This window comes from [Clostridium] polysaccharolyticum (assembly GCF_900111595.1).
Lineage (GTDB): Bacteria > Bacillota > Clostridia > Lachnospirales > Lachnospiraceae > Clostridium_AI > Clostridium_AI polysaccharolyticum.
In genome coordinates, this window is record NZ_FOHN01000020.1 from 1 (window position 1) to 57,671 (window position 57,671).

At 38.1% G+C, this 57,671-nt stretch carries 46 protein-coding genes (1 of these 46 running past the window's edge); 45 read left to right on the plus strand and 1 reads right to left on the minus strand.

From position 1 onward, the window contains the following. The 10 genes from BMY85_RS11595 to BMY85_RS11640 form a co-directional block, all read left to right on the plus strand. On the plus strand, nt 1–398 hold a 398-nt coding region (locus tag BMY85_RS11595; protein ID WP_092478442.1), incomplete at its 5' end, for an ATP-binding protein. A 592-nt stretch (nt 399–990) separates the two neighbouring features. Then, nucleotides 991–1,830: a methyl-accepting chemotaxis protein gene (locus BMY85_RS11600; protein WP_092478443.1), complete on the plus strand. Its 840-nt coding sequence runs from the start codon at nt 991–993 to the stop codon at nt 1,828–1,830. Between the two features lie 128 nt (nt 1,831–1,958). Then, a complete protein-coding gene (locus BMY85_RS11605) occupies nt 1,959–3,299 on the plus strand; it encodes a coproporphyrinogen-III oxidase family protein (RefSeq protein ID WP_092478444.1) in 1,341 nt (446 codons plus the stop codon). 20 nt (nt 3,300–3,319) lie between these two features. Next, nucleotides 3,320–4,732 (plus strand): glycoside hydrolase family 32 protein, encoded by a 1,413-nt coding sequence (locus BMY85_RS11610; RefSeq protein ID WP_092478445.1) that lies wholly within the window; start codon nt 3,320–3,322, stop codon nt 4,730–4,732. 201 nt (nt 4,733–4,933) lie between these two features. Then, nucleotides 4,934–5,689: a thioesterase II family protein gene (locus tag BMY85_RS11615; protein ID WP_092478446.1), complete on the plus strand. Its 756-nt coding sequence runs from the start codon at nt 4,934–4,936 to the stop codon at nt 5,687–5,689. Nucleotides 5,690–5,711: 22 nt separating this feature from the next. After that, nucleotides 5,712–7,325 carry a (2,3-dihydroxybenzoyl)adenylate synthase gene (locus tag BMY85_RS11620; protein ID WP_092478447.1) on the plus strand — a complete coding sequence of 538 codons (1,614 nt, stop codon included), beginning with the start codon at nt 5,712–5,714 and terminating at the stop codon, nt 7,323–7,325. Nucleotides 7,326–7,345: 20 nt separating this feature from the next. After that, a complete protein-coding gene (locus BMY85_RS11625; RefSeq protein ID WP_092478448.1) occupies nt 7,346–15,043 on the plus strand; it encodes a non-ribosomal peptide synthetase in 7,698 nt (2,565 codons plus the stop codon). After that, on the plus strand, nt 15,030–20,528 hold the full coding sequence (locus tag BMY85_RS11630) for an amino acid adenylation domain-containing protein (RefSeq protein ID WP_242939734.1): 5,499 nt from the start codon (nt 15,030–15,032) through the stop codon (nt 20,526–20,528). Before BMY85_RS11625 ends, BMY85_RS11630 begins: the two co-directional genes overlap by 14 nt. After that, nucleotides 20,521–21,630, plus strand: coding sequence for a saccharopine dehydrogenase NADP-binding domain-containing protein (locus BMY85_RS11635; protein ID WP_092478449.1), 1,110 nt, complete (start codon nt 20,521–20,523; stop codon nt 21,628–21,630). Before BMY85_RS11630 ends, BMY85_RS11635 begins: the two co-directional genes overlap by 8 nt. Nucleotides 21,631–21,632: 2 nt before the next feature. After that, complete coding sequence (locus tag BMY85_RS11640) at nt 21,633–22,697, plus strand: Gfo/Idh/MocA family oxidoreductase (protein ID WP_092478450.1); 1,065 nt, start codon at nt 21,633–21,635, stop codon at nt 22,695–22,697. A 92-nt stretch (nt 22,698–22,789) separates the two neighbouring features. Here the strand turns inward: BMY85_RS11640 and BMY85_RS11645 are convergent, their stop codons facing one another. Beyond that, nucleotides 22,790–23,749, minus strand: coding sequence for a helix-turn-helix domain-containing protein (locus tag BMY85_RS11645; protein WP_092478451.1), 960 nt, complete (start codon nt 23,747–23,749; stop codon nt 22,790–22,792). Between the two features lie 194 nt (nt 23,750–23,943). Between BMY85_RS11645 and BMY85_RS11650 the strand changes: the two genes are divergently transcribed. From BMY85_RS11650 to BMY85_RS11820, 35 genes are all read left to right on the plus strand, one after another. Continuing rightward, entirely contained in the window at nt 23,944–24,552 is a 609-nt protein-coding gene (locus tag BMY85_RS11650; RefSeq protein WP_092478452.1) for an MptD family putative ECF transporter S component, read from the plus strand. Beyond that, nucleotides 24,549–25,268, plus strand: a complete 720-nt coding sequence (locus BMY85_RS11655; protein ID WP_092478453.1) for an energy-coupling factor transporter transmembrane component T — start codon at nt 24,549–24,551, stop codon at nt 25,266–25,268. Before BMY85_RS11650 ends, BMY85_RS11655 begins: the two co-directional genes overlap by 4 nt. Then, entirely contained in the window at nt 25,269–26,837 is a 1,569-nt protein-coding gene (locus tag BMY85_RS11660) for an ABC transporter ATP-binding protein (protein WP_092478454.1), read from the plus strand. Beyond that, the gene (locus BMY85_RS11665; protein WP_092478455.1) at nt 26,779–28,539 is read left to right on the plus strand and encodes an ABC transporter ATP-binding protein; all 1,761 of its coding nucleotides are present in this window, start codon (nt 26,779–26,781) and stop codon (nt 28,537–28,539) included. Before BMY85_RS11660 ends, BMY85_RS11665 begins: the two co-directional genes overlap by 59 nt. Further along, complete coding sequence (locus BMY85_RS11670; protein WP_092478456.1) at nt 28,536–30,245, plus strand: ABC transporter ATP-binding protein; 1,710 nt, start codon at nt 28,536–28,538, stop codon at nt 30,243–30,245. The genes BMY85_RS11665 and BMY85_RS11670 overlap by 4 nt, the downstream gene beginning before the upstream one ends. A 17-nt stretch (nt 30,246–30,262) precedes the next feature. Next, the gene (locus BMY85_RS11675; protein ID WP_092478486.1) at nt 30,263–31,615 is read left to right on the plus strand and encodes an MATE family efflux transporter; all 1,353 of its coding nucleotides are present in this window, start codon (nt 30,263–30,265) and stop codon (nt 31,613–31,615) included. A 13-nt stretch (nt 31,616–31,628) separates the two neighbouring features. After that, complete coding sequence (locus tag BMY85_RS11680) at nt 31,629–32,480, plus strand: alpha/beta hydrolase (RefSeq protein WP_092478457.1); 852 nt, start codon at nt 31,629–31,631, stop codon at nt 32,478–32,480. Between the two features lie 96 nt (nt 32,481–32,576). Beyond that, on the plus strand, nt 32,577–33,314 hold the full coding sequence (locus tag BMY85_RS11685) for an HAD family hydrolase (protein ID WP_177180765.1): 738 nt from the start codon (nt 32,577–32,579) through the stop codon (nt 33,312–33,314). Nucleotides 33,315–33,551: 237 nt separating this feature from the next. Next, a complete protein-coding gene (locus tag BMY85_RS11690; protein ID WP_207646552.1) occupies nt 33,552–34,415 on the plus strand; it encodes a substrate-binding domain-containing protein in 864 nt (287 codons plus the stop codon). Nucleotides 34,416–34,425: 10 nt separating this feature from the next. Continuing rightward, complete coding sequence (locus tag BMY85_RS11695; protein ID WP_092478459.1) at nt 34,426–35,106, plus strand: ABC transporter permease; 681 nt, start codon at nt 34,426–34,428, stop codon at nt 35,104–35,106. Between the two features lie 33 nt (nt 35,107–35,139). After that, nucleotides 35,140–35,796 (plus strand): ABC transporter ATP-binding protein, encoded by a 657-nt coding sequence (locus BMY85_RS11700; RefSeq protein WP_092478460.1) that lies wholly within the window; start codon nt 35,140–35,142, stop codon nt 35,794–35,796. 33 nt (nt 35,797–35,829) lie between these two features. Next, nucleotides 35,830–37,026 carry a molybdopterin molybdotransferase MoeA gene (locus tag BMY85_RS11705; protein WP_092478461.1) on the plus strand — a complete coding sequence of 399 codons (1,197 nt, stop codon included), beginning with the start codon at nt 35,830–35,832 and terminating at the stop codon, nt 37,024–37,026. 13 nt (nt 37,027–37,039) lie between these two features. After that, nucleotides 37,040–38,950: a molybdopterin biosynthesis protein gene (locus tag BMY85_RS11710; RefSeq protein WP_092478462.1), complete on the plus strand. Its 1,911-nt coding sequence runs from the start codon at nt 37,040–37,042 to the stop codon at nt 38,948–38,950. Between the two features lie 17 nt (nt 38,951–38,967). Further along, nucleotides 38,968–39,876, plus strand: coding sequence for an acyltransferase domain-containing protein (locus BMY85_RS11715; RefSeq protein WP_092478463.1), 909 nt, complete (start codon nt 38,968–38,970; stop codon nt 39,874–39,876). Nucleotides 39,877–39,889: 13 nt separating this feature from the next. Then, complete coding sequence (locus BMY85_RS11720; RefSeq protein ID WP_143066375.1) at nt 39,890–40,816, plus strand: ACP S-malonyltransferase; 927 nt, start codon at nt 39,890–39,892, stop codon at nt 40,814–40,816. Nucleotides 40,817–40,829: 13 nt separating this feature from the next. Further along, on the plus strand, nt 40,830–42,959 hold the full coding sequence (locus tag BMY85_RS11725) for an aldehyde ferredoxin oxidoreductase family protein (protein WP_143066376.1): 2,130 nt from the start codon (nt 40,830–40,832) through the stop codon (nt 42,957–42,959). Beyond that, nucleotides 42,922–43,320, plus strand: coding sequence for an acyl-CoA thioesterase (locus BMY85_RS11730; protein ID WP_092478466.1), 399 nt, complete (start codon nt 42,922–42,924; stop codon nt 43,318–43,320). The genes BMY85_RS11725 and BMY85_RS11730 overlap by 38 nt, the downstream gene beginning before the upstream one ends. A gap of 122 nt (nt 43,321–43,442) precedes the next feature. Beyond that, nucleotides 43,443–43,751 carry a phosphopantetheine-binding protein gene (locus tag BMY85_RS11735; RefSeq protein ID WP_092478488.1) on the plus strand — a complete coding sequence of 103 codons (309 nt, stop codon included), beginning with the start codon at nt 43,443–43,445 and terminating at the stop codon, nt 43,749–43,751. Nucleotides 43,752–43,763: 12 nt separating this feature from the next. Further along, nucleotides 43,764–44,507, plus strand: a complete 744-nt coding sequence (locus BMY85_RS11740; protein ID WP_092478467.1) for an enoyl-CoA hydratase/isomerase family protein — start codon at nt 43,764–43,766, stop codon at nt 44,505–44,507. Further along, nucleotides 44,504–44,983: a hypothetical protein gene (locus tag BMY85_RS11745; protein ID WP_092478468.1), complete on the plus strand. Its 480-nt coding sequence runs from the start codon at nt 44,504–44,506 to the stop codon at nt 44,981–44,983. The genes BMY85_RS11740 and BMY85_RS11745 overlap by 4 nt, the downstream gene beginning before the upstream one ends. A gap of 27 nt (nt 44,984–45,010) precedes the next feature. Beyond that, entirely contained in the window at nt 45,011–45,598 is a 588-nt protein-coding gene (locus BMY85_RS11750; protein ID WP_092478469.1) for a hypothetical protein, read from the plus strand. Next, entirely contained in the window at nt 45,595–46,236 is a 642-nt protein-coding gene (locus BMY85_RS11755) for an enoyl-CoA hydratase/isomerase family protein (RefSeq protein ID WP_092478470.1), read from the plus strand. Before BMY85_RS11750 ends, BMY85_RS11755 begins: the two co-directional genes overlap by 4 nt. Continuing rightward, the gene (locus BMY85_RS11760) at nt 46,237–47,355 is read left to right on the plus strand and encodes a 3-oxoacyl-ACP synthase III family protein (protein ID WP_092478471.1); all 1,119 of its coding nucleotides are present in this window, start codon (nt 46,237–46,239) and stop codon (nt 47,353–47,355) included. 10 nt (nt 47,356–47,365) lie between these two features. Next, on the plus strand, nt 47,366–48,766 hold the full coding sequence (locus tag BMY85_RS11765; RefSeq protein WP_092478472.1) for a B12-binding domain-containing radical SAM protein: 1,401 nt from the start codon (nt 47,366–47,368) through the stop codon (nt 48,764–48,766). After that, on the plus strand, nt 48,729–49,955 hold the full coding sequence (locus tag BMY85_RS11770; RefSeq protein ID WP_092478473.1) for a 3-hydroxyacyl-CoA dehydrogenase family protein: 1,227 nt from the start codon (nt 48,729–48,731) through the stop codon (nt 49,953–49,955). The genes BMY85_RS11765 and BMY85_RS11770 overlap by 38 nt, the downstream gene beginning before the upstream one ends. 4 nt (nt 49,956–49,959) lie before the next feature. Beyond that, nucleotides 49,960–51,180 carry a beta-ketoacyl-ACP synthase II gene (gene fabF / locus BMY85_RS11775; RefSeq protein WP_092478474.1) on the plus strand — a complete coding sequence of 407 codons (1,221 nt, stop codon included), beginning with the start codon at nt 49,960–49,962 and terminating at the stop codon, nt 51,178–51,180. A 26-nt stretch (nt 51,181–51,206) separates the two neighbouring features. After that, the gene (locus BMY85_RS11780) at nt 51,207–52,388 is read left to right on the plus strand and encodes a glycosyltransferase (protein WP_177180766.1); all 1,182 of its coding nucleotides are present in this window, start codon (nt 51,207–51,209) and stop codon (nt 52,386–52,388) included. 22 nt (nt 52,389–52,410) lie between these two features. Beyond that, the gene (locus BMY85_RS11785; RefSeq protein ID WP_092478476.1) at nt 52,411–52,893 is read left to right on the plus strand and encodes a flavodoxin family protein; all 483 of its coding nucleotides are present in this window, start codon (nt 52,411–52,413) and stop codon (nt 52,891–52,893) included. A gap of 13 nt (nt 52,894–52,906) precedes the next feature. Further along, nucleotides 52,907–53,509 carry a 4'-phosphopantetheinyl transferase family protein gene (locus BMY85_RS11790; RefSeq protein WP_177180767.1) on the plus strand — a complete coding sequence of 201 codons (603 nt, stop codon included), beginning with the start codon at nt 52,907–52,909 and terminating at the stop codon, nt 53,507–53,509. A 45-nt stretch (nt 53,510–53,554) separates the two neighbouring features. Beyond that, entirely contained in the window at nt 53,555–54,094 is a 540-nt protein-coding gene (locus BMY85_RS11795) for a flavodoxin domain-containing protein (protein WP_092478478.1), read from the plus strand. After that, nucleotides 54,072–54,632, plus strand: coding sequence for a CDP-alcohol phosphatidyltransferase family protein (locus tag BMY85_RS11800; protein ID WP_092478479.1), 561 nt, complete (start codon nt 54,072–54,074; stop codon nt 54,630–54,632). Before BMY85_RS11795 ends, BMY85_RS11800 begins: the two co-directional genes overlap by 23 nt. Nucleotides 54,633–54,656: 24 nt before the next feature. Continuing rightward, the gene (fdhD, locus tag BMY85_RS11805; RefSeq protein ID WP_092478480.1) at nt 54,657–55,481 is read left to right on the plus strand and encodes a formate dehydrogenase accessory sulfurtransferase FdhD; all 825 of its coding nucleotides are present in this window, start codon (nt 54,657–54,659) and stop codon (nt 55,479–55,481) included. 2 nt (nt 55,482–55,483) lie between these two features. Further along, nucleotides 55,484–55,963: a cyclic pyranopterin monophosphate synthase MoaC gene (gene moaC, locus BMY85_RS11810; protein ID WP_092478481.1), complete on the plus strand. Its 480-nt coding sequence runs from the start codon at nt 55,484–55,486 to the stop codon at nt 55,961–55,963. A gap of 26 nt (nt 55,964–55,989) precedes the next feature. Continuing rightward, nucleotides 55,990–56,958 (plus strand): GTP 3',8-cyclase MoaA, encoded by a 969-nt coding sequence (gene moaA, locus BMY85_RS11815; RefSeq protein WP_092478482.1) that lies wholly within the window; start codon nt 55,990–55,992, stop codon nt 56,956–56,958. A 2-nt stretch (nt 56,959–56,960) separates the two neighbouring features. Continuing rightward, nucleotides 56,961–57,671, plus strand: partial view of an MOSC domain-containing protein gene (locus BMY85_RS11820; RefSeq protein ID WP_092478483.1) — the 5' portion only. It continues 225 nt past the right edge of the window; 711 of the gene's 936 nt are visible here — the first part of the coding sequence; it begins with the start codon at nt 56,961–56,963; its stop codon lies off the right edge, out of view.

The window sequence follows — 57,671 nt, forward strand, 5'->3', positions numbered from 1 at the left end:
TTATGAATAGCACATATGAACAGTTATGCAGAAACTTGGAAACCTTAAAACTTACACAAATGCAGCTGCATCTTGATGAGGTTGCAGATTTTGTGACAGCAAACCGCCTGTCTTTCTCAGAAGGCTTATTAAAATTAACTTCTTACGAGGCAGATTTTAAAGCTGCCAGTGCAGCCAAATCCATGATTAAAGCGGGTGCATTTCCACATCACAAAGAGCTGAAAGATTTTGATTTCACCTTCCAGTCCTGCATTAACCAGCAGCAAATTGCTGAATTCGGGACCCTGCGTTTCCTTGAACAGAATGAGAATATTGTATTTATCCATTGCATAGACAGCATTGGATTTGGAACTGACATCAATACCGACAAACAAAGTAGACATAAAGTTAATCTTTAACATGATAGCACCATCCTTTCCGATTAGGATTTTTGGAACCTGAAACAGAAGGTTTATCCTGGGCATCAAGTGGTGACCGCAACCTCGCGTTATCAGCATGCACCCTGTCAGTCTTTCTTGCTGGGACTACGGCAGGGGATGAAGCATCTGTGTGAGCGGAATGTGCCACATGAGCCAGGCTGAATGCTTAGAAAGCAGACACAGCAAAAGCCGGCTGAAAGGAGAAAAAGCAGTGCCTTCGGACATCAGACTCTGTTGATATCATACCACAGGATAAACTTTATTCAATAAATAACGATAGACAGTATAGAGGGAAAAGGAATGAGGAGAATACCTCAGAGATGTTTCCTTCCTTCTATACCATAAAAAGAATAGGGTTATAACCAATTTTTCTTGGCTATAAACTTATTATACGAGGATCATTTTGAATGAAATTTTGCTAGTTAAATTTAAATAGCACAGAATAAAGCTTTTATATAGCTATAAACTAAAAAAAGTGCTATACTAATCTGTAACATACATAATCAAAACCTTCCATAAGACATTCTTGTTTTACAATAATTAGATAAAATGAAAAAAGGAGTGTATTCAAATGTCAGAGATTGTAATTCATAATCCTGTCTTGAAAACCATATGTAGTATGGTGCCGCTTTTTAGTACACTTTATAATGACGAGGTCTGTGTAGGTGTCACAGATACAGAATGTTATCTTTTTACAAAGTACGGGAAGAATTTTAGCTTGCCATTTAAGGAAGGCTCTCCATTAAATCCTGGTATCATAAAAGCACAACGGGAAAGAACGCCGGTTATAATGGAAATACCACTTGAAATTATGGAACAGTCAAATGCAAATACAGCAAAAGCGTATTTTTTTCCTATTGAAGAAAATGGAAAAGTAGTCGGAACACTTGCCATTGCTGTTTTGCAGGATACTCGGTTTGAACTGGATCAGATTGTAGAAAAGTTAGAAGAACAGGCTGCTAGTTTATCAGGAGTTGTAGACAATGTTGCGGAAGGAGTAATATCACTTCTTACAATGAATGAAGAGTTATTACATAAAACCAATGAAACAACTGTCAAAGCAAAAGACACGGATGAAATTGTAAGTTTAATTCAAGGAATTTCTTCTAAGACGAATCTTCTGGGATTAAATGCATCCATTGAAGCAGCACGTTCAGGTAAAGCTGGGAAAGGTTTTGGCGTTGTAGCAAAAGAAATTCAGAAACTGTCCATTACATCGAAAGATTCTATTATTAAAATAGACGATATTATCAAAGATATATCCGTCAATATTGATGAGATTGATTCGGGACTAGATAACATTAATGTAGTGTCACAGCAGCAGGCTGAATCCGTCAAGATGCTTACTTCCGCTATGGAGGAAGTAAGAAACATTATTGTTAAGTTACATGAATTAGAAAAGAGATTATAGAATATGACTGCTGATGCCTCCGCTTGATTAGTGGAGGCATTTCAATTAATGCTTGTATTGTTCTGGTACAAGTATTAATTGCAAATGGTTCTCTATAAAATATGGAAATAAACAAAGGAGAGTAAGTTATGAATTATGAAAATATGAAACAGTTACATTTGCTAGCACAAAAGTATGAAGAATATGACAAACCGTTATATTTAGGTTATCCAATTGAAAATAGTTTTGATAAGAAAGTTACGAATACAACCATACAGGATTATGGGGATAAATTAAACTCGGCAGATCTTTATATTCATATTCCTTTCTGCAGAAAAATGTGCTATTTCTGTTGCTGTTATAGGGTTGCATTTCAAAATGAAATTCAGATGGATCAATATGTGGATGCGATACAAAAGGAACTATTGCTTAAATTTGGGCAAAAAGAAAAAATGGTTTATACCAGTATGCATTGGGGGGGAGGCACGCCTGCTGTACTTACTGAAAAGCAAATAGAACGGTTATATCATTCGATTGAAACATATTTTACCCCAGCAGCAGGCAATATGACAAATATTGAGGCATATCCAAACAGGACAGACATTACAAGTGAAAAGTTAAAATTGTTAAAGCAGCTTGGGTTTAATAGCATTAGTTTTGGAATTCAAGATTTTGACAAGAGAGTGCAAAAAGCAATCAACAGGGAATATGAGGTAAATGAAACCCTAAAGATTATGGACATGGCAAAAAAAGAAGGATTCATGGTACATATTGATTTGTGTTACGGACTTCCATTCCAAGGACTAAATGAGTTTGAAAAGACGTTAGAGGCTGTTATGAAAATAGAGCCAGAACAAATTGCAGCATATCCATATATGCATTATACGGTTAATTTTCCACTTCAGAATAAAATATTAGTGAATAGTATTCCAAATTCTTTTATGAAATTACTGTTAAGTATGCTAGCAAAAGAAAAGCTGGCAGATAATTATACGAAATATGGCATGGATACCTTTATTCGGAAAAATTCTTCCATAGATAATATGTGGAAATCTTCCAAAATAGTAAGAAATATGATGGGAACCAATATTGATACAGGCAATCTATTGTATGGTTTGGGTATGTCAGCTATAAGCCGTTGGGAAAACGGTTATGAAAAAAATACAGATTCATTGAAAGAGTACGAAGAAACTATTTTTGAAGGGAAATTGCCAATTATAAGAGAACATATTATGACAAAGGAAGATAAACTAAGACATTTTTTAATTGAAGAACAAATTGGTGGAATAAGACAAATTAATAAAAAGCAGATAGAAAAAAGAATAGGAATTCCTTTTTTTGAAAAATTTGCACGTCAGTATGAAAAAATGGTGGAGTTTGAAAAGGATGGACTGATAGCAGGTTTAGATGAAGACATTATATATTTGACGGATATAGGAAGCGAATTTACAAGATGTATTGCACATATTTTTAATGAATACTGCGAATAAATTATTAGTGGAGAGACTTTATGAATAAAAATAAATATAGATTAAGGTTTCATCTTATGCCACCAAGTGGCTGGATGAATGATCCAAATGGACTTTGTTATTACAAAGGTTTCTATCATGTATTTTTCCAGTATGCACCAAAGGATCCAAAAGGGAAAGTGCGTTACTGGGGACATTATATTTCAAAAGATCTGCTTACATGGGAATATGTAGGAATTACTATTAAGAGTGATCATCAATGGGACAAAAGTGGTGCTTACTCTGGATGTGGCTTCACAGAAGATGGAATCATGGAGCTGTTCTACACAGGGAATGTGGAGGAAGAGGGAAACTATGACTATGTTTTGGAAGGAAGAGGTGCCAATGTGATTACCATAAAAAGTAATGACGGCATGACATTTTCCGAAAAGGAACTGCTCCTAAGCAACGAAGACTATCCAGAGGATTATACATGCCATGTACGAGATCCAAAAGTCTGGAAAAAGGATGGCACTTACTACATGCTTTTAGGTGGAAGGAAAAAAGGGGATAAAGGAGCCATTTTGCAATACCAGTCAAAAGATAAAGTACACTGGTCACTAAGCGGAGAAGTGACTACCAAAGAACCCTTTGGTTATATGTGGGAATGCCCAGATGCAGTTACATTAGATGGAAAGACCATTCTTATGTGCTGTCCACAAGGAGTTCCAAGAAATGAACTGCGTTTTCAGAACATTTACTTGTCTGGGTATTTTATTTTAGAAGACAGAGACAAGGAAAATATAAAGGGTTTCTGTAATCCTGATGATTTTGTACCTTGGGATTATGGCCATGATTTCTATGCACCACAAACCATGCGGGATGCCAAAGGAAGAACATTGTTAATTGGATGGGCTGGCATGCCAGATATGGATGCGGAGTATACCAATCAGCCGATTATAGAAGAAGGCTGGCAGCATTCCCTTACAGTACCTCGTGTCTTAACTATAAAAAATGGTGCTGTATACCAGAATCCAGTGGAGGAGCTAAAATTACTTCGTGATGGGAAAATACAGTTTGTACAGCAAGGAGAAAACATTTGCTACAAAGCAGCTTATGAGACTTGGGATATGGAAGTGGAGTTAAAAAAAGATAAGAATAAGAAAGAAATCTGTTTTAACGAAGAAGTAAGCTTAAGCTGGGAAAATGGAATTTTTACAGTGTTATTTACGGGGGACTGTGGATGTGGCAGGAAAAAACGGCAGATTGTGGTGGAGTCTTTAGAAAACATCCGTATTTTAAAGGATGTTTCTATGTTTGAGATTTATTTAAATCAAGGAAAATATGTTCTGACAGAACGGTATTTTCCAGAGGAAACCAAATGGATATTGGTTCGGATTCAAGGTGCTAAGGATGCCGTTATGTGGAATTTAAGAAAGATGGAGGTACACTACAATATTAGTGACGAAGAATAGAAAAAAGAATGATCCTACTTCATTTTGAGGTAGGGTCATTTTTTTTGCAGAGTATAAAGAGATAGAAATTATAGACAGGAAACGATAGAAATTATCATTTGAAAACAATTCTCAATATCATTATTGACGATTTTATACGATACATTTATCATATTACATAAAAAAAGACTACATTTCCAACACACCAAGGAGGAATTTGACATGAATACACAGCAGATATGGCGAAAGAATAAGCGGCCAATCAAGCCAGAGGATACGGTATTGCTCTGCTTTCCATTTGCAGGAGGAGGGGCATCTGCTTATTATTCCTGGTATGACAAGTTACCAGAAGACATTGTGTTATGTCCAGTTCAGCTTCCAGGCAGAGAGGATAGGTTCAAAGAACCTCCTTACTTGTCTATGGATCATTTAATAGAAGATCTCTTGCCAGACATACGTCAGATACCCAATAATTTGATTCTGTTTGGTCATAGTATGGGTGCCAAAATCGCTTATGAAGTGGAAAAGAGATTAGAACAAGAAGGAAAAACAAGTCTGCATTTGATTGTATCGGGAAACCGTCCTCCTCATATGCCAGAACCGAAACCGATTCACCATCTAGATGACGAGGCATTTCGGCATGCTTTGGCAAGATTTGAAGGGACACCAAAAGAAATATTAGAAAATCAGGATTTGTTTCAGTTCTTTTTACCAATGCTCCGGGCAGATTTTCAAATGGATGAAATGTACTGTGAAATGGAAAAGACAAGGTTAAAATGTCCAATTCTTGCATTGGGAGGCGAGGAGGATGGCGAAGCAGTACCAGAAGAAATTCGGCTTTGGGAAGAGTATACCGGAGATACTTTTTCGTGCAGATTTTTCCCAGGAGGACATTTTTTTGTGTGGGAACTGGAAAAAGAAGTATTAGAAATAATCAGACAGAATCTGCTTATACAGATGGAGGAGTCGTATATATAAAAAACAGGAAGAGGAGAAACAAATGAAGCAATACCAAAAAGATTATAGTACATATGAAGCATTAGAAGGATGGGAAAAAGCAAGCATTGGGCAGCAGCTTCGGAATTGGGCAAAACGATATCAGGATCAGGTAGCGGTGGCAGATGAGAAAGAGAAAATTACGTATCGGGAATTGAATGAGAAAGCAGACAGCATGGCGTTTGGATTTCTGGAAATGGGAATACAGCCAGGAGATAAGGTAGTGGTTCAATTGCCAAACAGGATTTCGTTTGTAAAAACACTATTTGCACTTATCCGGGCTGGTGCCGTTCCAATCCTTGCACTTCCTGCACACCGGGAAGCAGAGCTGGAAGGAATTATAAAGCTTGCTAAGCCAGCTGCCTATATTGTAGCAGAAAAATATCTAGGTTATGATTATCTGCCAATGGCAAGGAAGCTGAAAAAAAACTTTGACTGTTTAAAAGCGGTTATTGTAGATGGAGAGCAAAAGGTAGATTTTTTACTGGATCATGTAATGGGAGAATCCAGGCAATTACCAGAGGTGGATCCTTATGAACCAGCGGTCTTTTTATTATCGGGAGGGACAACTGGAATTCCGAAGCTGATTCCAAGAACTCATGCAGATTATATGTATAATGCTAGAATGTCAGCAAAACGGTGTCAGTTAAAAGAAGAAAGCGTGTATCTTGCTTCGCTTCCTGTGGCTCATAACTTTCCGTTATGTTGTCCTGGACTGCTTGGCACTCTGGATGCAGGGGGAAAAGTAATACTATCGGCAACTACAAGTCCAGATGATATCTTGTCTTTAATCAGTGAAGAGAAAGTAACGATTACTGCACTGGTGCCTGCAATGGTTACTGTTTGCATGGAATTGCTACAATGGGATGAAGACTATGATATTTCCAGTCTAAAGATTCTTCAGGTTGGTGGTGCGGTACTGGAGGATTCGCTGGCAGACAAAATCAACGAGGAGTGGCCAGACCGTCTGATGCAGGTGTTTGGAACAGCGGAAGGATTGTTATGCTTTACTAGTATGGAAGATGAGAAAGAAGTTGTGGCAAGATGTCAGGGAAAACCAATATCGCCAGCGGATGAAGTGAAAATTGTGGATGAATATGGTTTTGAAGTAGCAGTGGGAGAATATGGAGAACTTCTTTCCAGAGGACCTTATACCATAGATGGTTACTATATGGCAGACGAAGCCAACCAAAACAGTTTTACGGAAGATGGCTTTTATAAAACCGGTGATCGTGCTACATGGACAAAAGAAGGCAACATCCGAATGGGTGGAAGGCTAAAAGAGCAGATTAATCGTGCAGGGGAAAAGATAATGCCAGCGGAAGTAGAAGCGTTTCTTTGTAAACATGAGCATATTAAAGAAGCGGCAGTAGTTGGTGTACCAGATAAAGAGTTAGGAAACCGTATTTGTGCATTTCTTATGACAGAAGAAGATGCAGAACTTTCTTTAAGTGAAGTTCACCGTTACTTAAAAAGGGAAGGAATCGCAACATATAAAATGCCTGATCAGGTTGAACAGGTAGAGGTCTGGCCTCTTACAAGTGTAGGAAAAATAGATAAGAAAGTACTTGTACAAATGGCTCAAGGGAAGAAGGATGAAAGGGAAAATGCACAATAGAAGAAAGGCTTGGTAATCATATGGAATTTGCAGAAGTGAAACAGCAGATACAGGAAAAATTATCATCACAAGCAGAAATCAATGGAAGCGATAATCTGTTAGAATTAGGATTAAGTTCCCTTGTCATGATGCGATTGGTGAATCAGTGGCGAAAACAAGGAGTGAAGGTCTCGTTTGGAAAGCTGATGGAAGAACCGACACTAGATGCCTGGTGGAAGTTAATCCAGCAGGGGAGGAAGAATAGCCATAAAAGGAAAGAAGAAAAAGAAGAAATCAGACCAAAAACAAGGAAAGCAGAACCGTTTCCATTAACTGACGTACAGTATGCTTATTGGGTTGGAAGAAAGGAAGAACAGGTTCTTGGCAATGTTGGCTGTCATGCCTATTTGGAATTTGATGGAACAGGCGTAGAGCCAGAACGCTTGGAACAGGCATGGAATCAGCTGCAGAGCCATCATCCTATGCTTCGTGCTAGATTTTTAGAAAATGGAACGCAGGAAATTATGGATCGGCCTTACTCGACAAAAATTATAATTCATGACTTTACAGAGAAAGAAGAGAAAGAAGCAGAAGGTGCCTTAGTACAGGTACGTGACCGTCTTTCTCATCGAAAGCTTTTGGTAGAAGAAGGACAGGTTGCAGGTGTGGAATTAAGTTTACTGGCTGAAGGGAAAACAAGAGTACATCTGGATTTGGATCTGCTGATTGCAGATGTACAAAGTCTTCAAATTCTATTAAGAGATCTGGCAGCCGCTTATGAAGGAAAGGTACTTCCACAGGAATCCCAAGACTGGGATTTTGGACGGTATCTGGAGAATCAGCAGGAAGCACAACAGGCAGAGAGGGAGCAAGCAAAGGCATATTGGAAAAGCCGGCTGGAGGACTTTCCGAGTGGTCCACAGCTTCCAATGGCGAAACGTCCAGAAGAAGTAAAGAAAACAAAGTTTACTCGCAGACAGTTTCGGTTAAATATTGAGGAATGGGGAGCATTACAGAAGAAAGCAAAGGAAAAGAGGACAACACCTGCTCTGGTACTGCTTACTGCTTATGCCACAGTGCTGGAACGCTGGAGCAAAAACAAACGTTTCCTGATTAACATTCCATATTTTAACCGAAATACGGAATTACAAGGATTAGAAGAAGTGATTGCAGATTTTACTACATTACTATTATTGGAAATTGATGCAGAGGGAAACCCGGATTTTATGAAGCTTCACAATCGAATTCAGAAACAGCTTCATAAAGATATGAATCATACCACTTATTCGGGTGTACAGCTTCAGCGAGATCTGGCAAAGGTTCATGGAGGGCATCAGACGTTAGCACCAGTGGTATTTGCCTGTAACTTAGGAACACCTTTGGTAAATGCATCCTTCCGGCAGAATATTGGTGAATTTACTTATATGATTTCCCAGACCCCACAGGTTTGGAATGATTTTCAGACATATGAAGATGAACAAGGCATTTTGTTTACCTGGGATACAGTAGATGAATTATTTCCAGAAGGCATGATAGAAGACATGCTTAGGAGTCTAGAACAATTGTTAAGGAATCTGATTGTGAAAGACTGGAACCAGACATTTGATGTATTGCCAGAAGTCCAGCAGGCAGCCATTCAAGAAGACTGTAACGTAGAGAAGCCTAAAGAGGTTTCCTGCCTGCATACTGCATTTTTCAAGATGGCAGAATACAGACAGGATGCAATCGCTTTGATAGATACAGGAATTGGACGTTCGATTACATATGGAGAGCTGGCCCAAGATGCCAGAAGAGTGGCAGCGTATTTAGTAAAACAAAAGATACAGAATAAGACCATAGCAATTACAGTTCCAAGAGGCTATCAGCAAATGGAAGCAGCACTTGCCATTTTACTGTCTGGAAACATTTATGTACCAGTCAGTTTAGAGCAGCCAAAACAGCGGCGGGCTTTAATCCATGAAAAAACAGGGGTTCGTTTTGTGATTACCAATAGAGAAAATCAGGATGTTGTTCAGTGGCCAGAATCGACTAGCGTTATGCTTATAGAAGAAATGGAACAGGAACAGCCACTTGGACAGTATCCAGAGCCTGTACCAGCAGACAGTGCTTATATTATTATGACGTCTGGTTCAACAGGGGTTCCAAAAGGAGTGGAAATTACACATGGAGCGGCATGGAATACGATTCAGGATATTAACCATAAATATCATGTAACAGAGCAAGATACGGCATTTGCCATTTCGTCTATGGATTTTGATTTATCTGTTTATGATGTGTTTGGTCTTCTTGGCAGGGGGGGAACGCTCGTTTTAATTCCGGAAGAACAGAAACGAGATGCGTCGTACTGGCTGGAACAGGTAAAACGGTATCAAGTTACGATATGGAATTCTGTTCCGATTCTACTGGATATGCTGCTGATTCAGGCTGAGATGGAGAAAGAAGAACTTCCGCTTCGAGTTGTTATGCTGTCAGGGGACTGGATTGGAATGGATCTGCCAGCACGTTTAATGGCTAGGACAAAAGATTGCCAGCTTGTAGCAATGGGAGGTGCGACAGAAGCAAGTATCTGGTCTAATTTTCAGAATGTAATCCTGCCACTTCCAGAATGCTGGAAATCCATTCCTTATGGCAGGCCATTAGCCAGCCAGGCCTATCGTGTAGTAGATGAATCAGGGCGTGACTGTCCGACATGGGTAGAAGGAGAACTTTGGATTGGAGGCTTTGGCGTAGCAAAAGGCTATCGTGGAGATAAAAAACTGACAGAGGAAAAATTTATTACAGATTCTTTGGGACGATGGTACCGTACAGGAGACAATGGACGTTTCTGGAAAGATCGGACCATTGAATTTCTTGGCAGAAAAGATAATCAGGTAAAAATTCGAGGACACCGTATTGAATTAGGAGAAATTGAACATGCGATTTCAGGATTTTCAAATATTAAGAATGCAGTTGTAGAACCAGTAGGAGAAAAGCTGGGAGATAAGTTTTTAGTGGCCTATGTAGAAGCAGAACTGGATGAAAATTCTATGGTAGTTCAAAAAGCAGAGGCAGAAGAAACGATACTGGATGCAGTTTCTATTCCGATTCCAGAGAAAAAGAAATGTGCTGGGGAAGAAAAAAAATACCGTATTTTTATGAAGCAAGCCAATGGACTGTGTATAAAATGGATGCTTCATACATTAGGACAGCTTGGATTTTTCCAGACAAAGAAAGAGGAAATCAGCTTTACACAACTGCTGGAAAAAGGAAATATTGCAGAGAATCAAAGAGAATCTGTAAAACGCTGGATTTCAGTTCTGGTAAAAGAAGGAATGCTGGAATACAAGGGCGAAACCGTTACAAGAACAGAAAAAATGTATATACAGGAAGAGGCTTTTTTGGCAGGAAGTATTGACGATTATATGAAAGTCTTAACACCTTATATGATTCCCATGCTAACGGGAACACTTTCGCCATTAGAATGCTTTTATGAAAAAGAAAAGGAGCTAGCACCAAATCGGATTTTACAAAGAATTCCAGGACAACAGGAACATAGGGAAATGCTTCTTGGAATATTACGGGGTATTAGGGAAAAAACACAGAAAAATCCAATTCATATATTGGAACTTGGTACACGAGATGCCGATTTGACAAGTGCTATGTTTGCTGAGTTAAAAAATAGTGCTGCAACCTATACATATGTAGATTCTTCTAAGTATTTCCTAGAAGAAGTAAGAGAAAAGGAAATAGAAAGAGGTATCTTAAATCCAGACAAGGACGTAGCATGGCAGCAGTTCCCATTGCATCATTATGATTTGGTAATCGCTTCAAATTCCCTTCACCGGAATCGGGATGCAGCGAGGGCATTAAAGCAGGTATCCGATTTGCTTGCACCATCGGGAATCGTAATCCTGTCAGAATTAGTAGCAGACACTTATTTACAGGATATGACTGCTGCTTTGCTGGAGCAAGGATTTTCAGGCGTGCAGGATCGAAGAAAAGATACAAAAGCAGGAGTTTTAAGCCATGAAATATGGAATACATATCTGAAGGAACAAGGACTGGAAGTAGAAACAGAAGAAGAACAGTGTGGAAGACTGCTTCTGTGTGCGAGACAGAAGAAGGAAGTGCTGCTGTATACAGAAAAGCATTTAAAAGAAGCGTTAAAGAAAAAACTTCCAGAATTTATGATTCCCAAAGTGTTTACTTTTATGGAACACTTGCCTATTACTGCAAATGGGAAAGCAGATCGAAAGGCTTTGCATAAAGAATATCAGGTTGAACATGTTGTGGAAAAGGCTTCCAAGGCATCTACAAAGACAGAAGAAGGAGTGCTGCAGCTCTGGAAGGAAGTGTTTTACACAGACCAGATTGGTGTGGAGGATAATTACTTTACTTTAGGTGGAGATTCGCTTATTGCAACTAGGCTTATTGCTAAAGTACAGGAAAGATTCCGCTGTAAAATTGGCATTAGTGAGATCTTTGAATTTGCAACGGTCAGAGAATTAGCTGGTGTAATAGATGTTAAGATGCAGTCAGCAGGCAAGGAAGATGTGCAGAAGTACCTGCTTACACCAGATTTGGAAAAACAGTATGAACCTTTTCCGCTTACGGATGTACAGTATGCATATTGGATTGGCAGAAGTGGGATCTATGACCTGGGAAATGTGTCTACCCATTGTTATTTTGAACTAGATGCATCAGGGCTGGATTTTATGAAAGCCCAGCGGGCATGGAATGCGTTAATTAAGCGTCATGGCATGATGCGTGTGATTATTTCCAGAGATGGAAACCAGCGGATTTTAGAACATGTACCAGAATTTCAGATTCCCGTATCGGATGCCAGTGCTTTCCCAGATAGTCAGACAAAAGAGATATTACGTAAAACGAGAGAAGAAATGTCTCATCAGGTTATAGATACAGAACATTGGCCATTGTTTGATGTACGGTTTACTGCTGTTACAAAAGATACACAAAGAATTCATATCAGTTTTGATAACCTGATTTTTGATGGGTGGAGCATGTTTTACCTATTAAAGGAATGGGCAATGATTTATCATGATAATTCCCATTTTGCAAAACTTAGTCTTTCATTCCGTGATTATGTATTAGGTCTGGAAGCTATGAAGCAGTCAAAAGCCTATGAGGAAGACAAAGCCTATTGGTTAGGCAGAATCAATGCTTTTTCCAGAGCACCAGAATTACCGCTTTGTAAAAAGGAAAAGGAACTGACGGATCAGAAGTTCCACCGGAGAAGTGCTCAGCTTTCTGCCAGACAATGGAATGTACTTCGCGACAAAGCAAAAGAAATTGGCGTAACACCATCTGTTCTGCTTATAAGTGCGTACGCAGAAGTATTAAGAAAATGGTCAGAACAGAAAGCATTTACCATTAACTTGACACAGTTCGACAGAAAGCCACTTCATCCAGAAGTAGATCAGCTGGTTGGAGATTTTACTACACTTACGTTATTAGAAGTGAAAACAGATGGAACCAAAACATTTGCAGAACGGACAAAAGCAGTGCAGAAGCAGCTTTCTAAGGATTTAGGACATGCATTGTATAGTGCAGTGGAATTTGAACGTGAGCTGAAAACAAGGGCAGGCAGTGAAAAAGGTGCTATTATGCCAATCGTATTTACAAGTGGATTAGGAGTGACTAAGTGGAACGAAGGAAACTGGTTAGGAAAACTTCATTATAATATTTCGCAGACGCCACAAGTCTGGTTAGACCATCAAGTGGTAGAAATGGATGGAGAACTGTATCTGTTCTGGGATTCACTAGATGATTTGTTTTATCCAGGCATGCTGGATGAAATGTTTGTGGCATATACCAGTTTGTTAAAAAGACTGGCAGAGACACCAGAATTAATGGAATGCAATCAGCCGTCTCTTGTGGAAACCAGGCTTTCTAAGGAAAGGATAGAGGCAAATGAGACAGGAACATCCTATCCAGAAGAAACCATAGTAAGTCTGTTCTTACATGCCGCCGAACAATATGAACAGCAAGAGGCAGTTATTACGACGAATCGAAGATTAACCTATAAAGAAGTAAAAGAGGAAGCATATTTTCTTGCCAATGCATTGCAGGAATCAGGCCTGCAAAAAGAAGAGACAGTTGCCATTTATATGGAAAAAGGATGGGAACAAGTAGTAGCTGCTTGTGGAATTCTGTTAGCAGGTGGAGCCTATCTTCCAGTGGATATTCACAATCCAGAAGATCGTGTGGAGAAAATTTTAAAGGACAGTAAAACAAAGATCATAGTTGTGCAAAAAGGTTTCAAGAAAGAACAGGACTGGTTAAAAGAATTTCGGTGTATTACAGTAAAAGGAAAAAAAGCAAAGAGACTTTGTAAGACTACTGGTGTAAAACCAGAAGAGTTAGCCTATGTAATCTATACTTCTGGAACAACAGGAATGCCAAAAGGCGTTATGATTAACCATAAGGGAGCCGTCAATACAATTCAGGATATCAACACCCGCTATCATGTGACAAAACGAGATAGAACCATTGGTTTATCCAATCTGCATTTTGATTTATCCGTATATGACATATTTGGCATGTTAAGTGCAGGAGGAGCAATTGTCATTCCGGATGAGAAGAAGGCAAAGGAACCTGCACATTGGACAGAATTATTAAGGAAAGAAAGCATTACAATATGGAATAGTGTACCAGCATTTATGGAAATGCTGGCAGAGTTTGAAGAACATCAGAATAAACTGGTATCCAGCTCTTTACGACTTGTGATGATGAGTGGAGACTGGATTCCAGTCAGCCTTCCCAAACGGATTCGTAACTTGTTTGGAACCATTCAGATTGTATCATTAGGTGGTGCAACCGAAGCTAGTATCTGGTCAAATGTCTTTGAGGTACCAGAAGAAATTCCAATGGACTGGAAAAGTATTCCTTATGGAAAGCCTTTGGCAAATCAATACTATTATGTACTGGATGAAGCATTGGAACATTGTCCAGACTGGGTACCGGGAACACTTTATATTGGTGGGAATGGTGTGGCAATGGGATATCTTCATGACGAAGGAAGAACAAAAGAAAAATTTATTCATCATCCAAAGACAGGAGAGAATTTGTATTGCACAGGAGATATGGGCCGATATTGGAAGGATGGAAATATTGAATTTTTAGGTCGTTTGGATTTTCAGGCCAAGATGCAAGGGTATCGTGTAGAATTAGGAGAAATCGAACATGCCGTACAGGAATATCCAGGCATTTCAGAAAATAGGGCCATTGTCTTAAAACAAACAGGAACAACGTATCTTGTGGGATTTTACAAAGGAAAGGAATCTATTCTGGAAAGCCAGTTAAAGGAATATCTGAGTACAAAAGTACCAGAATATATGATTCCAGTGGCATTTATCAGAATAGAAGAATTCCCGAAAACAGGAAATGGGAAGATTGACCGTAAGGAGCTAGAGGAACTTGCTAAAAGAAGCATGAGCCAGCAGGAACAGACAGGACTGGCAAAGAGACTGCCAGAAACAAAAGAGGAAAAAGAAATGGCGAAAATCTGGAAGGCAGTTCTTTCCTGTGAAGAACCAGGTGCAACAGACAATTTCTTTTCACATGGAGGAAATTCCTTAAAGGCAATCCAGCTTGTAAACCAGATAAATGACACCTATCAATTGCAGCTATCCATTCAGCAAGTATTTGAACATGCCACAATAGAAAAACTAGCAGCTCTGGTTTTGGAAACCGTACTTGAAAATAATGTAGCAGAAGATACCGAAGATGGTGAAATTTAAAGGAGATAAAGACATGACAGTGGAACAGATTTTACTAAAATATCAAGAAAAAGGAGTTACTTTCTATTTGGAAGGTGATAAGTTAAAATTTAAAGGACCGAAAGGAATCGTAGAGGATCAGGCAAAAATAGAGATAAAATCATACAAAGCTCAGATAATGGAATATCTGGAAACGCATACGGGCAAAGTTATTTGTAACAAAGAAGAAAAATTTCTTCCTTTTCCCTTAACCGATATTCAGTCTGCTTACTTAGTAGGCCGTAATCCGTCGTATCGTTACGGCGGAATCGGCTGTAAGATTTATTCGGAGTTTTCCTATCCAGCACTGGATCTAGCACGTCTTAAAAAGGCTTGGAATCAGGTAATTGAAAGCCATGACATGCTTCATGCTGTTATTATGAAAAATGGAACCCAGCAGATTTTAGAAAAGTATGCACAGCCAGATATTAAAGTATGGCATATGGAACATGCCTCTGAAGAAGAATTAGAATGCCATTCCCGGAAAATGAGAGAACGTCTTGCCAATAAGAACTATCTTCCAGAAACGTGGCCTTTGTATGACTTGGAAGCTACTGTGGGAAAGGACAAAACCATTCTTCATGTATCACTGGATATGCTTATCGCAGACTTTACAAGTATTCACATCATTATAAATGATTTAGAAGACCATTATTATGGAGAGGAAACAAGAAACAAAGCTCATGACTTATCCTACCGGGATATTATGATATACAAGGAAAACCAGAAAAAACAGCCACAGTACATAGAAAAAGCAGCAAAGGATAGAGAATACTGGAAATCCAGAATGAAGGATATGCCAGAAGGTCCAGAGCTTCCGGTTTTAGAGCAAGAAGAAAAAATTTGCATTCGCCAGCATAATACGTTTATTAGCCAGAAACGGTGCAGAGAACTAAGTGAATTTGCCAAAGCACAGCAAGTCACATTATCGGGTGTGATTTTATCTATGTATGCAGAGGTATTAAGAAACTGGTCTAGACAAAAAGATTTCTGTATCAATATTACGATGGCAAATCGTCCAGACATTCATCCTGAAGTACAAAATGTGATTGGAGATTTTACCGTAGTAGATATTTTACAAGTCAAAAACCAGAACGAAGCTTCTTATGTAGAACGAATGAAAGCGGTGCAGAAGCAGCTTTGGGAAGATTTAGGCCACCTGTCGTATACTGGCGTAGAATTGCTTCGGGAAATGACAAGAACCAGAAAAAAGGAAATTATCATTCCCTATGTATACACAAGTACCCTTGGATTACAGCAGGAGAACCAAGACGCTCAGTTTTGCAGACATGGAAATCTGCTTTATAAAATAACCCAGACACCTCAAGTACTGATTGACTGTCAAGTAATGGAATATGATGGTGGAATACTTGTTAATTGGGATGTTAGAGAAGAACTTTTTCCAGAAGGTCTTATTGAGGAGGCATTTGAAGTATTTAACAATCTGTTAAACAATGTGTCCATAGAAACACTTGCAGCTGCCACAACCCTAGCAGGACTTCCAGAAAAGACAATGCAGTGCAGAGAACGGGTAAATGCCACAAAAACAAAATTTGAAGATGTGACAATGTTTGATGGTTTTGTAAAACAGGTTGCACAACATCCTGATCGAGAAGCCGTATTTTGCGATGGAGTTTCTTATTCTTACAGGGAAATTGCGGATTATGCCAATGCAGTACAAAAAGCATTACTGGATTCGGGTTGTCAGAAAGGAGATTTTGTTGCCATCGAATTAAAGAAGAGTGCTTGGCAGATTGCAGCAGTAATGGGAACTTTGCTAGCAGGTGGAGCCTATCTTCCAGTGGATATGGAACAGCCAAGAGCAAGAAAGAATAAAATTCTTATGGATTCTGGGGCAAGATTTTTAATAGCATCAGGAGAAGAAGAAATTGGCATGGAAGGAATACAGGTAATTCTAGCAGGAGAACTAGAGATTATACCAGATCAGGATGTAGTTCCAGTTCAAGTGGATTCCGATCAGATTGCATATATTATTTATACATCAGGAAGTACGGGAAATCCAAAAGGTGTTGTTATCAATCATCACAGTGCTATGAATACGATTCAGGATATTCTAAAGAAGTATCAGATCACAGAACAAGACAAGGCAATTGGCATTGCCAATCTGGCATTTGACTTATCCGTATTTGACATATTTGGAATGCTGACAGCAGGGGGCAGTATTGTGCTGCCAAGCCATGACAAGGATATTGCAGAATGGTGCCAGTTAGTAACACAACAGAAGGTTACCATATGGAACACAGTTCCGGCACAGATGCAGATGCTAGTTTCCTATATGGAAGCAGAACAGAAAGAAGAAAATGACAGCCTTCGGCTTGTAATGCTGTCAGGTGACTGGATTTCGGTAAAACTTCCAAAAGAAATTCAGACGATATTTAAAAATGCAGCAGTGGTAAGTCTAGGAGGAGCAACGGAAGCCAGTATCTGGTCCATTTACTATGAGATAGACACAGACATTACTTATGAACGAAGCATACCTTATGGATATCCTTTGGCAAATCAGGAATTTTATGTACTGGATAAGAACTTAAATCCTTGCCCGGACTGGGTAAAAGGGGATTTATATATTGGGGGAGAAGGTTTAGCGGTTGAATATTTAGGCGATCAGGAGATGACAGATAGAAAATTCCTTTTCCATAAAGGACTCAATAAAAGATTATATGCAACAGGAGATTGCGGCCGTTATCTGCCAGGAGGCGTTATTGAATTTATGGGGCGAGAGGATTTTCAAGTAAAAATACGTGGACACCGTGTAGAATTAAATGAAATGGAAGCTGTCATGAATTCTTATGAGGATGTGGAACAGGCATTCGTGCTTTCCTCTTCTCAAAATGATGATCTGCTGGGAGCCTTTATCCTTCCAGTGGCAGATAAAGAACAGAACGAGTCTGGCCTTATTTCCAGACTTCAGACTATCAGTCAGAAATTCAATGAAGCGGATGATATCTTTGAGGCAAAAGCAGAACAGTATCAGGACTGGGTAACCGTATCCAATCAGACTGCATTATATGATATTATGAAAACGTTTATTCAGGTAGGTGCATTTACGGATACAGAGAAATGGTTTACCTTAGAAGAGCTGTATCAAATGACAGGGGTGCATGAATATTATAAACCGCTGATTCGTCGCTGGTTACGTGCAGTCAGAACAGAAGGATATGTAGAACGAAGTGAAAACGGCAGTTTTCGTGCATTGGTTTCCTTAACGGAAGAGAGAGCAGACGAAGAATGGGAGAATTGGAGAAAGGTCAATGAACAAGTAGATTATAGTGATTTGATGATGCATTTTTTTGAAGAATCCCGGAACAACCTTTTGCCAATGCTACGAGGACAGCTAGACCCAGTAGACTTATTCTTTCCACAGGGAAAATTTCATGTAGCATTAGCTGCCTACAAAGATAACATAGTCAGCCGCTGTATGAACAAAGCAGTTATTGAAATGATTACGGCAATTGCAAAAGATTTTGTCAAGCAGTACCCTGGGAAAGAATTTCGTCTATTAGAAGTTGGAGCAGGTGTCGGTGGGGTTAGCATAGATTTGATTGAGGCATTAAATAAGTACCCAGTAAAATATTTGTATACGGATATTTCCCGTTCTTTCTTAAATGAAGCACAAGAACGATTTGCAGATAAGCCGTGGGTGGAATTTGCTTTATACGATATTAACGAAGATTACTGGAATCAGAATATTGCTGCCTCTTCCTTTGATGTAATTCTTTGTAATAATGTACTGCACAATGCCAATGATGAGCTTCGAGTGCTAAAACAATTTAAGGAAATGTCCAAGCCAAATGGTTATGTTGCTGTATTAGATGCAACGGGAAGAAACTACACGTTGTTGACTTCTATGGAATTCCATAATGGATTAAACGGCGTAGAAGACTTTAGAAGTGAAAGGGAACAAGTATTTTTAAGTTCTGCTCAATGGTTATCCATGTTTGACAATGCAGGAATCAGGTTAGTATCCAGATTTCCAGAGGAAGGAAATACGTTGGAAATATTAGGACAGACGTTGTTTATCGGGCGTTTTGAATCGGAAAGAAAACGTCTGGATACAGAAAAATTCATATGCTACATGAAGAAAAATCTGCCAGATTACATGATTCCATCTTACTTAGAAGTTATGCAGGAATTTCCATTGACTTCTAATGGAAAGGTAGACCGAAAAGCACTGCAGGAACGAATGGAAATGGAAAATCCATTTGTGCCAGTAGAAGGCGAAGCACCAGAAACAGACTTGGAAAAGGCAGTAGCGGCTATTTGGAGGACATCTTTAAAACGAGAGTATATCTGGCGTAATGAAAATTTTTACGATGCTGGAGGGGATTCTCTGTTAGTTGCCCAGGTCGTTGCCAAGATGAAAGAGAACATAGAAGAAGCCAAGTGCTGGGAATGGGATCAGTTAATGATTGCCCTGATTGATTCCCCAACCATAGAAGGACTTTGTAAAAAACTAGTGGAGAAGAAAAGGGATGAAGCTGGTAGAAAAGAAGAAGCAGATTGTCTTGTCGTAGTAAAGGAAGAAGATTCTCCTAAAGCTGTTGTTTTCGTTCATGACGGAACGGGAACGAAGAGTCCGTATGATGCACTGATTCCTTGTCTGCAAGAGGGATTAGAAGAAAGCAGGACATCTATATATGCCTTAGTATGCAACGATATGGAAACCTATATGCAGACGGAACCAGAACAGCTAATGCAAAGTCTGGGTGAAAAATATGCACATAGGTTATTAGAAACAGGCAAACAGGAATTTCAGATCATTGGATACTGTATGGGAGGACTAATAGGAATCGAAATATCCAAAGTCTTAACAGAAACAGGGGTAACGGTCTATCCATTGATTAGTATTGATACAACACCAAGCAGAAGAATGATAGACAATGAATTCTTAATGGAACGGGCTTTTGGAATGATAATTGGTGCAGATGTAACAAAAACAGGACATACAGTGGAAGATGCTTTGTTAAAACAGGCAATTCATAAGTTAAGCAGGGAAGGAAGAAATGTGGTAACCAATGAAGAACTGATGCAATTAGACGGTGAATTTGCACCAGTTGGCAACTGTTATCAGAAACTAGCCGAAACGACACACGAAGAACGTCTGGAGGCCTTATACAAAACAATAGGTGGCAAAGATGCACAAGTATTAGGGTATCAGAAAATGCGTCTAAATATGCTGTATCAGGTATTTTGTCATAGTTTTCGTGCGGTGATTACGTATGATCCAGGGATCTATATGGGAGATGCAATTGTATTAAGCTGTAAAAATAAAGCCTCTGCGTTCCTCCCAGTAGAAGAAGCAGACAATGAAGCATTTTGGAATGAGGCAGTACTAGGAGAAGTTCGTTATATTCCGATTGGCGGAACCCATTTAAGCTGTATGGCATCACCTGTTGTGGAAGAAGTCGCAAAGAGCATTTTAAATCTGGAGGCAGAACATGAATAGAAGGATTGGAATATTAGGATATAGCGGACTTGCAGGACAAGTGGTAAAAAAATATCTGCAAGAACAATACAGTCTCCGACTAGGTGCCAGAACAGATCATGACAGGTTTTCCACTGGATCAATGGAGTACATGACTGTAGATGCAGAAGAAGAAAAGCAGTTACAATCCTTTTGTTCTGGCTGTCAAGTTATCGTTAATTGTATTGGTCCTTCTTACTATGTTTCAGAAAAAGTGGCAAAAGCAGCAGCAGAAGCAGGAGCTGATTACGTAGATGTATTTGGTGTCAATCTTTTGGACAAACCCTCTGTTAGTACAAAAGAAAACAATCAGGCAATCGTAATTGGAGCAGGAAGTTTCCCAGGACTATCTGGGCTTCTTCCTGCATGGATGACAGCAGGCATGGAGAATGTTTCAGAACGGCTTCGCCTTTATGGGGGAGGAAAGGAACAGATTACATTAAATGCCTGTATCGATGTCATTCTGAGCATGGCAGAAAACTTTGGAAGATCGGGTGTCTATCTGTCAGGAAATTCCTTCAAACAGTTAAGACAGCCTGTACAGCTTCCTTATGGGGAATATCCAGAAGAAGCCAGAGGATTTTATTATCTTACCAAAGAGATGGAGGCAGCCTGTCATGCCAGTCCCGTACAGGAATTATTCTGGTGTAACGTTCAGAGAAATCCTGCTTATGAGCAGCATATGAAACAGGCTGTTATAGGTTATATGCAAGATGGAAGCAAAGAACATGTATTAGAACTTGCCAAAGAACTGATTGCCAATATGGAAGATAAGAATCCGGAAGAAAAACTTTGGTACCGTATTTATGGGGAATTAGACTGGCGGTGCGAGGAAGGCATAAAGACAAAGAGATACCGTCTGGATTTTAAAGACACTTATCAGGTAAATGGGTTTCTTGCTGCAGCCTGTGCAAAAATGCTATTGGAGAACTCTCATAATGGAGGAATTTACTGGCCTTTTCAGATTCTGGATGGTGTGCAAGTGATAGAATCCCTGCAGGAACAGCAGATTGCAACGGTGACAGTGGAAGGTGATATTCCTTGGAAGGAGCAGAAGGTGGAACAGGAAGAAGGAGAGATCTAGAGATGGAATTCAAAAAGAGAGTAATAGTCTGCGGTGTTGGTTTCGGGCAGTTTTATCTGCGGGCATTGGAAAAAATGACACAGGAATATGAATTAGCAGGGATATTTGCAAAAGGAAGTGACTGGGCAAAGGAATGTGCACAAACATACCAAGTACCACTGTATACAAAACTGGATGAGATAACAAAGGAAGTTACGGATGTGGCATGTGTTGTGATTAAGTCCACAGTAGTAGGTGGTGCAGGAACGGATCTGGCAAAAGCATTTTTAGAAAAAGGAATTCATGTAGTGCAGGAACATCCTGTACACGCAGATGACCTTTCCGAGTGCCTGAAACTTGCGAAACAAAATAAAGTAAACTATAGTGTCAATACTTTTTATCCAGATCTTTTGAATGTACAAAGATTTCTTAGCCTGGCAGAGAAGATACGAAAAGAGTCCCCAATTCGTATGATACGTGCAGAATGCAGTATTCACGTATTATTTCCATTAGTAGATATTTTAGGAAGGGCAGCAGGAGGGATTCGTCCCTGGCATTTTGAACTATTGAAGCCAGCAGGAAAAGACAATCCCTTTTGTATTGTATCTGGAACGATACATAACATTCCAGTTTGTCTGCAGGTACAAAATCAATTAGAGCCTAGCAATCCGGAAAATAACCTGTTCCTGCTTCATAGCATAGCATTAACGACGAACAGTGGAAATCTGATGATGACAGGAACCAATGGAAATGTGATTTGGGAACCTTGCATGAAGAAGGAAGTGGACGAAGCAGGTGTTTTCCGTCTGGATAAAGCAGATGTTTTCTTAGACTTGCCAGTTTTTGAGATAGCAGGAGCCGCTATCGCAGAAACGTACCGAGAAATGTTTCAGAAAACTTGGCCGGACAGCATTCGGAAATCGTTATTACGTTTTCATCAGGAATTAGAAGCAGGAAAGCAGATTTGTTCGGATATGCAGTATCTTATCAGTGCAACTGCGGCTTGGAAAGAGCTGGCACAGGTAATAGGGCAGCCAATGCTGATTGAACCATATGAGAAAAAGGCGATTCGAATAGAGGAATTGTAAAAAATCGGATATAAAATGGGAAAGAAACAGCTCTGTAATAGTTTTAGCCGTTACAGAGCTGTTTCTTATGCAGTCTTCTGGGTACCGTATTCTTATTTTTGTGTTATTTTTCTGTATTCTCCAGGTACCAGCCCTGTGCTTTTCTTAAAAAGTTCTGCAAATCGGCTTGGATTGGAATATCCAATGGCTTCTGAAATCTGGGTAATGGTTAATGTGGTGCTAGAAAGCAGGTATTCCGCACGACTCATTTTACGCTGCTGTACGTATTCTGTTACCGAACAGCCATTCACCTGTTTAAAAAGGCTTTTAAATTTACTCAGTCCCATACAGGCAATTTTAGCAAGCTGTTCTAGTGGCAGTTCATTGGCATAATGATCATTTAAGTATGCCGTAACGGTTGCAATGTTCTGGGCATCTTCAATAGACAGTTTGGACTGTGGTTTTGGCCGTTTTTGTTTTTTCTGATGTTCTACAACAAGAGAAACCGCTTCTGCCACTTTGCTTTCATAAAAAAGTTTAGCAGAAAGCCCCTCTCCTTGATAATTCTTTACTTGATTGAGCAAGTAAATCATTTCTGGAAAATGCATGGTTTCATCAATTTCAAAAAAAGCAAGTTTTGGATTGGCATATTCTTCTGGATATTCTTCTTTTAAATAATCTTCATAATAGGCAGGCATAATCTCGATACCAATGGATTGGATGGGGATATTTTTATGAATTAAGGCACGGTAGGGACGGTATCCACCAATAAAAGTCTTGACACAGCCTGCGTTGAGTCTTCGATATGGAGACAGTTCTTCACCTGCGATTGAAGAATAGTAGGTAATGCTTAGACAATTGGGAGGATCAAATTCTAAAAAGGTATCCTTATGGAAAAAGAAATCATGAATTTTAATATTGAATAAATTATCCTTATGGTATACCCAATAAGTACCTTTTCCCACTTCTTCTTTCAGTTCCCAGTATTGCCCCTCTTTCGTATAAGCAGAGTTTGAAGTTACATTCACAAACCCTGTCTGATTTAACATTGGAACATAAACTTGTTCTATCATATGCAATGTTTCACCCTCTTACCTCGATTAGCCGAACGTATACCTCGATTAGCCGAAAAACGTTCGGAACTATTGTAAAGTATAATATAAAATTATATAGTATGAATAACGTTAGTGGTGGCTAACTAATAAAATCATAACAGAAGGTGGTTTTCCCGTCAAGAATAAAGAAAACCATATAAAGGAGGAATCGTATGGGAAATCATAAGACAGAACAAATAGGACTTTCCGTAAAAGACTTAGTAACAACGGGGATTTTCAGTGCAATTTTCTTTGTGTTTACTTTAGTAGGAGGCGTATTCTTTGCCGTAAATCCAGTGCTTACATTTTATATGCCAATGGGAAGTGCATTATTGTGCGGACCAGTCTATTTACTGCTTGTTGCAAAAGTACATAAAAGATGGAGTACTACTATTTTAGGAATTATTATGGGAATCATCTGGTTTGTAACAGGAATGCACTGGGCATTTTCTTTAAGTTACATCGTAATGGGCATTGTTGCCGATTTTGTTGCGGGAATAGCTGGCTATCAGAATAGATTTTTAAATGCAGTATCTTACATGCTTCTTTCATTAGGTTCTGTATTTACCTATGTGATGTACTTTATGGATCCAGAAGGCTGGGCTGGAACTATGCTAAAGAATGGAACCGAGCAGTCATACATTGACAAGATGAATGATGCAGCACCATCTTGGCTCTTAGCAGTCATTCTTCTTGGAACATTAGCAGTTGCGGCCTTCAGTGCATGGGCAGGTGGCAAACTGTTAAAGAAACAATTTGAAAAGGCAGGCATTACGAAATGATGCAAAAGGAAGAACAGAAAGGACTTTGGCTGGATCCAAGAACCAAGCTTCTGCTCATACTGCTCTGTGTATTCTGCACTATGACAGCACCATCCTTGTTATATGAATATGGTCTTGTTTTATTCATTTTTATATTAGGTGCTGTTAGCGGGCAGATCAAATATGCTGGAAAAGGGCTTTTGCTATATACATTGTTCTATTTGCTCACGATATGGGTGATGGGTTCTATGACGGGTTCCCTGCGGGCCATGTTTATCGCTTTTCTTGGTTTGTTTCATAAAGTATATCCATGTGGAATGTTAGCAGGCATCGTTCTTTCTTCTACAAAAATTAGTGAATTTCTGTCAGCGATGAACCGGATACATGCACCAAAAAAACTGGTGATTCCAATGGCAGTTATGCTTCGTTATATACCAGCTATTCAAGAAGACTGGCACTTTATCAAAGATGCCATGCATATGCGGGATATTTCTCCATCTGTTAGCAGTTTTATCAGACATCCAGTCATGACAGTAGAATGTATCTATGTTCCGCTTATGATGGCGGCATCCAAAGCAGCAGATGAATTATCAATTGCGTCTGTAACAAGAGGGATTGAAAATCCAAAACCAAGAACCTGTCTGGTACAAATTCAGTCAGGTCTTGCAGATGCATTTGTTATACTATGCTTTTTCTTATACTGGATGGCAGCATTTGTCTGGAAAGGAGTATTCTAAATGATTAAGTTAAACCAAGTATCCTTTTCTTATACGGGGCAGGAACAAGGCAGTTTGCATGATATTAATTTAACGATTCAAAAGGGGGAATGCGTTCTGCTTTGTGGCAGAAGCGGCTGTGGCAAAACAACCATTACCAGACTGCTCAATGGCTTAATCCCACATTTTTATACAGGAAAGCTGACGGGAACGGTTACATTGGATGGAATGGATATTGCAAAAATGCCGATGTATGAAATTGCCCAAAAAGCAGGTTCTGTATTTCAAAATCCAAGAACCCAGTTTTTTAATGTGGATACGGATAGTGAAATTGCCTTTGGAATTGAGAATGAGGCCTATCCGCCAGAACAGTTAAAACATATGGTGGAACAGACAACCAAGGATCTGCATATTGAAAAACTGCGTGGCCGCAATATCTTTCAATTATCAGGAGGAGAAAAACAGAAAATTGCATTTGCTTCCGTGTATGCCATGAATCCAGATATATATCTTTTAGATGAACCTTCTTCCAATCTGGATATGCATGCCATACTAGAGTTAAAAGAACATTTGAAATTCATCAAGAAACAAGGAAAAACAATTGTAATTGCAGAACACAGGCTTTATTACTTAATGGAACTTGCGGACCGGATTCTTTACATGGAAGATGGAAGAATAAAAGGCAGTTATACGCCGGAAGAATTTCGGAAAATAGAAGCAGGAGAACGGGAAAACATGGGACTTCGTTCTGCTGATTTAAATCAGGTACATCCAGAAAAGAAGAAAATCCTGCAAAAAGGAATGCCAGTACTGGAATTAAAAGATGTAACGCTATCCCATGAAAAGCGAAGAATCTTAGAACAGATTAACTTGTCAGCCAGTTCAGGAGAAATTATTGCAGTAGTGGGGCATAACGGAGCAGGAAAGACTACATTTTCCAGAGCCTTGTGTGGGCTTCATAAGGATATAAAAGGGAATTATGTCTGGAACGGGAAAACAGTGGATAAGAAAAAAAGGTTAAAGCAGTCCTATATGGTAATGCAGGATGTAAACTACCAGTTATTTGCAGACAGCGTGGAAGCAGAAGTAACCTTTGGAATGAAAGCACCACAGAGGGAATTAGTGGAACAGACACTAGAAGAATTAGGGCTTACAGAGTTTCGGATGAGACACCCAAATACATTGTCAGGAGGACAGAAACAGCGTACAGCCGTTGCTGTCAGTATGATTTGCCAGAAAGATATTCTGATTTTTGATGAGCCGACTTCCGGACTGGATTATGACAGTATGCTGCAGGTGGCAGGCTTGCTTACAAAACTGTCACAAATGGGAAAACTTATTTTTGTTGTAACACACGATTATGAATTTGTTTGTAAAACCTGTCACAGAGTTCTTCATTTTGATGAAGGAGAAATGCCAGATGACCTTCTGGTTACGAAGGAACAAGAAAGACGTCTCAGAGAATTGTTTGCAATACCAGATAATTCTATTTCATATACAGACGAAAGTTTACGAAGGGAAGTGAAACAAGGTGAAAGAGAAGAAAGAAAGCCCAATTGGACTATTGCTTGCCTGGGCGGGGAAAGATAAATATTATTTGTATCTTTCTATTATATGCTCCTTGATAAGCGGTCTCTCCACCATGATTCCATACTATGGAGTCTATCAGTTGATTCGTGCATCTTATGCAGGCACATGTACAAGAGAAACTATTTTACAAAATGCAGTGATGATTGCCATTGCCATTGTAGTAAGATTTGTTCTTTTTTCTGCTTCAGGAGCACTATCTCATAAAGGTGCGTACAATGCACTTTATAAAGTACGCTGTATGGTCATAGAACATATGGCAAAAGCACCACTTGGTGTTCTAAGTGAACGAAATACAGGGAATATCAAAACGGTACTCAATGAAGATATTGAAAAACTGGAACTGTTTTTGGCACATCATTTGCCTGAGCTGATTTACTATATGTGTGGTCCAGTTGCCGTATTTATTTACTTATGTACAGTAAACATACCGCTTGCATTCATTTCATTAATACCTTTACTATTAGCTTTGCTGGTTATGGCGATTATGTTTCGAGGCATGGATGGAATGATGGATAGAGCGAACCGCTCCATTGCCAATTTAAATTCCGTTATTATTGAATATGTCAACGGAATGCGTCTTATAAAGGCATACCGTATGGGAAGCAAATCTTTTCAGAAATATTCCGATGCCATTCAGGAAGAAAATGATGTCTGGAATGAAGTATCCAAAAAAATGGGGCCTCCTTATGCAGCGTATGTTGTGATTACGGAATGTGGAATGCTTTTCATGGTGCCATTAGGAGGATACTGGTTTTTACAAGGCACTATTGCAGCCAGTGCATTTTTACTCTTTGCATTTATTGGCTCTTTGTATTTGACAGAGCTTCGGCCATTACAGGAATTGGGTTCCAACTTAGCACAGGTGCTAAAAGGAATTACAAAGACAAAAGAAATATTGGATATTCCAGTATATGAAGGCGGAAAAGACTTCCCAAGTAAACATGATATTCAATTAAAAGATGTTACATTTTCTTATGATGGAACAAAAGAAGTGCTGAAACAATGCAATCTAACGATACATCATGGAGAAAAAATGGCTCTTGTAGGCCGTTCTGGTGCAGGAAAAAGTACAATTATTGAATTGATTTCCAGATTTTACGACGTGAATCAGGGAACGGTTACAATCGGTGGACAAAATGTAAAAGATCTAAATTATGAACAAGTTTTAGAACAAGTTGCAATCGTATTTCAGAAAACGTTTTTAACTCGTGACAGTGTGTTCGAGAATATCCGTATGGGCAGCAATGCAAGTCTGGAAGAAGTACGAAAAGCAGCAAAGCAGGCACAGATTGATGACTTTATTATGAGTCTTCCAAACGGGTATGATACAAAAGTAGGAAGTTTTGGTGCAAGATTTTCAGGAGGAGAAAAACAGAGAATCGCCATTGCCAGGGCAATTTTAAAAAATGCACCAATTCTTATTCTGGATGAAGCCACAAGTGCAGCAGATCCAGAAAACCAGGTGGAAATTGATCAGGCAATTTATAATTTATGTAAAGGAAAAACCGTTATTATAGTAGCCCATCGTCTTGGTGCAATTAAAACATGTGACCGGGTAGCAGTGGTTGAAAATAATACGGTTACATGCGTAGGAAGCCATGCACAAGTTCTAAAAGAAAATGCGTATTACAAAAAGGCATGGCAGGATTATGAACAGGCACGTTCTATGTCTTATGAACTAGAAGGAGGTGTAAAAGGATGAAAGAAGAACAGGTGTTAAAAGGAAACCGGCAGTTTCACATTTCCATTGGGTGCACCATCATTGAGGGGCTGCTGTCTGGTTCTAACTTTATGCTTATCTATTATGTCTTTCAGGCATTGTGGAACGGAACGTTAAATATGAAAAAAATCCTGCAGCTGACAGGAGGCCTGTTGCTCATTTTCCTTGCCAGAATCGTGATATACAGTTATGGATATGTGCAAGGGCAAATTGGTGGTGCAAAAGTAAGCAGGCAGATTCGGCTTTTTTTAGGAGATAAGCTAAGAAGGATTCCGTTGTCCCGTTTTACAGCAGGGCAAACAGGAGACTATATCAATGTAGCAACCTCCAATGTAAATAGTTATGAAAACGTATTGACTCATAAAACAGGAGATCTGGCAAAAAACATAACCCTTTCTCTTATGCTGATAGGATTTGTATCTACGATGCATCTAAAATCGGGAATGATTTTGCTTGCAGCGGATCTGCTTTTGGTTCCAGCACTATGGTTTTCTTTTTATCAGGTAAAGAAGTATGGGACCAGAAAAAATGAAATCTGTGCAGAAAATGTCAGCAGTATCGTAGAGTACATTACAGGTATCCAGACATTTCGTGCATATGGAATTGGTGGAACAAAAAATAAAACGGTAACGAAGGCTATGAAAGCATTTAGTGATATCAGTTTTATATATGAAGTAAAAGTAATACCAGTAGGAATGTTTCATAGTATCTTATCATGGTTTAGTATGCCATTGGTTATATGGATAGCAGGAAAGTCTTGGCTTACAGGAGATTTAGCAACGGTAGATTATTTAATTATCTGTTTCCTTCCCTTATTTTTATCCAAACTGTCAGATACGATTTTCATAGATTTAACAAGTTATAAGAACTTGACAATTGCGAAAAGACAAATTGAAAAGGTAATTTATGAGCAGGAAGAAACAAAAAGCAGTCAGAAATTTGAACCAGTACATCACGATATCTGTTTAGAACACGTTGATTTCGCTTATGTGGAAAAAGAACCAATCTTAAAAGATGTAAGCATAACGATACCAGATCAGAAGCTGACAGCAATTGTAGGGGATTCTGGTTCAGGAAAATCCACCATTTTAAATATTATATCAAAATACTATGAACTAGAAAAAGGAGATATTAAAATTGGTGGAATTCCAACCCATAATGTGGGAGCAGAGCAGGTGCTTTCCCAAATTTCCATGGTGGATCAAGATGTCTTTTTATTTGATGATACGGTAAGAAATAACATCCGTTATGCTCGTCCGTCTGCTACCGATCAGGAAATTGAAGAAGCATGCCGTCTTGCCAATTGCGATGGATTTATTAAAAAGATGGCAAAAGGGTACGAAACTATGGTTGGTGAGAATGGAAATCAGCTGTCTGGAGGAGAACGGCAGCGTTTATCCATTGCCAGAGCCATTTTGAAAAATGCTCCTATTTTACTATTGGATGAGGCAACAGCCAGTCTGGATGTGGAAAATGAACTGGCAGTAAAGGATGCTATTGCAAATCTGCTAAGAGAAAAGAAAACAGTGGTGATGATTGCACATACTCTTTCCATTGTACAAAAAGCGGCACAGATTGGTGTTGTGTCAAAAGGGAGAATTGTGGAAAGTGGCACTCATGAAGAACTGCTTAAGAAAAATGGAAAATATGCAGCAATGTGGAAAGCAGAACAGAAGCTTTCCTGTTAGAAAGGATAGAGAATGTTATGTCAAATAAAAATGATACAAGAAGCATGCTATTAAGTGCATCTCCTTTGGAACTTTTACTGAAACTAAGTGTGCCAGCTATCATCGGAATGGTGGTAGTTGGATTATATAATTTAATGGATGCTATTTACGTAGGCAGAATGGTAGGGAAAACAGCAATGGGAGCAGTTTCCGTTTCGTATCCATTTACCCTTGTAAATACAGGGCTTGCCACACTGATTGGGGTAGGTTCTGCATCCATTCTTTCACGGGCAATTGGAAAGAACGATCAGAGAACCATAGATAAAATTATGGGAAATTTAATTGCATTAAACTTGATTTTTTCGATTCTCATTATGGGAATAGGAATGATTTTTACCAGACAGGTATTATCCTTATCTGGAGCAGAAGGAGATATTTTAAAAGTAGCCTCCAGATATCTGAGAATTATCTTTGCGGGAAGCTTATTCGTTAATTTTGCTCAGTCTGCCAATATGATTATGCGTGGAGAAGGCATGTTAAAAAAGGCGATGCTGATTAGCGGGGGAGCGGCCATGATTAACATTGTGTTAGATCCCATCTTTATTTTAATAATGAAACCTATGGGATTAGGAGCAGAAGGAGCAGCATATGCAACCATTCTTTCTCAGTTTATTCAGGCAGCACTCACTCTTATGTATTTTTTAAAGCAAAGCCAGAATGTCAAAATTCATGGAGTTCGTTTGGAAAAAGACTTGTTTGGCGAAATATTCGGAGTTGGGTTTTCCGCAATGCTCATGCAAGTTATGTTATTAGTGCAGCAGACTGTCTTATATAATATTGCAGGAAAAAATGGAGGAAGTGACTGGCAGATTATTTTAGGTGCAGCGTTACGTGTCCAATCTTTTGCGTTTATTCCGCTTTGGGGATTAAGCCAAGGCTACCAGCCTGCAATTGGAACTAATTATGGTGCAAAGCAGTTTAACCGTGTCAAATACATAACAAAAAGCTTTTCTATTGCTGCAACATTGCTTGCTGCGGTATTTTATTTGCCAATTATGTTTGCTCCAAAAGGAATGCTTTCTTTATTTTTATCAGATCGTGCAGTTGTGTTATTAGGAGCAGATGATTTCCGGATTTTCTTCCTTTCCTACATCACATTAGGTCTTTGGGTCATTGTTTTAACTATGATGCAGGCATTAGGAAGAGCAAGCAATGCTAGTATTTTAGTTATTTTAAGACAGATTGCAATATACATTCCAGCTGCATTTATCATGCCACATGTTGCAGGACTTGGTGTACATGGGGTATTCTATGCACCATTGATTACAGATGTCTGTGTGTTTGTAGTCGTAATCTATATGTTAAATAAGGAATTAAAACAGATGAAATAGGTAAGAGGAAAAAATGAAATTTATTTTGTATACAGCCTTAATTGGGATTTTTCTCGCTTTTATTAGTACATGTGCTATGACTGCACTCTTATATCGGATGCAGTATAGCAAACGTGTGGAAGCAAACTGTTCTGGCAAGAATCAATCTGAATTCCAGACAAAAACGGTTTCGTTTTGTTCTGGTAAAAATAAGCTGGCAGGCAGCTTTTACTGGCAAAATGGAATCAAGAACTTGCAGCAAGTTGTAATAATCGTACATGGATATGGTCTTACACACTTGGATTATCAGCTGGAAATAGAACATTTTGTGAAGAAAGGAAATGTAGTATTTGCATATGATTTAACTGGATGTGGAGCAAGTGAAGGAAAAAATCCAAAAGGATTTGGCCAGTTTATATTGGATACAAAGGTCGCAGTAAATTACGTAAGAAAAGCAGAACCAGAGAAAAAAATCATTCTGTTCGGTCATAGTACAGGAGCATATGGAGTAGCAGCTTATTTACAGGAAGCAGATCCTTTGGTAGAAAAGGCAATCTGCGTATCTGGATTTTATGACTGTGGATTTTATGCAAGGGAATGTATGAAAGGGAAAATAGGGATACTTGCTTATCTGCTGCCATTTTGGGTACACTTGTTTGAATGGATAAAGTTTGGCAGCAATGGAGCAAAAAGCGGAATCCAGGGAGTTGAACAGTTTGGAAAATCCGTTCTTATTCTTCAAGGGGAACAAGATACAGTTGTGCCAATAACCGCTTCCTTATATGGATGGAAAGAAAAATACACCAATCAGAAAGTAACCTGTGTTTTGATTGAAAAAGCCGATCACTTTCCCATGAGATGGGAACAAGGCAGGGAAATAGTGTAAGGCAAAGTGCCACTTGGAAAGAAGTTGTATAGTTTTTTGGTGCGTGTTATAATGAACCATATAGGCCAATGCAATAATCTTAAGAGAGGAACGATCATGTACCAATACTATTTATTTGACTTATACGGAACGTTAGTTGATATACAGACCAATGAAAAGGACAGAGCAGTCTGGGAGAAATTATCAATATATTATGGATACTATAGTGCTCATTATACACCAGAAGAATTACAGCAGTGTTATTTATTAGAAGAACAGCATTTAAGGAAGCAGGCTTTGGATAATTCAGCTTCCAAAGAGAATGTTTACCCTGAGATTGTTCTGGAATATGTGTTCCAGACATTGTTTGCGAAAAAAGGAGCAGAAGTACCGCTAGAGATAGCAAAACAGGCTGGGCAGCTGTTTCGGATATCTTCGTTACAGTATATTGCATTATATCCGAATATTCCAGAGATGCTTGTAACGTTGAAAGAAAAGCAGAAAAAAATATATCTGTTATCTAATGCCCAGCAGATATTTACGGAATATGAAATGAACTATCTGGATATCAGGAAATACTTTGATGGAATATTATTTTCATCGGATGCCGGCTATATGAAACCAGATATCAGATTTTATCAAAAGGCAATTGAGCAGTTTGGGATTCAGGCCAATGAGGCAATTATGATAGGAAATGATTATGTATGTGATATACAGGGAGCAAAGGCAGCAGGTCTGGATGCATTTTATGTACATACAGACATATCGCCAGCAATGCCAGAAAATTTGCCAGAGGGAACATGGATGCATAACATGGATGGAAATGCACTGCTTGATAGGATACCTCTAAAGTAGATATGGGAATAACCAAAATCTGCTTTGGAGGTATTTTTTTGCCTAAATTCAACCCTGTCCATTGAATCGCCAAAACTTTCCCCTGTTTATCTGGAATTAAGATTTAGTTTAATATATAAACTTTTCTGAATGTATTGTATATCAATAAAAAATAAAGTAAAATATAAAGTGTCGATAGGCTTTACTGAATATACATATCGAAAGCATTCATTTAATTATGAAAAAGGAGATAAAGTCATGAAAAATTGGATGAAAAAAATGAGTTTCTGGAAAAGTGCATTAATAGTAATGCTGGTGGCTGTATTATCAGGAACTATGCTAATTGGCTGTGGTGCCAAAAAGGAAGAAGCAAAAAAGAATACAAAAATTCGCCTTTCTACAACTACTTCCGTAAATGATTCGGGGTTATTGCCATTTCTACAAGGCGATTTTGAAAAGGATACGGGGTATACGTTAGAAATTACTTCAGCAGGAACAGGTGCTGCTATTGAAAAAGGAAAAACAGGTGATGCAGATTGCCTTTTAGTACATGCAAAAAGTGCAGAAGAAGAATTTATAGAGGAAGGCTATGGGGTAGAAAGAGTTGTATTAATGTATAACTATTTTGTGATTGTAGGACCAGAAAATGATCCAGCAGGTATAAAAGGGGTTTCCTCTGCAAGCGAAGCATTTCAAAAGATAAAAGATTCGGGATGCAGTTTTGTATCAAGAGGTGATGATTCTGGTACAAATAAAGCGGAATTAAAAATTTGGGATTCCTTAGGAATTGATCCAGATGGACAGGACTGGTATATCAGTACAGGACAAGGAATGGGAGCATCCATCAATGTAGCAAGTGAAAAACAGGCCTATATTTTTACAGACAAAGCTAGTTATTTATCTCATAGCTTAAAAGATTCATTAGCATTACTACTAGAAGAATCAGATGACTTAAAGAATACATATTCCATGATTGCGGTAAATAAAGAAAAATGGCCAGATACAAATACAGAAGGTGCCAGTGAATTTATCAAATGGATGAAATCTGACAAAGCAAAAGATTTAATTACAAGCTATGGAAAAGAAGAATATGGCCAGCCGTTATTTTATATTGATCAATGATTAGAAAAAGATGTGGATAGAGATACAAAAGGCTTTCAGCCTTTTATTTGGGCAAGATGATGAATTAAGGCAAATTTTATTTTTAACGTTAAAAATGTCATTGTTTTCAACAGGCATATCTACAATAGCAGGAGTAACTGCAGCAGTTTTGTCAGCAGTTACCCCTGCATATCCAATAAAGAGATATGCAGGCTGGTTAATCAATACATTAATGGGAACACCACCAGTAGCAGCAGGATTAATTGTGTTTCTGATGCTTTCAAGGAACGGTCCACTGGGACAATTGGGATTATTGTATACCATTGATGCAATGGTAATTGCACAGGTATTTTTAATAGCCCCTATTGTCACTGGATTATCCAGTCCTGTTCTGGAAAAAAAGTATGAGGAAACAAAAGAGACATTCTGGGGGCTGAATATTGGTGGAAGAAGAAAAGTATTTTTGTTATTACAGGAATGCAGAAAACCGCTGGCTGGAATTATTTTATCAGCATTTGGCAGGTCTATTGCAGAAGTAGGTGCAGTACAGCTAGTAGGTGGTAATGTACAGTATAAAACAAGAGTTATGACAACAGCCATTATGTTAGAAACAAACCGTGGAAATTTCCAGCTTGCAGTTTCACTCGGAATGGTGCTGCTTTTATGTTCTTTCATAGTAAATTCATTGGCAGGTATGATTTTAGAAAAGTAACCACAAGGGAATCAGAAATGTGAGGTTTAGAAAATGACAAGTGGAATTTTGGAGTGGAAGCATTTAAAAAAGAGTTTTCAAGGAAAAACGGTATTGGATGTAGAGCATGTCGTTCTGCAGAAAGGGAAACGATACGTTATTATTGGAGAAAATGGAGCAGGAAAAAGTACGCTTCTGAAAATTCTGGCTGGAGTGATGAAAACAGAAGGGAAGGAGAAGCAAAAAAGACCAGATTGTAAGATTTTATATATGCCTCAAAAGCCTTACATATTTAATATGTCTGTCATGGATAACATGAAAAGGACTGCAAAGAAAAAGAATGTTGAGGAATTCGAGCGTATTTTAGAACAATTAGACATTAAAGAATTAAAAAACAATCAGGCAAACAGTATGTCAGGAGGAGAGAAACAGCGTCTGGCATTTGGAAGAATCTTAGCTCAGTCCTGCGAACTGTTATTGTTAGATGAACCTGCTTCGGCAATGGATGTAAAGGGAACGCTTCTGTTTGAGCAAGTGCTTAAAGAATATCAAAAAGAACAGGGCTGTACACTTGTTATGGTCACTCATGATATTGAACAAGCCAAAAGAATTGCAGACCAGATTATTTTTATTAAGGAAGGAAAGCTTGGAATTGGAGAGGACTATAAAGAACATTTTTCAGATATAGACGAGATATTTTTTTATATATGAAAATGCACACGCTACAAGAATTGAGGGATTGCCATGTTAAATGTAAAAACAGTCAGAGAGACGAAAGAGATTGTGAAAGGCTTCTGTAAAGAAAGCAGAATTATTGAAGAAGTGAAAGTGCAGGATGCCGCAGGAAGAATTCTGGCAGAAGATTTATATAATGAAAAAAATGTTCCAGAGTTTACTCGATCTACAGTGGATGGATTTTGCGTGAAGGCCTCAGATGTATTTGGATGTTCCGATTCCATGCCTGCAATCCTTGAATTTTTAGGAAATATCAAAATGGGAGAAAAGCCACCTTACCAAGTTAAGGCTTTACAATGTGCATATATTGCTACTGGGGGGTATATGCCAGAAGGAACAGACAGTGTTGTCATGATGGAATATACAGAAAATTATGGAGATGAAATTGGCATACTTAAGCCAGCTGCTCCAGGAGAAAATGTGATTTTTGAAGGGGATGACGGGAAGGCAGGAGAATTGCTTTTACAAAAAGGGACTCGGCTGACCAGCAGGTCTTGCGGAGTGCTTTTGGCAAGTGGAGTGTCAAAAGTAAAAGTGAAAAAGCAGATAAAGGCAGCGGTTATTTCAAGTGGAAATGAGCTGGTTTCGGAAGGGGCAGAGTTATTAGAAGGACAAATATATGATGTAAATGGTCCAATGCTTACAGCTGCATTAAAAGAATGTGGGTGTGAAGCAGAGTTTCTAGGTATTATACAAGATGAAGCAGAAGTGTTTGAACAAGTCCTTCAAAAAGCAGCAGAGGAATACGACATGGTATTGCTATCTGGAGGAACCTCTGTGGGAATAAAAGATTTAACTGCTAATACTTTAAACAAGTTAGGAAATATCCTAGTACATGGAATTGCGGTAAAGCCAGGAAAGCCGACAATTATTGCTAAGGTAAAGGATAAGCTAGTGTTTGGCTTGCCAGGAAATCCAGTGGCAGCATATTTTGTGTTTTATTTGTTTGTAAGGACGGCTATACAGAGTATGTATGGTTATCAAGAATTACAAAGAATGGAGAAGAAGATTATCGGTTCTTCCATTTCCTCGAATCATGGAAGAGAAGAATACATACCTGTCAGGATAGAAGAAGGAAAGGCATATCCGGTTATGGGAAAGTCAGGTCTGATTTCTATGTTAAAAGAAGCGGAAGGATATATTTATATAGAGAGAGATAGAGAAGGAATAACAAAAGGGATGGATGTAAACGTAGTTTATTTTTAAGAGGTGATTCAAGATGGGATTTCAGTATTTAACCAATACATCTTTAGAGCAGGCTATCATGCAATACAGGATGGAATTAGATCGATCAGGGTTTTGCAGGCATAGTGAAAAGATTCCAGTTATAGATGCTATTAATAGAATTACTTCCAAAGCGGTTTATGCAAAATTGTGTTCTCCTCATTACAATGCATGTGCAATGGATGGGATTGCATTAAAGGCCGACACGACATTTGGTGCTACAGAAACAAGTCCAGTCAAGATTAGGAAAGATGCGGTTGTATATGTAGACACAGGAGATCCCCTTCCAAAAGAATGTGACTGTGTCGTTATGATTGAAGATGTTATTAAAGTGGATGCTGGCATTCTGCTTTATCATGCTGCAGCACCGTGGCAGCACGTAAGGCAAATCGGAGAAGATATGTCAGCTGGGGACATGATTTTGACATCTTTTAGCCAGATAACACCAGTAGCAATAGGAGCTATGCTTGCTTGTGGTGTACTTGAGGTAGAGGTAGTCAAAAAGCCCATTGTGGGCATTATACCTACAGGTGACGAAATTGTACAGCCAGACAGTGAACCAGAGGAAGGGAAAATCAAGGAGTTTAATTCTGCGATTTTTGGTGGAATGGTTCATAATTGTGGAGCTTGTGCAAAAGTATATCCCATTGTAAAGGATCAGAAAGAGGAATTGGAAAATATGCTAAGGAAAGCGATTAAGGAATGTGATGTGGCAATCTTAATTGCTGGTTCTTCAGCAGGAAGAGAGGATTATTCCAGCGAGGTAATTAACAGCGTAGGAAAGGTAATATTTCATGGAATTGCCATGAAGCCAGGGAAACCTGCGGTGTTAGGAATGGCAGGAAGTGTTCCTGTAATTGGTCTTCCTGGGTATCCAGTATCTGGAATCATAGTATTTCAGAACATTGTGGAACCACTATTAGAATATCTTACGGGACAGAATTTACATAAAGAAGAAAGGAAACAAGAGGCTGTTTTAACAAAAAACTATAATTCCTCTTTAAGTTATAGAGAATTTGTAAGAACCCGTCTTGGATATGTGAATGGGCGGATGATTGCAACACCTTTAAATGGTGGAGCAGGGGTAGTCAGTTCATTTTTAAAGGCGGATGGCATTATCGATATTCCCAAGAACAGCGAAGGCGGGGAACGAGGAGAAACAATGTCTGTAAAATTATTAAAAAGCAAAAAAGAAGTGCAGCAGAAACTTATCATTACTGGAAGCCATGATCCATTAATTGACGAAATCACAGACATTATGGTTCGTCAGGAAAAAGGATTTGGAATTGTATCTTCACATGTGGGAAGTATGGGGGCTATATTTGCAGTAAAGCGAAAGGAGGCACATCTGGGTGCCATACACTTGCTAGACGAAGAAACAGGCAGATACAATACATCTTATGTAAAAAAGTATTTTCCAAGTGGAGGTGTAAAGGTTGTAGAAGGTGTAAAACGAGTACAAGGGTTTATGGTACAGAAAGGAAATCCGAAAGGGATACATCATCTAAGAGATATTTTAAGACAAGATATTTCTTATGTGAATAGGCAAAAAGGTTCGGGAACCCGTATTTTAACAGACTATCTAATTAAAAAAGAAGGACTTGTAAAAGACAAGATACGAGGATATGAAAGAGAGGAATTTACCCATACTAGTGTAGCTGCTATTGTAGCAGCAGGAAGTGCTGATGTGGGAATGGGGATATATTCCGCAGCTAGAATATACGGACTGGATTTTATTCCAATATGTGAGGAACATTATGATTTCCTAGTAGATGATGAAACACTGGAATTAGAAGAATTTCAGGAATTCCTTAAGATTATGAAGGGAGAAGAACTAAAGGCTAGATTAGGAAGAATGGGGGGGTATGTAATAAATAATTCTGGATGCATTGTTAATTTAGAATAAGAATGGAGTATAAAAGTATGTCTGATAAGAAGCATTGCATATTTATGTTTCCTGGAATTGGGGATAATTACAGAAAATACATTCAGAAATGGAAGGAAGAAGATTATCAGTACTTGCTGGAATATGCTCAAGTTGCAAAAAGAGATTATGAAGTAGATATTTTAGCAGACAGCATAGGTTCTTATGCAGGTTCTTGGGTGTTAAATTACACATGTGATTATCTGGTGTATCAGAAACATAAGAAAGCAGGTATGATTCCAGATTATATGGCAGGATATAGCCTAGGAGCCATTACAGCACTAGCATGTGCCGGAGGGTTTGAATATGGTGATGGAGTACAGATTTTAAAAGAGATTGCAACATACCGTAAGCCAGCAGCAGAAGAACAGTTAATGCTTGTAATTGGTTTTACCACAGAGGAACTGAAAAACATCATTAATAAGGAGCATTTAACTAAGAAAATATTTATAGCCTGTATTAATAATAAGTGTTGCTTAACGGTAGCTGGCAGAAAGAAAGAATTAGAAAAGTTTGAGAGAATGATTCAGCAGATGGGGGCTTTGAAAACAAAGCGGATTGAATCTCCATATGCGTTTCATACAGATTATATGAAAGAAGGGATTGCTATTTTTGCACAGAATATAAGCAATATTGCATATAAAGAGTGCTCTGTTTCTGTTATTTCTTCTATTGATCAGCGGGAAATAAAAAGTGGAAGACAGGTATATGAAGAACTTATAAGGAATTTGTATAGAAGCCTTAACTGGAAGGATACCATTCTTAAATTTGAGAATGGAGAAAAGCGTACATATGTTGATACTGGACTTACTAAGTCCATGATAAAAATTACAAAGTTAATAGCTGGGGAACAAGAATATATGGATTTATCATATATGGTAAAAAAAACATATGATGAAGGCAGATAAATAGAGGGTAAAAGTGATGGGTATGAAAAATAACTGTGTTTTTGCATTTGGTGGTGTAGGTGGCAGCGTTACAAAATTTGAAAAAAAGCTTTCGAAGGAACAAAAGAAGAAAGCAAAGGACTGTCTTGAAAGAGCTTCTAAATGTGCGGAGATGGATCTCTTGGGTTACTGGTATAACAGAGAATTCTACAGTGATCTTGATAAATATTTTGCAGAATGGGTTTTGACTTATACATATGACTGTATTCTATTTGAAGAAGCCATGAATAAGGGATATCAGCCAGATTTGTTAATGGGATATAGTCTTGGGCTGAATACCGCTTTGGTTTGTGGAGAAGTCATTACATATGAAGATGGTGTGAAGATTTTAGAAGGGGTAAAAGAATGTGCCAGAGCTGGTTTTGTGACAGAAGAAAGAGAAATGGGAATCATAATAGGCATTACAAAAGAGTGCTTAGTTAAGATGATTCATAAGAATCATTTTGAGGAGAAGGTAGCCATTGGAAGCCAGAATAGTGAGGAAGGCTTTATTGTTTCTGGATGTAAGAAGGAAATTCTTACAATACTGGAACAGGCAGAACAGGCAGGGGTTCTAAAAGCTAGAGCACTAGAAGTTCCATATTCCTTTCACGATGGAAAAATAAATCCTGAATATATGCAGAAATATTTTAATAATGTATCCTTGCTGGATATGAAAAATGCCAAATATCCAATTATGTCTGTATATTCCCAGAATATTATGCAGGATGCCAAGACACTGAGAGAGGAACTTAATCTGAATGTACATTCTTCCATGAACTGGAATACATCAATAAAGAAACTTGAAAATATGGGATATAGCCGTTACATGGATATTTCGTTGGATTACACATTGAAAAAAATATCAGAATTTGAAAGGGAGGGTGTTGAGTTTCTTACATACAAGAACATTTTACAATGAAAGGCTGGGGAAGATGAGAAAAGTACGTGATGATGATATTATGTGGGTTGACCTTACTAGTGGAAAAATAAGGCGTGAAGAAGTTTCTTGTGAACTGAGAGAAAAGTTTATTGGTGGAGAAGGCATTAATACGAAACTTTTATATGATTCAGGAGCTATGTACCATGATCCGATGTCTGATGAAAATACTTTCATTGTGGGAATAGGCCCTTCTGTTGGGACTGGATTAATGGCAGGAAACCGCTGTTCTATTACAGGAAAAAGTCCTTTAACTGGAATCTATGGTGATTCTAGTACAGGTGGAAATTTTGTCCTGAATATGCGTGCATTGCATATTCAGCATATTGTAGTAATGGGAAAAGCACAAAAGCCAAGTTATCTGTTTATTGATAAAGACGGTGTGGCAAAGATTCTTGATGCAGGTGATTCTTGGGGAATGAAATCTGTAGAAGTTGTGGATTACTTTGAAACCATTCATGGAAAAAGAATTGAGGTGCTTTCCATTGGACCTGCTGGGGAAAGACAGGTTCGATTTGCAAGCGTTATTGTATCTAGGTGGCATGCAGCAGGTCGAATGGGCATGGGCTGCATTATGGGCAATAAAAATTTAAAGGCCATTGTAATTGAGACAAAACGGCCATTAGGGATTGCGTATCATGATGAGGAAAACCTTAGAAAATTAAATAAGAAGTGGTTTAAGCTTGCGGGCAAATCCATGCTTACCAAAAATGAAAGTATTGATGGCTCCCTGTTTTTAATGGAGCGATACAATAAGGCAAAATGTCTTCCAATAAAAAACTGCCAGCTAGGATACGAAAAAAGAGCAGAAAAAGTGTATTCCGCTCCATTTAACTTAAAATATGTGGATAAAAAGATTGCTTGTTATGCTTGTACGGCAAGATGTGGACGTGTATTTGAAATAAAAGATGGTGTTTATAAAGGAGAAAAAGGCCGGAGAATTGATTACGGTGCGGCTGTGTCCTTGGGACCTGCACTTGACATTTATGAATGGGATAAAATCATTCATCTGAAATTAATTGTAGATGAACTGGGATTTGATGCTATGGAAGTTGGCGGCATGCTGGCTATGATCATGGAATGTAGTGAAAGAGGATTAATAGATGATAAGTTCACTAATGGTCGTAAATTCCATTATAGCAATATGGAGGATATTGAATACCTGTTGAATTGTATTGTGGATGTAGAGGACTCATTTGGAAGAATTCTTGCAGGAGGTACAGAAAGAGCAGCTAAGATACTTGGAATCGAAAAGTATTCTTATTGTGTGAAAAAGTCTTCAACAGGCACCCATTCCAAAGACAGACTGGCATGGTCATTAGGATATGTGACTTCCACAAGAGGTGGAGATCACTTAAAGAATTTCCCATTTACTATGCTGTTTGGCGGTTACTTTGCAGATCAGGTAGCAAAATATATTTTTAATGTCAATCCCAAAGAGGAGATTGCAAAACCAGAGAAAAAAGGACGTGTTGTCTGGTGGCATGAAAACTATAAGTATGCAATGGATTCCATGGGATTTTGCCTGTTCGCAATGCACTCATTGCCCAACTTAGGGGCAGGGTATTTTGATGAATATGCAGATATCCTCAATTATATATATGGGACAGAATTAAAAGATACAGATATATTTTTTGCAAGTGAAAGAATATATCAGCTTCAGAATATGATAAATGTCATTTCGGGACAGACCATTGAAGATTATAAATGGCCAGTGAGAAATCCAGATGAGAACATTTCAAAGGAATATCTTGAAATGACCACAATTAAGTCTCTTAATAATCCAGGCATGCTTCCAGAATATTTTAAATTCCGTGGTTTAACTGCAGATGGAAAACCTACAAAGCAAAGATTCAAGGAACTTGGGCTGATAGAAGAGATGGAGGCATTGGAAAATATGCCAGAAGAAGGTGGCAATACCATGAGTCAATCTTTAGAGCATGTTGCAATTAATGCCAAGTTTAAATTCTGGGATAAAGAGAAAGCAATTTTTATGTCAATGCTTCTTGTACATCTGTTAGGCAGAATGGAGAAGAAACGTATTAAGGAATATAAACTGGAACAAATGCGTCAGGAGATGATGGAAAATGAAAACAACTTATCGAAGCAGGGTGGCAGGATATGAACTGGATTCTAATGGACATGTGAACAATGCGGTGTACCTGAATTATCTGGAAGCTGCCAGATGGGAAGGATTTTACCAGATTGGTGCTATGGAACTTTTGAAAGAGCTGGACATTTCACCTATTATTACAGAAACCCAGATTAAATATATGAAAGAACTGCTTATGTTTGATGATTTTGAGATTATTACAGAATGGGCGAGTACGGGAGTCTTTATTCTTAATAAACATAAGATAAAAGACAAAGAAGGAAAAATCGTTGCCAAAGCAGAAAGTAAGCTTCTATTAGTGTCCAAAGAACGGGTTATCTATGACATTCCAGAAGAATTAGGTGAAAAGTTAAACAGGAAAGAAACTTTATAATCTGAAAAGCCATTGGCGTATTTCTATATGGATATTGAGGGTTGATGAAATATTAAGATATTTTCGGAGGAAATCCGTAAATATAGATTATGGTAATTTTTATTGGAGATGGAGGAATTTTTATGAAAGAAATTACAGAAGAAATGAAAAAAGAATTAAAAGAAATGGTGTATGAGTTTATTGCAGAGGAATGTGAAGTACAAAAAGAAGAACTTAATGATGAAACCAGCATTACAGATGATTTAGACGGAGACTCCCTTCTTTTAGTGGAACTTATTGAGTTAGCAAAGAAAAAATATGACCTAGATATCAAGCTTCAGACAATTGGAAAATACCTTCTTAAAAATGAAGCAGATACAATGAAAGAAATTGTAGATGTATTCATTAAAATTTATCAGTATGAGGATGCAATTGTGGATTTAGATGCGTAGAGGAGTTTTGAGATGCCAGTGATGAAAACCAATATTTCGGAACTGGATATCATAGGACGTGTAGGGATGCTTACCATAAATAATGGAAAGAAAAATTTCATTACTGAGCCAGAGTTTGCTGGACAATCCATTTTAAAGGAATGGATTGTCCAGAACAGATTATGTGGATTAGTGATATGTGGCAATGGAAAAAACTTTTCTTATGGGGCTGATGTAAAGGGTGTTTATGATAGCCAGGAGTCCGTTTTGCTGTTAAATGAAAAGCTGAAAGCAGGAAGAGCACTGCTTGACTATATAGAAGCACTGCCAATTGTAACAGTGGCAGCCATTCAAGGAGCTTGCTTTGGAGCTGGATTAGAGATTGCATTAAGTGCAAAGTTCCGTATTGTATCAGAAAAAGCATTTTTAGGGCTTCCAGAAGTATCTAGAGGGTTTATCCCAGGATTAGGCGGCTGTGAGAGAATTGCCAGATTATTAGGGAAATCTATGGCAGCCAAGATGTGTTTGCTGGGTGAAATTCATTCTGCACAAGATGCAAAAGAATACGGATATGTTGATTCTATTGTAGAAGGAGATGTAAAAGAAAAAGCACTATCATTTGTAAATGAGCTTATTTCTGAAAAGAGTCATAAACAGATTTATTATATTATGAAAAATATAATAAACAATAAAGTAACTTCTGGTGAAGGAAAGGATAGTGCATTTACAGATGTTCTATTAGAAAGCAAGCAGAAAAAAGGAGATTTGCTAACATGAAAAAATACTTGGTTCGGACTCTTATCTGTAAACTTCATATGAAGAATACAGAGGTTACAAATGAAGAATTTTTCAGTTACTTATATGATTCAAAAAAGGTAAAGAAATGGTTTAATACCGTTCCAATGATCTGGTTTACTACAACAGGTGATCGGTTTGATGTAAATGAAATAACATATTTTCACATATTACCAATTCCTTTTCATTATGGCATTCGATGTCGTGAACTTTTACCAGATCATAGGGGAATGCTGGTGGATATCATTGGACCATTAAAGGGGTATGGCAGATTTGAACTGATACCAGATAAGGATGGGATTCTTTTGCATCATGAGTTAAATCTGCAGGCCAAGAACAAACTGGTGCATTATTACTATGGACTTATTGCAAAAGGTCATGATAGGTACATGAAAAAACGGCTTGGAGTGTTAAAAAAGCTGCTTATAGAAGAACACAAAAAGAATGAGGCAAAGTAGCATAGGTAGGTAATTGGAGAGGATAGTATGAAAATAGAAAAAGAAGAAAGGATTCTTATGATTTATCTGGAATCCAAAGATTCTTTATTAAGATTAAAGGAAGAAATTTTAGAATCTGCCAAACAAGAAGAAGTATATGCGATTGCTTTTATAGTGACTAAAGAATGGAAATTTAATCTGAAAGAAGCAGAACCAATATTTCACTGGATGAAAAAAATTCCTTTCCTTACTATGATAGCAGTAGAAGAAATAAGCGATAGCAATAAAGTATTTTCTGTATTTGGGGAGTACAGACTTACAAAGGTAAGCTATGAGATTGAATTTTCCAGCTATGAAGAAAGTGATTGGAAAAATAGAGGGAAATTATTATATGGTGCAAGAGCAGGTAAAGATACCAGCTATTTCATTCAGGCAAATGTTCCAGAAGAAAATATTTGTGATGCAATACGAAGAAAAGGGAAAGAATGGTTTTCGGGAAAATCAGCGGATCATATTCGTCTGCTAATCGCATTCTTTAAAAATTTTAATGAAGAGCAGTCGGAAGAAAAACTGTTAAGTCTGGAATCTCATGCCTTTTGCGATTTGATTCGTGGAGAGCAGGTGAATATGCCATGAAAGAACACTATGGAAACATTGATTTTTATGTAGAAGAAGAAATTGGATATATCCAGTTAAATTACTTGCCTGCCAATAAAATGACACAGGACTTTTTTGAAAACCTGTCTTTGTTAGTAAAGGAATTAGCAGAATCAGAGATAATCAGCCAGATAAAAGGAATCATTATCAAAGGAGCAGGAAAACATTTTAGTGCAGGTGCAGATGTGGATAGGCTGCGGGCTATGATGAAAGAACCAGCAGAAGATTCCCTAGATAAAGGACTTCCAGCAGGACATGTGCGTGATAAAAAATGTTTTGCCCTACTACAGAAATTTTCTGTGCCTGTTATATCGGTAGTAACAGGATTCTGCATTGGCTCAGGTTTAGAACTTGCCTTAAGCTGCAGAGTTCGTATTGCAGAGAAGAAGGCAAAAGTTGGATTTCCAGAAAGTACATTTGGCTTTCTTCCGGCATTAGGAGGAAACGTTCGCACTGTAAAAAGTGCAGGCCTGGAAAAAGCATTAGATATGATTCTGTCTGGAAACATATATAAAGCAGATGAAATAAAAGATTGGGGGTTATTTCATCATATAGTAGAAAAAAATGAAGGTATTGAATTAGCAAAAAAAATAATTTTGAATCAAGTGGGTGATTAAATGAGTAAATATGTAAAAGTTGCAGGAACTAGTTCCTATTTTCCAGGAAGACCAATTAGATTTGACGAGATAAATTCTTATCTGGGAGAGTTAGATAACATATCTCCAAGATTAAAAAAGTGGATCAATGTCACACAGCCACTTATGCAGGAACTGTTAGGGGTAGAATACTGCTATTATGCATTTGACAATGAAACAAGAGAGTATTTTGATGACAATCTTACCATGTCTGTAAAAGCTGCTAAGAAAGCCTTAGAAGAAGCTAGCATGAAAGCAGAAGAAATTGATTTGTTAATTTATGGAGGGAATTTTTCGGAACAGATGCCTCCATTAAGCACCAGAATTCAGGAAGAGCTAGGAATAGATATTTGTGCAGAATTTCATATCCATGCAAATTGTACTTCTATTTATAAGGCAATTGACTTAGCAAATGTATATTTAAGTACTGGGAAATACAAAAATGCATTAGTGGTTTCCTCTTGTGTTTCAAGTTCTTTTTTTACTCCAGAGTTTTACAATCAGCAAGTGGTTACCAAAGAAGATATTTTTTTAAGATGGTATTTATGTGATGGTGCAGGAGCAATGGTATTGAAAGCAGCAGAGGAAAAAGAAAAAGGATTTTATCTGGAAAATACTTATGTGGAATCAGCAGGTGGGCACAAGCAGTCTGCTATGGGCAACCGTATTCTGGCTAGATGGAATAATCCGCTAGATACCTATGAAAAGGGACTGCATCATATTAAACAGGTTTACTTAAATCAGATGAAGGGAATGGCACACAAAGAAGAAAATGGAAAGACTATTTTCTATGCAGCACTTAAGAGAATGATAGAGAAACAGGAAATTTCATTGGATACCTTAAAATATTTCGTAGTAAATATGCCATCCAAATCGGTTAGAGAATATATTATGAATGAATGTACGGAGCTGGGAATCAAAACAGAACAAGTTTACAGTGCCATAGAGGAAGTGGGATACGCAGGGCCGCCTGCAGCCGTAATTTCAATTGATAAAATACTGAAAGAAAGAGAGTTTAAAAATAACGATATGGTATTCAGCTTTGTTATGGAAGTAAGTAAATTTATGCAGGCTGGCTTTATTATCCGTTACTGCGACTAGGAGGAATGACATGAACATACTTTTGATAAATCCACCAGTTCCAAATCGTTTTAAAATATTTGAGTATTGTGATGACAGTGGAAAACGAGCAATATCCAAACGAGTATTAGTTGGACCACCATTGGCACTGAATGAACTTGCAGGGGTCGTACCAGATGAAAATGTATACATTATTGATCAGCAGGCGGAAATCAATGCGGATCCAGCTTACGAATATATTAGTGAAACACTGAATTTTATCAAAGAGTTTCAGCCAGACATCATAGGAATTACTTGTCTTACCGCCCAGTATAATGGGGTAATTAAGCTTATGAAGGCAATTAAAGAGTTTGATTCTTCTATTTTGATTACCATTGGAGGAATTCATGTCAGCTCAGCACCTCAGGATTTCATTGGCAGTGGAGCCGATATTTTATCCATTGGAATCGGAAAACATAGTTTCTATCATCTGGTTCGGGAATACAAAGCCAATGGAAGAAAAGCAGATTTTATGAAAGTTCCTGGAATTGCAGTAAATACAGGAAAAGATTTGAAATATTCCAGACAGTTATGTGAGCTTTCCTTTCAGGAACTGCAAAGGGACTATATGTTAGATGATATGATACCAAACAGGGAATTAACAGACCGCTATCCATATATTGTGCCAGGTCCTAAAAAGAGAATTCATTACCTGTGTACTTCTCAAGGGTGTACCCACAAATGCAACTTCTGTTATCTTTGGAGAATGACCAATGGCTATTACATACATAAAAAGATAGATAATATTATAAAAGAAATGCACACAATGGATAATTATCCAATTATCCGTTTTGCAGATTCTCACACTTTTGGAGATTTAAAAAGAGCGAATGAATTATTTACCAGAGTTGTGGATGAGGGACTGAACAAGAAACATGTTCTTATGGGAGATGTACGTGTGGATACAGTTGTAAAGCATCCAGAGGAAATTGAATTGGCTAGAAAAGCGAATCTTCGTATTGTTGTATGTGGACTGGAATCTGTAAATGATGAAGAATTGAAGCTGTATGGCAAAGGAAGTGGCGTATCTGAAATTGTTGAAGGACTTCATGTGTTAAATGAAGTAGGAATTCGTGTAAATGGAAATTATATCATTCGTCCAGACTATCAGGAAGATGATTTTAAACGTCTTGGTGAATTTATTATGGAGCATCCTATTTACAACTCAGCTCTTACGATTCTGACACCATTTCCAGGAACAGAACAATGGGAGGAATTACAGGACCAAATTGTAATCCATGATTTTGATTATTATAACTTGACCAATTGTGTTTTAAAGACGAAGCTTCCAGAAGATAAATTTTACGAACATATCGCAGAAATTTACAAGATTAGCGAGGCTTCAGGAGAACTTTATGCATCCAGATACGGAAGGGGCGTTGAGGAAGATTAGGGAATTAACAGAAACAGAAAAAAACGTTTTTATTGGCATTATAGGCAATGGAAAAATGGGAACCAGTATTATGGAGGAACTGTTTGAAAAAGAGTTTGCGGTTATCCTGTATTGTAGAAACAAGAGAGAAGAAAGCCAGCAGCATATAGAAAAGATTCTGAAGCGTAAGCAAAAAAGAAATCTTATTACAGAAGAGGAATATTTACAAAAATGCCAAAAGTTCCAAGTGACATCGGAATTAGAAGATTTAGAAAAATGTAATTTGATTATTGAGTCTATTACAGAGGAACTGAAAGCAAAACAGGATATGTTTCATGCATTAGGCCAGATAGTATCTAAGGAGTGCATTTTCGCAACTAATACGTCATCTATTCCATTAAACAAGATATTTCAGAATGTGGAAAATAAGGAAAGATGTATGGGCATGCATTTCTTCTATCCAGTGAAAATCAGCAATACGGTTGAAATCAATGTCTTAGAAGAAACAGGAAGCAAAGAGTACCAGTTAGTCAAAGAAGTGGTTAGCCAATTAGGAAAAACAAGTGTTACGTTTCACCAGCCAGACCATATGTATCTGAACAATGTAATTTCTGTGATTTCTACACAGTCATATGCCTTGGTGAAGCAATATAATATTCATCCATTGCGCTTTAATCAGGATGTATTAGAACCTATTATGCTGTGTGGTGCTTTTGATATTGTAGATTCTGTTGGAATACCAATTATCAAAGAGAGTTTATTTCATTTTATGGATGAAAGGCATAAGCAGCTATACGAGCCTTTTTACAAGGTGTGCTCCCAGATGGAACAAGAAGGGTATCTGGGAAAAGGAAGTGAAAAGAGTTTTTATGATTATTTCACAGAACATTGCAATATGAGCAAAATGGAAATAGACAAAGCAGATAGTAACCTGTATCAGGATGCAGTGCTTGCTGTTTGCATAAATGATCTGGTGGGTGTTTTAGAAGAAATTAAGGATGAGGAAGCAGAGACATTTTTACGGGCAGTAAAAGATGTACTAGGATTTTCAAAGGATGTAAAAGAGTTTTACAAAGAGCTTGGATATGAAACTATAAAAAGGATTCTTGGGGAATTCGATAAAGTATCTCCAGCAAATAGTTATAAGATAAAAACCAAAGAAGCATTTATGCGTTATTTAGGAGAAGATACTGGAAGGAGAAAGGAGTGACTGGATGAAGATAGTTGTTACAGGAGTCGGAGCTGTTACGCCAGCTGGTGAAACAGCAGAGAAAATGTGGACATCTATTCTGGAAGGAAAATCAGGGATTCATAAGATAACGAATTTCGATGCATCAGAATGTGATACTCAGATTGCAGGGGAAGTATCTGGTGATTTTGAAGAAAGAGGGAAAGAACTTATTCCTAGAAGAATTAGAAAGCAGATGACAAGAACTACTCGTATGGCATTAGTGGCAGCGGAAGAAGCTATCAAGGATTCAGGCATAGATGAATCGGATATTGATAAGAAAAGAATAGGTGTTATTATGGGAGTCATTGACACTACATACGGAGAGAAAGAGCGTACGGAATCAGAACTTAACATGGTTGTAAAGCGTATGCCAAATGCACCAAGTGCATGGATTACTATTTTGCATGGTTATGAGGGGGTAAACTTTAATGTATCTTCAGCATGTGCATCTTCTGCTTACTCTATTTCCATAGCAGCCAGCCTTATTCAGTCAGGAATGTATGATGTGGCAATCGCAGGTGGAGCAGATTCAACGATAACGCCAGATGGAATAAAAGGATTCAATCAGATTATGGCACTTTCTACTAGAAATGATGATCCAGAAACTGCATGCAGGCCATTTTCTAAATCAAGAGACGGATTTGTAATGGGAGAGGGGGCAGGAATTATTATATTGGAGACAGAGGAATCTGCTAAGAAAAGAAATGCTAAGATTTATGGGGAATTAGCAGGTTTTGCATTTACAAGTGAAGCATCTGGAATTACAGCTCCAAAGGCAGATGGCATAGGAATGGCACAGACTATGGAAATGGCTTTGGAAAATGCTAAAGTAGAAAAAGAAGAGGTAGACTATATTAATGCACATGGAACTTCCACCAACTTAAATGACAAGTATGAAACTATGGCGGTAAAAAAAGTGTTCCAAGATCATGCTAAAAAGCTCTGCATATCTTCTACCAAATCCATGACAGGCCATACCCTAGGTGCAGCAGGAGCTATTGAAGCTATTATTACTTTGTTCGCTATTAAAGAACAGATTGCGCCTCCAACTATCAATTACGAAGAACCAGATGAGGAATTAGACTTAGACTATGTACCAAATAAACCAAAGAAACGAAACATCAATGTGGCCTTATCAAATTCCTTTGGTTTTGGAGGACATAATGGCACATTGGTATTCAGAAAATATACAAAAGATTCATGATTTCCACTAAGAAAGAGGGAATAGATATGAAAAAAATATTGTTTGTAAGCTTTCCAGCAACAGGCCATGTAAATGCTTCTAAAAAATTTATCAAAGAGCTTTGCCAGCGACAGGACAGTGAAGTGTATTATGTAACTTTAAGAGAACATTTTAGACGATTTGATGATGTGAAAGGACTTCATCTGATCCCATATAACGAGGAGTATGTACAGTATTACAGAACGGAAGAAAAACATTCTGGCAAGATAAAAAGCAATTTGCTTCAGCTTCTTTATATGTTATATCAAATGATGGAGAAGTCGGTGGAGTTTATAGATCACACAGTAGAAAGAATCAAGCCAGACCGGATTGTTTGTGATCCATTTGCAATTGGTGCAAAGGCAGTGGCAAAAAAATACAAGATACCATATCATCTGTATTTTTCGTTTTTAGTTCAGAATCCAGCAGGAGATGCCATGCCACCTGGAATTAAGAAAATGATTTTGTTACATCCCGTCACTTTGTTTAAGGCAATGAGACTCCAGAAAAAGCTTACAAAAAAATATGGATACTGTGATATGCCTTGGGATCTTTTGGATCATCAGCATGTGAAAACAATTGTTACAACATCAAGCAAGTATCATCCTTATGGAGACAGGTATCCGGAAAATGTATTTTTTGCAGGACCACCAGACGTTTGGAAAACAGAACCAAAGCCAAAAAAAGATATGGTTTTTGTGAGTCTAGGAACAGTGGAAAGCAATGTTTGTGTTATAAAGGCTTGCTTGGAACTTGCAAAGACTAAGAAATGTGAGTTTGTTATTACATTAGCAGGCAACAAGCAAAATTACATACAGAAAGAGGATTCCTTAACCAATGTAACCATTTATGAGAATCTTACACCAGAAGAATTCAGGGGAGTGCTGTCGGAAGCCAAAGTTTTCATTAACAGTGGCGGAATTAATAGCGTTAGTGATTCTATTATGGCAATGACTCCAGTATTGGTATATTCAGCTTCACAAGAAAGCCATGATATGGGGGTATTGGTACAAGAATATCATTGTGGGTATCTCCATGAAGGGAAGATAAAGGTTAAGGAACTAGAAAGGGAAATTGATTTGTTATTACAGGATAAGTCCTATTCAAGCGGCTTGCCAATATATAGGGAATCATTTTGGAATGCTGCAGGTTATGAGAAAGCAGCAGAATTTGTTTTAAGGGAATCATAAAGATAAATTGGAGGGTAATGAGATGAAAACATTAGTTGTTTTTTATTCAAAGACTGGAATAACAGCTGAAACAGCAAAACTTATGAAAAAACAGGCAGGGGATCATTCGTTAGATGTAGTGAATATTAAGGAAAATAAAAAAGTTTCTCCATCTGGATATGATCGTGTATACATAGGTTCAGGTGTTTATGGAGGAAGCATGCCAATGGAGCTTGCACAATTTGTACAAAAGAATGCAAGTGAATTAAAAGAAAAAAAATTAATCGTATTTATCCACGCACTAGGTTCTGAAGAAAAATATCAGAAAATAGCAGCAAAGATCATGTCACCTTTAGGGAGAAAAAATTATGAGGTATTTTACCTTGGAGGAAAAGCAGAACTTTCTAAACAGAACTTTTTTATACGTGCATTGATGAAGAAACTAGCAAAAGCCAAGAATCTTGATATGGAGTACCCAAATACTATTTCCCAGAGTGAAATTCAGGCATTGTTAAAAACCATATAAAGAAATGGACTGGGTGATCTGGGGAAGAAAAGAAACAGAAGGAAAAACAGGTATTTGGTCAAAAGAATGGATTTATAGTATGGTTGCTTGCTATTATGGAAAACAGAACATTCAGAAATTAATACAAAGAACAAAATGGAATAAGCCATTTTTAGTATTAGACAATGGGAAGCAGGCCTATTTTAACTATTCTCATACAAAAAAGTATCTGTTAGCTGGCTTTAGTGAGGATGCAGACGTAGGAGTTGATATTGAGGAAATTAAGAGAGGACACAGATCGGTTAATCTGATAACAGAATGCCTTGCCAGTGAAGAACGGAAGTATATGAAAACTCTGGATAAGAGTAAACAGAGGGAAGCACTGCTGAAAATCTGGGTACAGAAAGAAGCCATTGGCAAGGCACTAGGGATCGGGTTGATTTATGATACATCAAGTTTTGTTGCAAGATACAAAGCAGATGTGCATAGAGAAAGTTTTCAGATTGCTTTTGGCAATAGAGAACTGATCGGGCAAGTCTGGAGAGAAGATGATTTCTGGGCATGTGTTACACAGGCTTATAGGATTAAGCAGAAGACGGGGGCTTTAGGTAAGGAAAAAGGAAGGCAGGAATATTAGAGAAAGGGAAAAAAGATTTTCGGATAGAATGGAGGAAACTGTTAGATGAGTAAAGTAAAAAAAATAATTTTGAGGATTGCAATTGCTATAATTGTAATATGTGGTGGCATTACGTTTCTAATATATAGTGTATTAAAGAACAATGACCAAAGAAAAGCTTATGCCGAAACCTTTGGTTCAGGAGACAAAAAAGCATTTGTGATGTATCAGCCTTCTAGTACAGATGTAATGAAAAATATAACAGACAACTATGTAAGAGGTCTGGTGGATGCTGGATATACAGTGGATGTTACTTATCCGGATTTAGAGAAAGAATATGACGTAAGCCAGTATGATCTGGTATCCTATGGTTCGCCGGTTTATGGCGGAAAAGCACTTGATATTATGAAAAAATGCGTTGAAAAAATTACAAATTACAAAGATGGCATACAAGTATTTTTATATACAACTGGCGTAGATAATAAGGAAAAGGAAATGGACGGCTTTAAAAAAGCAGTGCAATACTCAAATGTTACGACTCAGAAGATATATGTAAATTCTAAGACAAAATTAGAAGAAGCATATGAAATGGGGGCAGGCAAGTAAAAATATGACTATTCCAAAAGGGAAAATCCCGAACATTATTACGGTATCTAGGATGCTTCTGGTTTTAATGGATGCAATTGCAATAATACAGGATAGGAAAGGAAATGTGATTTTGTTTGGTTTAGCATGGATTTATTTATCAGATATGCTAGATGGCTATATAGCTAGAAAATTGCATGCAGAAAGCATCTTGGGACGCCATCTTGATGTGTTAGCAGATGGATTGTATACGATAGGGTTTACCGCTGTATTTACATACAGTACCAGCCTGTCACCAGCTGTTTTGTTAAGTATTGTGATAGAGTACCTGGTTTTTATATTCACAGCAAAGAAGTTAGCAAGCAAAGGGCATGGCATCTACGATGCAATTGGAAAATCTGCTGCAGTTTACTATTACTTGTTTACAGGAGTTTTAACCATTATATGGGTAAAGGAGATGAGAGCGGAAATATTGATTGGATATTTGTCAGGTATATGTATTGTACTGACGGTAATAGGATGTGCATGCAGGATAAAGCTTATCTGCAAAAAGACATGATTATTCAAATAAGGAGAAGATGCTATGTACTGCAGAAGATATTATCAGAATGCTATGCAGGTGGCTTTAGAACGTGACGACTGGTCTTGCTTCCAGACAGAAGAAAGTATGTATTATCAGGAGAATGGTGAAGTAAGGAAGAGAGAAGAAAATCTGTTAAGGGAGCATCATTTTCATATTTTTCTTAACGGAACACCATATGCAGTTTTAGTTTGTACACCTATGCAGCTTACAGCACTTGTGGTGGGACATCTTGCTACAAGCTGTATCATAGCTGATGTGAGTGACATAAAAAAAATAGAGTATAACGAAGATAATTCAAACTGCCAAGTCTGGCTATGGAAAGAAAATGTGGCAGAATACATAGACAAAGAGTGGATTACCTCTAGTGAAAATAATCAAAAGATCTATGAAGCGTTAAAAGTACCAGAAGTTAGAGAGAATACATTTGTCTGGAAGCCAGAATGGATAACCGCTATGGCAGAAATGTTCCGGAAAGATACAGAGCTGCATGCATCCACACATGGTACCCATAGCTGTTTTCTAGGGAGAGGTGGAAAGATACTTTATGTGTGTGAAGATATAGGAAGACATAATGCGTTAGATAAAGCAGTTGGTATGGGAATGTTAAATGGAATTGCACTTTCGGACTGCATGATTTATATAAGCGGAAGAGTGCCACTTGATATGCTAGGGAAAATTATTAGAACCAGAATTCCGTTGATAGCAAGTAATACAGTACCAACAAGCCAGTCGGTAGCGTTGGCAAAACAGAAGAATATCACGCTGATTGGGAAGGCAAGGCCAAACGGATTTATTATTTATGCAGATGGAAGAAAGGATGGATAGGGATGGGACTGAGTCATTTTGATAAATCTGGAAATGCTGTTATGGTAGATATATCAGGCAAAGCACAGACACAGAGGATTGCACAGGCAACGGGGAAAATATATGTTGGAAATGAAATTATGACTCATATAAAGGAACAGGCCATAGGGAAAGGAGATGTTCTTGGAGTGGCAAGAATCGCTGGAATTATGGCGGTCAAGAGGACACCAGATATTGTTCCGTTATGTCACTCCATTCCAATATCCAGAGCAGAAATAGATTTTGAATTACTTACAGATAATGCAATTGCGGCAACCTGTACAGTAAAAACAGAAGGAAAGACAGGGGCAGAGATGGAGGCATTGCACGGGGTCAGCATAGCCTTATTAACTATTTATGATATGTGCAAAGCAGTGGATAAAAACATGCATTTAGAAGAGATACATCTGGTTAAAAAAACGGGGGGAAAGTCAGGCACTTTTGAGTATGCCAAAAAGGATTAGAAAAAAGCAGATTAGAAGGAAGAAACATGATCGACCAATTCGGAAGAACAATTGACTATATGAGAATTTCTATAACAGATAAATGCAATCTGCGATGTCAGTATTGCATGCCAGGTAATATTATTCAGAAGGAAGAGGAAAATTATCTAAGCTATGATGAAATGATTCGTGTCTGTAACATAGCATCCCAGCTTGGAATCCGGACATTTAAAATTACGGGAGGAGAACCATTCTTTAGAAAAGGGAGCATTTCTTTTATGAAAGAATTAAAAGCACTTCCTGAAACCAAAGAAGTTACCCTGACCACCAACGGAATATTATTAAAAAGAAATTTAGAGGAACTATGTGCAGCAGAACTTGATGCCATTAACATTAGTCTGGATACACTGGATGCACAATTCTATAAAACCATTACAGGGAATTGCCAGGCTGACCTTCTGGATGTGGTAAATTCAATTATCGAACTGCGAAAACGAGGACAAAGGATAAAAATCAATACGGTTATTTTAGAACACACATTGGAAGAAGTGGAAAGTCTCATACAGTTCGCAGAGCAATACGGAATAGATCTGCGTTTTATTGAAATCATGCCAGTCGGTGCAGGGGCGGATTATAAATTAGTAAAATCAAGTGAGTTATTAGAAAAAATAAAAGAACAGCATAAAAGTCTGCGTCCATACCAGAAAAAGATTGGCAATGGACCTGCAAGATATTGTGAAGCGGATGATATAAAATGCAAGATTGGGATTATTGATGCAGTGAGCAATTGTTTTTGTGGAAGCTGCAGCCGGATCCGCCTGACAAGCAAAGGAGAATTAAAACCATGTCTTGCTTATAAAGAAGGGGTGGATCTTAAAAGTCTCTTAAAGGCTGGAATCAGTGATAAGGAACTAAAAGAGATTATGAGAGAAACCATTTATAAAAAGCCCAAGGCCCATAATTTCCATCATGGACAAGTGTACGAGACAAGAAACATGAATCAAATAGGAGGATAGGTATGGGGAAAGTATTAGCAGTATGCGCTAGCAAGGAAAGAGGCGTGGCAAAAAAAAATATCGAAAGCATGTATTTTTTAGAAAACTGGGGTGGAAAAGAAGATGCCCATGCAGGGCACTGGCATAGGCAGGTGAGCCTGCTAGGAGCAGAAAAAATAGAAGAATTTTGTCAAAAGGGAGTAAATGTTCCATACGGAACATTTGGAGAGAATCTCGTAGTAGAAGGGTTCGATTTCCGCAAGCTGCCGGTGGGAACTTGGCTTCGCTGTAATGAGGTCCTGCTGGAAATCACGCAAATCGGAAAAGAGTGTCATACCCACTGTGCAATCTATCAAGCTGCTGGAGATTGTATTATGCCAAGGGAAGGTGTGTTTGCAAAGGTGCTTCAATCTGGAACTATTTCCGTAGGAGATGAAATGGCCATTGAAAAAACTGAAAAAAGAAGGCCATGGCAGGCAGCTGTCATTACGTTAAGCGATAAAGGAGCAAGAGGGGAAAGAGAGGACATCAGTGGAAGGGCTGTTGCAGATTGTTTAGAGTCGGAAGGCTACGAAGTGGTGGAAAAACTGATTCTGCCAGATGAAAGAAGCCTGCTTCAGAAAACACTGGTCCGTCTGGCAGATCAAAGACAGCTAGATCTGATTCTGACCACTGGAGGAACTGGCTTTGGGTTACGAGATGTAACACCAGAGGCAACCTTAGCCGTTGCTACA

Excerpts from the sequence above, each read along its gene's own strand:
- BMY85_RS11770 (WP_092478473.1), top strand. The coding sequence starts at position 48,729 with ATGCATCCAGATACGGAAGGGGCGTTGAGGAAGATTAGGGAATTAACA.
- moaC (WP_092478481.1), top strand. The coding sequence starts at position 55,484 with ATGGGACTGAGTCATTTTGATAAATCTGGAAATGCTGTTATGGTAGAT.
- BMY85_RS11725 (WP_143066376.1), top strand. The coding sequence starts at position 40,830 with ATGAGAAAAGTACGTGATGATGATATTATGTGGGTTGACCTTACTAGT.
- BMY85_RS11635 (WP_092478449.1), top strand. The coding sequence starts at position 20,521 with ATGAATAGAAGGATTGGAATATTAGGATATAGCGGACTTGCAGGACAA.
- moaA (WP_092478482.1), top strand. The coding sequence starts at position 55,990 with ATGATCGACCAATTCGGAAGAACAATTGACTATATGAGAATTTCTATA.
- BMY85_RS11620 (WP_092478447.1), top strand. The coding sequence starts at position 5,712 with ATGAAGCAATACCAAAAAGATTATAGTACATATGAAGCATTAGAAGGA.
- BMY85_RS11695 (WP_092478459.1), top strand. The coding sequence starts at position 34,426 with ATGTGGATAGAGATACAAAAGGCTTTCAGCCTTTTATTTGGGCAAGAT.
- BMY85_RS11690 (WP_207646552.1), top strand. The coding sequence starts at position 33,552 with ATGAAAAATTGGATGAAAAAAATGAGTTTCTGGAAAAGTGCATTAATA.
- BMY85_RS11735 (WP_092478488.1), top strand. The coding sequence starts at position 43,443 with ATGAAAGAAATTACAGAAGAAATGAAAAAAGAATTAAAAGAAATGGTG.
- BMY85_RS11625 (WP_092478448.1), top strand. The coding sequence starts at position 7,346 with ATGGAATTTGCAGAAGTGAAACAGCAGATACAGGAAAAATTATCATCA.
- BMY85_RS11680 (WP_092478457.1), top strand. The coding sequence starts at position 31,629 with ATGAAATTTATTTTGTATACAGCCTTAATTGGGATTTTTCTCGCTTTT.
- BMY85_RS11745 (WP_092478468.1), top strand. The coding sequence starts at position 44,504 with ATGAAAAAATACTTGGTTCGGACTCTTATCTGTAAACTTCATATGAAG.
- BMY85_RS11650 (WP_092478452.1), top strand. The coding sequence starts at position 23,944 with ATGGGAAATCATAAGACAGAACAAATAGGACTTTCCGTAAAAGACTTA.
- BMY85_RS11750 (WP_092478469.1), top strand. The coding sequence starts at position 45,011 with ATGAAAATAGAAAAAGAAGAAAGGATTCTTATGATTTATCTGGAATCC.
- BMY85_RS11655 (WP_092478453.1), top strand. The coding sequence starts at position 24,549 with ATGATGCAAAAGGAAGAACAGAAAGGACTTTGGCTGGATCCAAGAACC.
- BMY85_RS11685 (WP_177180765.1), top strand. The coding sequence starts at position 32,577 with ATGTACCAATACTATTTATTTGACTTATACGGAACGTTAGTTGATATA.
- BMY85_RS11740 (WP_092478467.1), top strand. The coding sequence starts at position 43,764 with ATGCCAGTGATGAAAACCAATATTTCGGAACTGGATATCATAGGACGT.
- BMY85_RS11755 (WP_092478470.1), top strand. The coding sequence starts at position 45,595 with ATGAAAGAACACTATGGAAACATTGATTTTTATGTAGAAGAAGAAATT.
- BMY85_RS11715 (WP_092478463.1), top strand. The coding sequence starts at position 38,968 with ATGTCTGATAAGAAGCATTGCATATTTATGTTTCCTGGAATTGGGGAT.
- BMY85_RS11800 (WP_092478479.1), top strand. The coding sequence starts at position 54,072 with ATGAAATGGGGGCAGGCAAGTAAAAATATGACTATTCCAAAAGGGAAA.
- BMY85_RS11765 (WP_092478472.1), top strand. The coding sequence starts at position 47,366 with ATGAACATACTTTTGATAAATCCACCAGTTCCAAATCGTTTTAAAATA.
- BMY85_RS11670 (WP_092478456.1), top strand. The coding sequence starts at position 28,536 with ATGAAAGAAGAACAGGTGTTAAAAGGAAACCGGCAGTTTCACATTTCC.
- BMY85_RS11630 (WP_242939734.1), top strand. The coding sequence starts at position 15,030 with ATGGTGAAATTTAAAGGAGATAAAGACATGACAGTGGAACAGATTTTA.
- BMY85_RS11605 (WP_092478444.1), top strand. The coding sequence starts at position 1,959 with ATGAATTATGAAAATATGAAACAGTTACATTTGCTAGCACAAAAGTAT.
- BMY85_RS11660 (WP_092478454.1), top strand. The coding sequence starts at position 25,269 with ATGATTAAGTTAAACCAAGTATCCTTTTCTTATACGGGGCAGGAACAA.
- fabF (WP_092478474.1), top strand. The coding sequence starts at position 49,960 with ATGAAGATAGTTGTTACAGGAGTCGGAGCTGTTACGCCAGCTGGTGAA.
- BMY85_RS11760 (WP_092478471.1), top strand. The coding sequence starts at position 46,237 with ATGAGTAAATATGTAAAAGTTGCAGGAACTAGTTCCTATTTTCCAGGA.
- BMY85_RS11730 (WP_092478466.1), top strand. The coding sequence starts at position 42,922 with ATGAAAACAACTTATCGAAGCAGGGTGGCAGGATATGAACTGGATTCT.
- BMY85_RS11700 (WP_092478460.1), top strand. The coding sequence starts at position 35,140 with ATGACAAGTGGAATTTTGGAGTGGAAGCATTTAAAAAAGAGTTTTCAA.
- BMY85_RS11785 (WP_092478476.1), top strand. The coding sequence starts at position 52,411 with ATGAAAACATTAGTTGTTTTTTATTCAAAGACTGGAATAACAGCTGAA.
- fdhD (WP_092478480.1), top strand. The coding sequence starts at position 54,657 with ATGTACTGCAGAAGATATTATCAGAATGCTATGCAGGTGGCTTTAGAA.
- BMY85_RS11675 (WP_092478486.1), top strand. The coding sequence starts at position 30,263 with ATGTCAAATAAAAATGATACAAGAAGCATGCTATTAAGTGCATCTCCT.
- BMY85_RS11610 (WP_092478445.1), top strand. The coding sequence starts at position 3,320 with ATGAATAAAAATAAATATAGATTAAGGTTTCATCTTATGCCACCAAGT.
- BMY85_RS11615 (WP_092478446.1), top strand. The coding sequence starts at position 4,934 with ATGAATACACAGCAGATATGGCGAAAGAATAAGCGGCCAATCAAGCCA.
- BMY85_RS11780 (WP_177180766.1), top strand. The coding sequence starts at position 51,207 with ATGAAAAAAATATTGTTTGTAAGCTTTCCAGCAACAGGCCATGTAAAT.
- BMY85_RS11710 (WP_092478462.1), top strand. The coding sequence starts at position 37,040 with ATGGGATTTCAGTATTTAACCAATACATCTTTAGAGCAGGCTATCATG.
- BMY85_RS11705 (WP_092478461.1), top strand. The coding sequence starts at position 35,830 with ATGTTAAATGTAAAAACAGTCAGAGAGACGAAAGAGATTGTGAAAGGC.
- BMY85_RS11795 (WP_092478478.1), top strand. The coding sequence starts at position 53,555 with ATGAGTAAAGTAAAAAAAATAATTTTGAGGATTGCAATTGCTATAATT.
- BMY85_RS11600 (WP_092478443.1), top strand. The coding sequence starts at position 991 with ATGTCAGAGATTGTAATTCATAATCCTGTCTTGAAAACCATATGTAGT.
- BMY85_RS11645 (WP_092478451.1), bottom strand. The coding sequence starts at position 23,749 with ATGATAGAACAAGTTTATGTTCCAATGTTAAATCAGACAGGGTTTGTG.
- BMY85_RS11640 (WP_092478450.1), top strand. The coding sequence starts at position 21,633 with ATGGAATTCAAAAAGAGAGTAATAGTCTGCGGTGTTGGTTTCGGGCAG.